Annotated in this window: 35 protein-coding genes (1 of these 35 running past the window's edge); 27 read left to right on the forward strand and 8 right to left on the reverse strand. The window is 43.7% G+C overall.

Going from position 1 to position 57,671, the window contains the following annotated elements; all coding sequences use genetic code 11:
- Window positions 1-312: 312 nt before the first annotated feature.
- The 5 genes from DWW23_RS21740 to DWW23_RS21760 all read left to right on the forward strand — a co-directional run bounded on the left by DWW23_RS21740 (window position 313) and on the right by DWW23_RS21760 (window position 8,181).
- On the forward strand, window positions 313-861 hold the full coding sequence (locus tag DWW23_RS21740) for an RNA polymerase sigma-70 factor (RefSeq protein WP_122356132.1): 549 nt from the start codon (window positions 313-315) through the stop codon (window positions 859-861).
- A gap of 66 nt (window positions 862-927) precedes the next feature.
- Window positions 928-1,920, forward strand: a complete 993-nt coding sequence (locus DWW23_RS21745) for a FecR family protein (protein WP_122356134.1) — start codon at window positions 928-930, stop codon at window positions 1,918-1,920.
- Window positions 1,921-2,128: 208 nt separating this feature from the next.
- The gene (locus DWW23_RS21750; protein ID WP_199664170.1) at window positions 2,129-5,320 is read left to right on the forward strand and encodes a TonB-dependent receptor; all 3,192 of its coding nucleotides are present in this window, start codon (window positions 2,129-2,131) and stop codon (window positions 5,318-5,320) included.
- A gap of 37 nt (window positions 5,321-5,357) precedes the next feature.
- Window positions 5,358-6,803: a RagB/SusD family nutrient uptake outer membrane protein gene (locus DWW23_RS21755; RefSeq protein ID WP_199664172.1), complete on the forward strand. Its 1,446-nt coding sequence runs from the start codon at window positions 5,358-5,360 to the stop codon at window positions 6,801-6,803.
- Window positions 6,804-6,822: 19 nt separating this feature from the next.
- Window positions 6,823-8,181, forward strand: coding sequence for an FAD-dependent oxidoreductase (locus DWW23_RS21760; protein WP_122356140.1), 1,359 nt, complete (start codon window positions 6,823-6,825; stop codon window positions 8,179-8,181).
- Window positions 8,182-8,282: 101 nt separating this feature from the next.
- Here the strand turns inward: DWW23_RS21760 and fabD are convergent, their stop codons facing one another.
- Complete coding sequence (fabD, locus tag DWW23_RS21765; RefSeq protein ID WP_122356142.1) at window positions 8,283-9,164, reverse strand: ACP S-malonyltransferase; 882 nt, start codon at window positions 9,162-9,164, stop codon at window positions 8,283-8,285.
- Between the two features lie 140 nt (window positions 9,165-9,304).
- On the opposite strand from fabD, the gene DWW23_RS21770 reads away from it, so the two are divergent.
- From DWW23_RS21770 to DWW23_RS21790, 5 genes are all read left to right on the forward strand, one after another.
- Window positions 9,305-9,499: a twin-arginine translocase TatA/TatE family subunit gene (locus DWW23_RS21770; protein ID WP_007652767.1), complete on the forward strand. Its 195-nt coding sequence runs from the start codon at window positions 9,305-9,307 to the stop codon at window positions 9,497-9,499.
- Window positions 9,500-9,502: 3 nt separating this feature from the next.
- Window positions 9,503-10,375 carry a twin-arginine translocase subunit TatC gene (gene tatC, locus DWW23_RS21775; protein ID WP_122356144.1) on the forward strand — a complete coding sequence of 291 codons (873 nt, stop codon included), beginning with the start codon at window positions 9,503-9,505 and terminating at the stop codon, window positions 10,373-10,375.
- Between the two features lie 144 nt (window positions 10,376-10,519).
- On the forward strand, window positions 10,520-10,813 hold the full coding sequence (locus DWW23_RS21780) for a nucleotidyltransferase family protein (RefSeq protein WP_122356146.1): 294 nt from the start codon (window positions 10,520-10,522) through the stop codon (window positions 10,811-10,813).
- Window positions 10,813-10,959 carry a DUF86 domain-containing protein gene (locus DWW23_RS21785; RefSeq protein ID WP_255419621.1) on the forward strand — a complete coding sequence of 49 codons (147 nt, stop codon included), beginning with the start codon at window positions 10,813-10,815 and terminating at the stop codon, window positions 10,957-10,959. The genes DWW23_RS21780 and DWW23_RS21785 overlap by 1 nt, the downstream gene beginning before the upstream one ends.
- Before the next feature lie 82 nt (window positions 10,960-11,041).
- On the forward strand, window positions 11,042-13,258 hold the full coding sequence (locus tag DWW23_RS21790; protein ID WP_122356150.1) for a GH92 family glycosyl hydrolase: 2,217 nt from the start codon (window positions 11,042-11,044) through the stop codon (window positions 13,256-13,258).
- An 84-nt stretch (window positions 13,259-13,342) separates the two neighbouring features.
- Here DWW23_RS21790 and DWW23_RS21795 read toward each other — a convergent pair whose 3' ends face one another.
- Window positions 13,343-14,170 (reverse strand): SDR family oxidoreductase, encoded by an 828-nt coding sequence (locus tag DWW23_RS21795; protein ID WP_122356152.1) that lies wholly within the window; start codon window positions 14,168-14,170, stop codon window positions 13,343-13,345.
- An 81-nt stretch (window positions 14,171-14,251) separates the two neighbouring features.
- On the opposite strand from DWW23_RS21795, the gene DWW23_RS21800 reads away from it, so the two are divergent.
- Entirely contained in the window at window positions 14,252-15,268 is a 1,017-nt protein-coding gene (locus DWW23_RS21800; RefSeq protein ID WP_122356154.1) for an isoaspartyl peptidase/L-asparaginase family protein, read from the forward strand.
- A 542-nt stretch (window positions 15,269-15,810) separates the two neighbouring features.
- Here the strand turns inward: DWW23_RS21800 and DWW23_RS21805 are convergent.
- Window positions 15,811-16,674 (reverse strand): esterase family protein, encoded by an 864-nt coding sequence (locus DWW23_RS21805; RefSeq protein WP_122356156.1) that lies wholly within the window; start codon window positions 16,672-16,674, stop codon window positions 15,811-15,813.
- Between the two features lie 136 nt (window positions 16,675-16,810).
- On the opposite strand from DWW23_RS21805, the gene DWW23_RS21810 reads away from it, so the two are divergent.
- The 15 genes from DWW23_RS21810 to DWW23_RS21880 all read left to right on the forward strand — a co-directional run bounded on the left by DWW23_RS21810 (window position 16,811) and on the right by DWW23_RS21880 (window position 51,193).
- Complete coding sequence (locus DWW23_RS21810; RefSeq protein WP_122356158.1) at window positions 16,811-19,072, forward strand: cation:proton antiporter; 2,262 nt, start codon at window positions 16,811-16,813, stop codon at window positions 19,070-19,072.
- A 107-nt stretch (window positions 19,073-19,179) separates the two neighbouring features.
- The gene (locus tag DWW23_RS21815; RefSeq protein WP_122356160.1) at window positions 19,180-20,019 is read left to right on the forward strand and encodes a DUF5032 domain-containing protein; all 840 of its coding nucleotides are present in this window, start codon (window positions 19,180-19,182) and stop codon (window positions 20,017-20,019) included.
- A 147-nt stretch (window positions 20,020-20,166) separates the two neighbouring features.
- Entirely contained in the window at window positions 20,167-21,333 is a 1,167-nt protein-coding gene (locus tag DWW23_RS21820) for an alginate lyase family protein (protein ID WP_122356162.1), read from the forward strand.
- A gap of 49 nt (window positions 21,334-21,382) precedes the next feature.
- Entirely contained in the window at window positions 21,383-22,624 is a 1,242-nt protein-coding gene (locus DWW23_RS21825; RefSeq protein WP_122356164.1) for a glycoside hydrolase family 88 protein, read from the forward strand.
- Between the two features lie 23 nt (window positions 22,625-22,647).
- Entirely contained in the window at window positions 22,648-25,116 is a 2,469-nt protein-coding gene (locus DWW23_RS21830; protein ID WP_122356166.1) for a glycoside hydrolase family 2 TIM barrel-domain containing protein, read from the forward strand.
- Window positions 25,117-25,179: 63 nt separating this feature from the next.
- Window positions 25,180-29,292, forward strand: coding sequence for a hybrid sensor histidine kinase/response regulator transcription factor (locus DWW23_RS21835; protein WP_122356168.1), 4,113 nt, complete (start codon window positions 25,180-25,182; stop codon window positions 29,290-29,292).
- A gap of 160 nt (window positions 29,293-29,452) precedes the next feature.
- A complete protein-coding gene (locus DWW23_RS21840; RefSeq protein ID WP_122356170.1) occupies window positions 29,453-32,590 on the forward strand; it encodes a TonB-dependent receptor in 3,138 nt (1,045 codons plus the stop codon).
- 24 nt (window positions 32,591-32,614) lie between these two features.
- The gene (locus DWW23_RS21845; protein ID WP_122356252.1) at window positions 32,615-34,090 is read left to right on the forward strand and encodes a RagB/SusD family nutrient uptake outer membrane protein; all 1,476 of its coding nucleotides are present in this window, start codon (window positions 32,615-32,617) and stop codon (window positions 34,088-34,090) included.
- Between the two features lie 84 nt (window positions 34,091-34,174).
- Entirely contained in the window at window positions 34,175-38,164 is a 3,990-nt protein-coding gene (locus DWW23_RS21850; protein WP_122356172.1) for an SUMF1/EgtB/PvdO family nonheme iron enzyme, read from the forward strand.
- A gap of 7 nt (window positions 38,165-38,171) precedes the next feature.
- The gene (locus DWW23_RS21855) at window positions 38,172-39,725 is read left to right on the forward strand and encodes a hypothetical protein (protein WP_122356174.1); all 1,554 of its coding nucleotides are present in this window, start codon (window positions 38,172-38,174) and stop codon (window positions 39,723-39,725) included.
- 207 nt (window positions 39,726-39,932) lie between these two features.
- Complete coding sequence (locus DWW23_RS21860; RefSeq protein ID WP_233564417.1) at window positions 39,933-40,814, forward strand: FecR family protein; 882 nt, start codon at window positions 39,933-39,935, stop codon at window positions 40,812-40,814.
- 128 nt (window positions 40,815-40,942) lie between these two features.
- Window positions 40,943-44,317 (forward strand): TonB-dependent receptor, encoded by a 3,375-nt coding sequence (locus DWW23_RS21865; RefSeq protein ID WP_233564418.1) that lies wholly within the window; start codon window positions 40,943-40,945, stop codon window positions 44,315-44,317.
- A gap of 14 nt (window positions 44,318-44,331) precedes the next feature.
- Window positions 44,332-46,092 (forward strand): RagB/SusD family nutrient uptake outer membrane protein, encoded by a 1,761-nt coding sequence (locus DWW23_RS21870; RefSeq protein WP_122356178.1) that lies wholly within the window; start codon window positions 44,332-44,334, stop codon window positions 46,090-46,092.
- 69 nt (window positions 46,093-46,161) lie between these two features.
- On the forward strand, window positions 46,162-49,302 hold the full coding sequence (locus tag DWW23_RS21875) for an FAD-dependent oxidoreductase (protein ID WP_122356180.1): 3,141 nt from the start codon (window positions 46,162-46,164) through the stop codon (window positions 49,300-49,302).
- Between the two features lies 1 nt (window position 49,303).
- The gene (locus DWW23_RS21880) at window positions 49,304-51,193 is read left to right on the forward strand and encodes an FAD-dependent oxidoreductase (protein WP_122356182.1); all 1,890 of its coding nucleotides are present in this window, start codon (window positions 49,304-49,306) and stop codon (window positions 51,191-51,193) included.
- A gap of 13 nt (window positions 51,194-51,206) precedes the next feature.
- Here DWW23_RS21880 and DWW23_RS21885 read toward each other — a convergent pair whose 3' ends face one another.
- The 4 genes from DWW23_RS21885 to trmD form a co-directional block, all read right to left on the reverse strand.
- Window positions 51,207-51,764 carry an RNA polymerase sigma factor gene (locus tag DWW23_RS21885; RefSeq protein WP_122356184.1) on the reverse strand — a complete coding sequence of 186 codons (558 nt, stop codon included), beginning with the start codon at window positions 51,762-51,764 and terminating at the stop codon, window positions 51,207-51,209.
- 103 nt (window positions 51,765-51,867) lie between these two features.
- Entirely contained in the window at window positions 51,868-52,722 is an 855-nt protein-coding gene (locus tag DWW23_RS21890) for a sugar phosphate isomerase/epimerase (protein ID WP_122356186.1), read from the reverse strand.
- A gap of 21 nt (window positions 52,723-52,743) precedes the next feature.
- Window positions 52,744-54,258, reverse strand: coding sequence for a Gfo/Idh/MocA family oxidoreductase (locus DWW23_RS21895; RefSeq protein WP_122356188.1), 1,515 nt, complete (start codon window positions 54,256-54,258; stop codon window positions 52,744-52,746).
- 379 nt (window positions 54,259-54,637) lie between these two features.
- Window positions 54,638-55,318 carry a tRNA (guanosine(37)-N1)-methyltransferase TrmD gene (trmD, locus tag DWW23_RS21900; RefSeq protein WP_122356190.1) on the reverse strand — a complete coding sequence of 227 codons (681 nt, stop codon included), beginning with the start codon at window positions 55,316-55,318 and terminating at the stop codon, window positions 54,638-54,640.
- Between the two features lie 265 nt (window positions 55,319-55,583).
- On the opposite strand from trmD, the gene nrfA reads away from it, so the two are divergent.
- Window positions 55,584-57,062 carry an ammonia-forming cytochrome c nitrite reductase gene (gene nrfA, locus DWW23_RS21905; protein WP_122356192.1) on the forward strand — a complete coding sequence of 493 codons (1,479 nt, stop codon included), beginning with the start codon at window positions 55,584-55,586 and terminating at the stop codon, window positions 57,060-57,062.
- Here the strand turns inward: nrfA and DWW23_RS21910 are convergent.
- Window positions 57,051-57,671, reverse strand: partial view of an ATP-binding protein gene (locus DWW23_RS21910; protein ID WP_122356194.1) — the end only. It continues 1,674 nt past the right edge of the window; 621 of the gene's 2,295 nt are visible here — the last part of the coding sequence; the start codon falls outside the window, past its right edge — the gene reads right to left on this strand; the stop codon is at window positions 57,051-57,053. The two genes, nrfA and DWW23_RS21910, sit on opposite strands and share 12 nt — an antisense overlap.

The following is a 57,671-nucleotide window of genomic DNA, read 5'->3' on the forward strand; positions in this document are numbered from 1 at the left end:
ACTTTTCCATATGTCAATGGTTTTAATGGTCTGCTGCCTACTAGCAGGCAACGAAGCAAAGATAGTTATTTTTTATTCACTTCAAAGGCAGAAGCCGTTTTTTTCATGGCATCAGACCTCGCTCCTTTATTGATTTTCTTAACCAATCCCTGAAGAACAGCATCCGGGTCTTGTGGATATATCAACGTTTTGGGGGCGTTGTTCAGGGGGGATTATAAATATAAGATTGGACGGCATGAAAAAGATGGATATGGAATAAAATATTATCTTTGCCCGCATCCTTATTTGTAATACCTGAAAGTTTAATGCTATATGGAAAAGGAGAATGAATATGCTAAAGCATTGAGTGAAGGAGATTCGGGAGCTTTTGAATGGCTGTTTTTACATTATCAACCGAAGTTGATTGCTTTTTTTGCCGGCTTTGTCCATGATGATGAGGTAGCACGCGATATGGCCCAGGATATCTTCTTTAGTTTATGGACAAATCGAGTTAAGCTGTCGGCAGTCCGTTCGTTTTCGTCTTACCTTTATCAGATGGCGCGTAATGCCTTGTTCAATTATTATGACCATTCGCTTGTTTGTGAGAAATATGATGCGGAGCTACTCTTCCGTCCGTTGGTGACAGATGATACGGAAGAATTGCTTTTTGCACAGGAATTAAAGGGTTTGATCGACCTGAAGGTGGAGCAGATGCCACCCCAGCGTCGACAGATATTTCGTATGAGTCGTGTGGAAGGTCTTAATAACGATGAAATTGCTGCTCATTTGAATATCAGTAAACGGACAGTAGAGAATCATCTTACCGCTGCATTGTCGGACCTTCGCCGGATGCTAAAAATAGTTTTGTTGCTTTTTTATTGAAATTTTTTCATTTTCGACTGTGTGTTGATCCTCTCTTTGCTTTCTCTATAATAAAAGCAAGGTTCTATGGAAACAAAACAAGTACAAAATATAATCCGGTCATTTTTCGGAAAACGTTTCTCGAAAGAGACGCAACTTCGCTTTCGTTACTGGTTGCGTTTGACGGAAGATCGGGACGAAAAAGACGCTACGATACGGGAGTTGTGGGAAAAGTGTCCTTCTTCTATTACCGAACGTACATGGGAAGACCTTTCGGAAATGCAGGAACGGATTGGCAGGAAGCATACAATGCCGGTTCGTCGTTCGCTCTTTTCCCGCTGGGGAAAATATGTGGCAGCTGTTGTACTTATCGTTTCCACATCGGTTGTTACGCAACTGGTGAATCAGCCAACGGTGGAGGTGGTTTCTCCCAAGCTGGTCGAGTTCTACGTCCCTTATGGCGATTGTCGTGAGATTACTCTTGCTGACGGGTCGATTGTTTGGGTAAATGCGGGTTCCCTGCTTATCTATCCTTCTGAATTTACAGCCGACACGCGTACGATCTATCTGAGTGGCGAAGCCCGTTTTCAGGTCGCTAAAAATCCGGACAAGCCTTTTATTGTCGGTACGAACCATTTGGATATTCAGGCATTGGGTACTGTTTTCAGTGTGTGTGCTTATCCCAATTCACAAACAACAAGCACCACACTGGAAGAAGGAAGTATCCTGGTTGGTGTGAAGCCGGAAAAACAGCAATCGTCTATCCTGAAATCCGGTGAACAGCTTGTTTACCATCATCAGACTCATCAGATACGGATTAACAGTGTGGAAGCAAAACAAATGTCTGCATGGAAAGATGGTTACCTGATTTTCGAGAATGCTTCTTTTGAACAATTGATCGCTGCATTGGAAAGGAAATATGATGTAACGATTAATTATAATGCAGGAAAGTATAATGGTCGTTCCTATTACGTGAAATTCAATCCGGATGAGTCGGTGGAGGACGCGCTTCTTATATTAAGCCGTTTAATAGATGGCTTCAAATATACAGTAACAGGACAAACAATCAGTATTAACTAAAAATAGGAGGATAAAAACGATAAGAAAAGAAAGACGGGGAGACAGACCTTGCAAAATCAACTCCCCGTATTTTGAAATCATAGAATACCATCAGAAAACATTTTAATCAATAATTTAATAACAGTATTCATATATAACACACAAAAGTATGAAAATAACCTATCTAATGCAATCTGAAAGGAAAAAAATCTTTTCATGTCTATGGGTTGTGCTTGCATTATTACTTCTTGCCCCTTGGGCAAATGCACAAAATCAAAAAGTTCAGTTGAATGGAAAGAACTTGACTTTGAAAGCTGCATTTAAGCAAATCGAAGAACAAACAAAGATGTCTGTCGATTATGATGCGGAAGTCATCAATACTTCCCGCCAGGTTACTTCCGTTTCAAAAGAAATGACGGTAGATGAACTCCTGAAGCAATTGTTCCGTAATACCGAATATACGTATGCTTTTGAAGGATCGCATATTCTGATAAAGCTACGGCAATCACCAAGTAAGAAGAAAATAACCGGAACGATCACGGATGAATCGGGGTTGCCCGTAATCGGCGCAAATGTCGTAGTGAAAGGTACGGCAAACGGCGTTATAACAGACTTGAATGGAAACTTTATGATTGAGGTCGCTGAAAATGCTGTCCTGAAAGTTTCGTATGTCGGCTATAGTTCGAAAGAAATTCCTATCGGAAATAAAACAAGTTTGGTCATACAGATAAAAGAAGATACGGAATTGTTGGATGAAGTCGTGGTTATCGGTTATGGCGTGGTCAAAAAAAGTGATCTGACAGGATCGGTCAGTTCGGTGAAATCGGATGTTGTCAACTCTTATCCGACGACGAATGTACTGCAAGCGCTTTCCGGGAAAAGTGCCGGTACACAGATAAAACAGTCTACCGGAGCTCCTGGAGCAGATGTGAGTGTCCGTATTCGTGGTACTAATTCGATACAGGGTAGTAACGAACCGCTTTATGTAATCGATGGTTTCCCTATATCCAGTACGCCGTCTAATCTGAATAATTCGGAAATAGAAAGTATTGAAATCTTGAAAGATGCCTCGGCTACTGCTATTTATGGATCGCGTGGCGCAAACGGCGTTGTTTTGATTACGACCAAACAGGGAAAAGCCGGGAAAACTCATGTGGAGTTTGAAACCAGTTATAGCTCCCAGTCGCTTATTAAGAAGTTGGATATGATGGACGCGACGGAATATGCACAATTTTATAACCTGCAACAGAAAACCGATACCGGAAAAGAGTTTTTTACACAGGAACAGGTGAATGGTTTCGGTAAAGGCTTTGACTGGCAGGATCTGATCTTCCGGAATGCTCCTCTTTGGAAAGGTAGTTTGAGCATCAGCGGAGGAAGCGAAAAGACACAATTCGCCTTGTCCGGTAGCCTGTTCAGGCAGGACGGTATTATTGAAGGAAGCGATTATCGCCGGTATTCCGTGCAAACAAATCTGAAACATGAAATCAACCGGATTTTCAGTGTGAGCTTTTCTTCTACGTTGACGCGCAATGAAACGAATGTGAAGAACAGTGGTGCCGGTGCGCGGGGTAGTTCGATGATTTCGGCAGCTATTTCTGCACCTCCTACGCTCACTCCTTATACGGAGGACGGGAAGTATCGTGAATTAGCTACGGCATATCCTTTTCTAGCAACAGATCTGATTAATCCGCTGAATTTTATAAATGAACAAAGTCGTCACTCCAAGTCAAACAATGTGTTGGCGAATGTTTCATTCCTGATCACTCCGATTTCCGATTTAACGGTGAAATTGATGGGCGGTATTGAGAATCATGATGGTTTGGGCGGATTCTATAAAACAAGGGGATATTTGCATTCCAGCGGTTATGCGGAACTGCAGGCAAGCCAGTCGACCAGCTTGTTAAGTGAAAATACGGCTACTTATGCAAAGCGATTTGGTAAAAATAATATCTCGGCTGTCGCTGGCTTTACCTTTCAGAACTTTGTAAATACGAATGTCGGTGGTTCCGGGACTGGTTTTTTAAGTGATGTGTTCGAGGAGTATAAACTACAGACAGCATCTACTCCGGGTATTCCTTCTTCCGGCTACTCAAAATCGGTTCTGATGTCATATCTGGCACGTGTGAATTATAGTTTTGATGACAAATATCTGATAACGGCCAGTATTCGTCGTGATGGTTCTTCTCGTTACAGTGAAAATAATAAATGGGGTAGTTTCCCTTCTGCGGCTGTTGCCTGGAGGGCTTCCAATGAAGATTTTCTGAAGAGTAATAAATTTATTTCCAACCTGAAAGTGCGTGCCAGCTGGGGGTTGACCGGTAGTCAGGCTATCGATCCGTATGTAACGTTGAGCACATTGGAAAATAAGAATACGATTTTCGGGGATGCGTTGTATAATTCTTTTGCTCCGGGTAGCCGTCTGCCGGGCGATTTGAAATGGGAAACAACCGAACAGATCAATATAGGGGTGGATCTGGGTTTGTGGGATCGTTTGAATCTGACTGCCGACTATTATGTTAAAAATACCCGTGACTTGTTGAATTCAGTACTTTTACCGACTTCTTCCGGTTATGTGAATACGATACAGAATATTGGAAAGGTACAAAATAAAGGTTTTGAACTGACTCTTGATGCCCGTGTCCTGACCGGTGAGTTTAAATGGAATGTAAATGCAAATATCTCGTTCAACCGTAATAAAGTGAAGAAATTGTACGGAGGCGAAGATATCTTCGGCGGCAAAGTTAATGCAGTGATTGTTAATGATGAAACGAATATTTTACGCGAAGGTTATCCTATCGGACAGTTCTGGGGATATGTGGAAGATGGTTATGACGAGAAAGGGCAGATCATTTTCAAAGATCTTAAGGAAGACGGTACGATAAATAAGGAGGATAAAACATTTATTGGCGATCCGAATCCGGATTTTATCTATGGGTTGACTTCAAACATGAGTTTTAAAAACTTTGAATTGAATTTGTTCTTTCAGGGAAGCCAGGGGAATGATTTGTTCAATGCCAGCGCCATTTCCAACACAATGGATTATGGGTACGGGTTGAATATGCCGAAAGATGTATTCAATAATCATTGGACAACTGAAAACACGAATGCGAAATATCCGGCAATCAGTTATAATACGAAAGTTCGCGTATCAGACCGTTTCATCGAAAATGGCTCGTATCTGCGATTGAAGAATATACAATTGGCTTATAATGTTCCGGTACGTAAATTAGATTGTAACTGGATTCGTCATTTGCAGGTATATGCTAGCGGACAAAATTTGCTCACATTTACCAAATATTCATGGTGGGATCCTGAGGTGAATACGTATGGTGGAGCTAATTCCGTATCACAAGGTATTGACTACAGTAGTTATCCTTCTTCCAAATCTTTTACATTTGGTATTCGTGTCGGTTTTTAACAGTATGAATTTATTTACATGACAGATATTTATGAAGATGAGAATAATAATATTACAGACAATCGGTTATTTACTGTTTTCGTCCCTGTTGCTGACAGGATGCGATGCCCTGGAGGAATCTCCTAAAAATATGGTGGTGGAGAATTTTTATAAAACTCCGGAAGAGGTGGAGACTGCCACGAACGCTATTTACCACTCCTTGCGTGCCGGGGAATGTATGGCTGTTTATGAGGCTACGCTGGAATGTATGTCCGATTGTGTCTACGGTCGCGGTAGCTGGGCGCAGATAGGAGAGTATAGTAAGCTGAACGATACGAATATTACCCGTGTCGGGACCATATGGAAATGGTTTTATTTGGCAATCCGGAATGCGAACTTGGTTATTCAACGATCACCGGCTGGAGATCCGGCGATAGATGTTTTTGTTGCCGAGGCTCATTTCCTTCGTGCATTTTCTTATTTTCAGATAGTGCGCAATTGGGGTGGAGTGCCTTTACGTACGGATAAAAATTTGGGTGAGACTGATGTACCTAAAAGTACGATTGATGATGTTTATAAACTGATTATAGACGATTTGTCGTTGGCTGAAGGTATGCTGCCTGAAAAACAAGGCCTGATAGGACGCCCGACTAAATGGGCTGCCAAGACTTTGCTTGCTGATGTCTATCTGCATTTGGAGAAGTATGGAGATGCTCGTGCAAAGGCGGAAGAAGTGATGGCTAGCCGACAGTATTCGCTTGTTCCGGTAAAAACAAAGGAGGATTTTCAGAATAATGTATTCGGACCTGCATTATTAACCACTTCTGAAGAGATTTTTTATTTGAAATATTCAAATGTCGTAGCAGGTCAGTCTAATTATTTGCTGTGGATTACAAACCATGCTTCGACCGGAGGCTTTCCGTTCGGTGGTGCTTATGTTTTGTATATGAAATCGGATACCGAAGCGTTTCGGAACTGGGACGAAGGGGACTTGCGCCGACAGTTATGGAGCCATGCAGATTTCGGATTAGGCGATAATACTTACGTGAGTGCAAAATTTATCGATAAAGGGGCTATTAGCCAGAATGGAGGTGCTAATGATGATCCGGTGTATGGTTATTCTGATCTGTTGCTTATTTATGCGGAAGCTTTAGCGATGGAAAAGGGGAATGCAACGGTTGAAGCTATGGAGGCTGTCAATCAAATCCGCCGACGGGCTTATGGTTATGATCCGTTAGTCGCTTCCGAAGTAGATTACAAACTGGCAGATTATGCTTCGGCTGATAAATTTCGGGATCTGGTGATTAAAGAACGTGGATATGAATTCCAGCTGGAAGGAAAGCGATGGTTAGAACTGAAAAGGACCGGAAAAGCTCAACAGGTTATTAAAGCGGAAAAAGGTTATGATGTTGACGAGATAAGTTTCTTATGGCCATTTCCTGTGGATGAAATTAATTATAATACGGCTATCGATCCAAGTCGGGATCAGAATCCGGGGTATTAATGTTTTTGACATTGAGAGTATGGATAGACGTACAATGATCAAGTCGCTGGGAATAATCCCGGCGACTGGTTTAATGACAACTTTGGAAGCGGAGAATGTAAGCAGGCAGATTAAATCATCTTGTATAAATACGGATGTTTTAGTTGTAGGAGGAGGTACTGCTGGTGTTATCGCTGCGATTCAGGCTAGTCGAGCCGGATGTAAAACAATTTTATTGGAAAGTGGGAGTCAGCTTGGTGGGACAATGACGACGGGCGGTGTTTGTTTTCCCGGATTGTTTTATGCCTGGGGAAAACAGATTATAGGTGGAATAGGCTGGGAACTTGTGACGGAAGCTGTTAAAATGAATGACGACGTGCTGCCGGATTTTACTAAACCTTTCGGAAAAAGTCATCCGAAACACCAGATTTTATTAAATCCTTTTTTGTATGCAATATTGGCGGAAGAAAAATGTATACAGGACGGAGTTTCTATCCGGTATTATGAAACTCCGGTTCGTATAACACCACTGGATTCAGGATGGAACGTCGAGGTATCCGGAAAGGGTACTTGTACCTGTATAAACTGTAAGCAAATAATCGATGCAACAGGGAATGCTTCTGTTGCAGCTTTGGCCGGATGTCAACGGTTAAGAGAAGAGGAAATTCAACCGGGATCTTTAATATTTGAATTAGAAGGCTATGATTTATCCTCTTTAGATTTTGGGGTTCTTTCCAAACGATATGATGAAGCTTTGAAAAATGGAGTTTTATTGAAAACAGATGCTTATAACGGTATAAGAGGTTTATTGACAGTGAAAGGAGGTTTGGCTACTCAGCATGTATTGAATGCCGATTCTTCAACTTCCGAATTACATACGCAGGCAAATATTGAGGGACGCACCTCTTTATTGAGGGCACTTCGTTTTGTGCGTACATTGCCAGGATGCGGGAATGTACGTATAAAAAAGATGCAAACGGAAATAGCTATTCGTGAAACTTATCGGATAGATGGCTTATATCAAATTTCTCATCAGGATTATGTAGCGGGACGGATTTTTGAAGATTCCCTTTCTTATTCCTATTATCCTATAGATTTGCATGTTACGCATGGGGTTTCACCAAGTCATTTGGAAGAAGGAATAGTTGCTACTGTGCCATTGCGTGCTTTAATACCTAAAAACATTCGTCATTTTTTAGTTGCCGGACGCTGTGTCAGTAGTGATCGGTTGGCCAATTCTGCCCTGCGGGTACAGGCCTCTTGTATGGGGATGGGCCAGGCTGCCGGTGCTGCGGCTGCATTGGCTTGTCATTCGAATAAGACTCCGGCTGATTTATCACTTACGGAATTGAAAGCTCTGATTCGGAAACATGGAGGGATAGTCCCTTCTTCAACATGAACTAAATAAAATGAATTTGTAACGATGGGAGAAGTTTTATTTGAAACGAAAAAGGTTGGCAATATTTCTTGCCAACCTTTTTACATGTATGGATTTGCTGCTTATTGCATGCCTTCTGTTGTCATTTCTTTATTGATTTTCTTAACCAATCCCTGAAGAACAGCACCCGGACCTAATTCGATGAAATGGTCGGCACCGTCAGCGATCATGTTCTGAACACTCTGAGTCCAGCGAACAGGAGCTGTCAGCTGAGCGATCAGGTTAGCCTTGATCGTTTCCGGATCAGTTTCACCTTTCGTACTTACATTCTGATAAACAGGGCAAGCCGGTGTATGGATCGGAGTAGCTTCGATGGCAGCAGCCAGTTCGGTACGTGCCGGTTCCATCAGCGGAGAATGGAATGCACCGCCTACTTTCAGCTTCAACGCACGTTTAGCTCCGGCAGCCAGCATCTTTTCGCAGGCAGCATCGATTCCGGGAATTGAACCGGAGATAACCAGCTGGCCCGGGCAGTTGTAGTTTGCACAAACAACTACTTCATCTTTTATACTTGCACAGATTTCTTCAACTGTTGCGTCCGGCAAAGCCAGAACGGCTGCCATGGTGGAAGGAGTGGCTTCGCAAGCTTTCTGCATAGCCATGGCACGTTTGGATACCAATACCAGACCATCTTCAAATGACAAGGCTCCGGCTGCAACGAGGGCAGAGAACTCACCCAGGGAGTGACCGGCTGTCATATCCGGTTTAAACTGGTCGCCTAGTGTTTTGGCGAGAATAACCGAGTGTAAGAATATGGCAGGTTGCGTAACCTTTGTTTGTCTCAGATCTTCGTCTGTTCCTGCGAACATAAGGTCTGTGATGCGGAAACCGAGAATTTCGTTTGCTTTCTCAAACATCTCTTTTGCAAGGGGATTGTTATCGTAAAGGTCTTTTCCCATTCCGACAAACTGTGCACCCTGACCGGGAAATACATAAGCTTTCATCTTTCTAATCTTTTTCTAATTTCAGTTTTTTAAGACGGTGCAAAGGTAATAAATTTAGAATAATGGAGTGACTATTCGTTACAAATAGTATCTTTGCCCCATATAAAAGGCGAATATTAACGACTAATTATTATAATATCATGAACGAATTACTATTTTTAGGAAATTTAGGTACAGGCGAAATTGTGATTATCGCCATTGTTGTGTTGTTACTTTTCGGTGGTAAAAAAATTCCGGAACTGATGAAAGGTATCGGTAAAGGAGTGAAAAACTTTAAAGACGGTGTAAAAGGTTTAGAAGACGACATTAAGCTGGACGACAACGATAAGAAGTAGGAAATGGAAGAAGAGTTGGAACAAAATGAAATGTCATTCTGGGACCACCTGGAAGAACTTCGTTGGACTTTATTCCGTTCTATTCTAGCGCTCTTTGTTTTTGCTATCGGTAGTTTTGCCTTTATGCGTGACCTTTTCGATCACGTCATTATGGCTCCCTGCTATGCTGATTTTATTCTTTACCGTTGGTTATGTGAATTGAACAAGTGGCTTATCGATATAAGTCCTTGGTTTGATGTTTTACCGGATTTCTGTAATGATACTTTTCATGTAGATATCGTAAATATCAAGCTGGCTTCCCAGTTCTTCACCCACATGACCACCTCATTCTGGCTGGCCCTTGTATTGACTTTCCCTTATCTGATGTATGAGGTATGGAGATTCATCAGTCCGGCTCTGTATGACAACGAAAAGAAAAATATCAGGTGGGTATTCTTTTTCGGAACGATTATGTTTTTCATGGGATGTGCCGTAGGTTATTTTATGGTATTCCCGATGACACTCCGTTTCCTGGCAACGTATCAATTGAGCGCTAATATTACAGAACAAGTCTCTCTGGATTCGTATATGGATAACTTCCTTATGCTGATCTTTGTAATGGGAATTGTTTTTGAAATGCCGTTGGTATCGTGGTTGCTGTCGAAGCTGGGACTGTTGCACAGAGGATTTTTCCATAAGTACAGACGGCATGCTATTGTCGGATTGCTTGTTGCAGCAGCATTCATTACGCCGAGTAGCGATCCGTTTACATTGAGTGTCGTATTCTTCCCGTTATACGGATTGTACGAATTAAGTGCATTCTTCGTAAGGAAGCCCCCGGTAGAGGAACCGGATGAAGAAGACGAAGAGGATAACGAAAAGGAAAATGAAGGTTAATAAACCATAGACATTGGAAATTAGTTTAATCGGGCATGAATACACAGTATTATCTGTGAATTCATGCCCGATTTCATTATATGCTTGAAAATTTGTTTCTTAGTTCAAATCGTCTTACATTTGTAAATGTAAAGTTCATTTTCTATGATGAAAAGAGAAGATTATATACGTCAGTTATCTGCATGCAAACAGCAACTCATGCAAAAGTTCGGGGTACGTTCTATCCGGCTTTTCGGTTCTGTTGCCCGCGGTGAAAATCACGAAGGGAGTGATTTGGATATTTGTGTGGAGACTGAAACTCCTAATCCTTTCTTATTAATGGATTTGAAAGAAGAATTGGAGAGGATGTTCAAACATTCCGTAGATATTGTCCGTTACCGTGAACGTATGAATCCGTATTTGCGTCAACAGATTGAAAAAGAAGGAATTTATGTATAATAAAGAACTGGAAAAAAGTGATGGGATTCAGGGATGTGATCGCTCATCATTATTTTGATATAGATGCGGAAGAAGTATGGTGGGTTTTGGAAAATGAATTGGAGCCATTGCTTTCTGTAGTAAAGAAAATAAAGCAAGAAATTTAATTTATATTGATTTAGTTCAATTTAGTATCTTCTTTTGGAGATCATTCTTATATTTGTAAACGTCTGAACAAATTTATAAACAATGAGGCACTTCTCTTTATTGGCGGTCTCCTTGCTGGCTTTGGTGGCCTGCACGCCTGAGAAACAACAGGAGGTTGATTATGCGCAGTATGTAAATCCGATGATCGGTACGGATTTTACCGGAAATACTTATCCGGGAGCACAGGCTCCTTTCGGGATGGTGCAGTTAAGTCCTGATAACGGATTACCGGGGTGGGACCGTATCTCCGGTTATTTTTATCCCGACACGACAATTGCCGGTTTCAGCCATACACATCTTTCCGGTACAGGAGCCGGCGATCTGTACGATATCTCTTTTATGCCGGTGACCCGTCCGTATAAAGAAGCGGAAGCGCCGTTGGGTATTTACTCTACCTTCTCTCATAATGACGAGGCTGCCTCTGCCGGTTACTACCGGGTATTGCTGAAAGACTATAATATCAATGTGGAACTGACGGCAACCGAACGATGCGGTATCCAGCGCTACACTTTCCCGAAGGCGGAAGCCTCTGTCTTCCTGAATCTGAAAAAAGCGATGAACTGGGACTTTACACTCGATTCTTATATAGAGGTAGTAGACTCGGTGACGATCCGCGGATATCGTTTCTCACAGGGATGGTCGCCCGACCAGCATGTCTATTTTCAGACCCGTTTCTCTAAACCTTTCGCCGGGTATCATATGGATACGACCGCTATCGTAACCAAAGATAAAGGACGTATCGGTACGGCTTATGTCGCCCGTTTTGATTTTAATACGGAAAAAGATGAAGAGATTCTGGTGAATACGGCTATCTCCGGTGTCAGTATGGAGGGAGCGGCCAGGAATTTGCAGGCTGAAGTTCCTCTCAATGATTTCGACCGGTATCATCAGGAGGCTGTTGCCCGTTGGAATAAGGAACTGTCGAAGATCGAAGTGAACGGAAACAATACGGACGACCTGGTTAAGTTTTATACGGCTATGTATCATACCATGATCGCTCCGACGATTTTCAGTGATGTGGATGGTTCTTATTACGGACCGGATAACCAGATACATAAGACAAATGGCGGTGACAATTACTCCACTTTCTCTTTGTGGGATACTTTCCGCGCTGCCCATCCCCTTTATACATATACAGACCCGAAACGGGTAAACGATATGGTTCAGGGCTTCCTGAATTTCTTTGACCAGAACGGTGCACTTCCTTTGTGGAATCTGTACGGACATGAAACAAATATGATGATCGGTTACCATGCGGTACCTGTTATCGTGGATGCTTATCTGAAAGGGATCGGTAATTTTAATGCGGAAAAGGCATTGCAGGCTTGTATAGCGACGGCGAACCGGGACGATTACCGTGGTATCGGATTATATAAGAAATTAGGCTATGTACCGGCATTCAGTGATCCGGAGAAATGGGAAAACTGGTCGTTGTCAAAGACGCTCGAATATGCTTATGACGACTATTGCATCGCCCGTATGGCTGAAAAAATGGGAAAGAAGGAAATTGCCGATGAGTTTTACAAACGTTCGCAAAACTACCGGAATGTCTATAATAAGGAAACTACCTTTATGCAGCCGAGGGATGAAAAAGGCAACTTTGTCACTCCGTTCGATGCCAAGGATTATACGGAAGATATTTGTGAAAGTAACGCCTGGCAGTATTTCTGGTATGTGCCGCAGGATCTGGACGGACTGATCGGCCTGCTCGGAAGCAAGGAACGTTTCACGGAAAAGCTCGACAGCATGTTCACTTATGCACCGGATGCAAAAGAGGATCTGCCTATTTTCAGTACCGGAATGATCGGACAGTATGCGCATGGCAACGAGCCGAGCCACCATGTGATCTATCTCTATAACAAGGTAGACCAGCCCTGGAAGACGCAGAAATATGTAGCTCAGGTATTACACGACCTGTATCTGAATGCGCCGGACGGTATCTGTGGAAATGAAGATTGCGGACAGATGTCTGCCTGGTTTGTATTCAGTGCGATGGGCTTCTATCCGGTAGACCCGGTGAGCGGCCAGTATGAGATCGGAACACCTTTATTCCCGGAAGTGAAGATGAATCTGTCGGATGGGAAGGTGTTTTCAATCCTGGCTCCGGGTGTCAGTGCTGAGAATATTTATATCCAATCGGTTAAACTGAATGGACAGCCCTATGATAAGAGTTACATCACCCACGAACAGATCATGAGTGGAGCGACACTTGAGTTTGAAATGGGTAACCAACCCGGACCTGTTTGGTATAAGAAATAAATGTCTTTTATATAAAGAACACAGTCCCCGGACCATATGATCCGGGGACTGTTGTTTTATGGGATGATGATCCGGGTGTGCAGATTACAGCCGGTAGCCGGTTCTTACCACCCAATGAACGAATTTTTCAGGTAACCAGCTTTTACAACAGGCAAAGAGAACCTGTTCGATAGGACCTGTTTTACAACGGAAGGGTGGACGCGAACTTCGGATCAGACGGAGAATGGCATGCGCCAGTTTGTCGGGATGCGCTCCGTTCTTCTCCATCTTTTCAAAGGCATTTATGACGCGGCCGAAAACTTCCCGGTAATCCGGATTGTCGAGCGTTGCGGATGATATGCCGCGGTTTGCCGTGAAATTGGTGTAGAAGTCTCCGGGTTCGACCAGGCATACCCGTATCCCGAACGGACGGATTTCATGTTGCAGCGCCTCGCTATATCCTTCAACAGCAAATTTGGATGCGGAATAGAAACCCTGGAAAGGGACGGCAATGAGTCCTCCGATTGAACTGATATTAATGATAAAACCTTTCCGCTCTTTACGCATGATCGGGATGACAGCCTTGCACATACGCACCACTCCCATGAAGTTTGTATCCATCTGTTTGCCGATTTCTTCGTCTGTTTCCAGTTCGAGAGCCCCACTGATACCGAGTCCGGCATTATTGATCAGAATGTCGATCCGTCCCTGTTCGGAAAGTATTTGCTCCACCACCTGTTGGATGGAAGCGGGTTGGGTTACGTCCATCGTTAACATCCGGACGCCGTTGGTGCTTTCAGATGCTTTCCTGCTGGTCCCGTAGACAGTGTAACCTTGTTGTACGAGTAAGTTGGCTGTGGCTTTTCCAATACCGGAAGATGCTCCGGTGATCAGGATTACTTGCCGTGATCCTGACGGGTTTGTTCTTTTCATTATTATATTGTACTGTTTTATGGATGTAAAGATAGGTATTTTGTATTTTTGCCGTCACTATCATTTAATCTATTGTACGAGATGTTTAGAAATTTATCTTACCTGATTATTTTGTTATTCTGTGGAGCCATTAGTTTGCAGGCGCAGGAACGTGAATATGTGATTGTAGTGCATGGTGGTGCAGGAGTTATCGATAAGCTGGAAAAAGATCCGGAACGTTCCGCCCAATATTATGCGGCTCTCGATTCGGCCCTGACCATTGGCGACCGTATCCTTTCTGCCGGTGGGGAAGGTCCGCAGGCTGTTATGGCGGTAATCAATTATTTTGAAAACAATCCTTTATTCAATGCCGGTAAAGGTGCCACATGTACTGCTGAAGGCACATTTGAGCTCGATGCTGCCATCATGGAAGGGAAGGATCTCTCAGCCGGAGCCGTAGCCGGGGTAAAGACAGTTAAAAATCCGATCGATGCTGCTTATGCCGTTAAAACGCAGACACCGCATGTTATGCTGTCGGGAGCCGGGGCAGATGCTTTTGCTGCCAGCCGGGGGCTGGAACAGGTGGATAATATGTATTTTGCTACTCCGAAGACAATGGAATGGATCGAGAAGTTGAAAGAGGAAAGCCGGAAGAACGGTACTGTCGGTTGTGTCGTTTTGGATAAACAAGGAAATCTGACAGCAGGGACCAGTACAGGAGGAATGTTCAAAAAGCAATGGGGACGTATCGGTGATTCGCCTGTTATCGGGGCAGGTACGTATGCCGATAATAACAGTTGTGCTGTGTCCTGTACCGGACACGGAGAGTATTTTATCCGTCATGCGGTCGCTTTTAATCTTTGTGCACGCTATAAATATTTGAAGGAACCTGTCGGACAGGCGGCAGATTATATTATCCATACGGAACTGAATGCGAATGCGGGAGAAGGTGGCCTTATTGCTGTCGATAAAAACGGGAATATCGCTATGCCGTTCAATACGACCGGAATGTTCCGCGGCTATCTGTATAAGGAAAAAGGAAAAACGGCGGTAGAGAAAAAGGTCGGTATCGGAAAGAATATGGTCATTCCGAACCGCTCTTTTTCAATTGAAAATTGAGAATTAGGCTTCGCGCTCGAAGATAGAAATAATTGAACTACTTTTCCCTTGATGGAAAAGTAGTCAAAAGATCAAGGCTTAACCGGCTTCACTGCTTCGGCGAAAGACTACGCTCAAAAATCCGAAACTCGCTGCGCTCAGACAACGGATTTTTTTTACCGCTTCGTCTTCCCCCTTCGCGGACGTTCACCCGCTTAGGCCTTTCCCAGGAAGCTCTGCTTCCTCTTAGGATTGCCGATACTGATAATTATATACTATAACGGTACTTTCTGTTTTAACAGGCAGTGTCGGCAATCACAAAAGAACGCTTTGCGTTCTCTGAAAGGCATCAGCTGGTGAGCGTTAAACGCAGCATCCGTAGAGAGCGTCCGGAGCATCCGCTGTTTGAGCGAAGCGAGTTTCGGAGGCGACAGCGAACGTAGGATGCGAAGTAGCGAGGCAGGTGCAGCCTTGAACTTTTGGTTACTTTTCTTTCAAGAGAAAAGTAACATTCAATTCTGATAAAATGTGAGCCAGTATGAATTCAGCCAACGGATATTCTGTTAATTATTTCTGCGGAATGCGCCGCTGACAAATTCCAGTATATTCGGTAACGCCGTACGCCAGTATAGCCAGGTATGGCCGCCTCCCCGTACACGGAATTCATGTTTCATACCTTTCTCACGCATAATTTGGTGAGCCTGGAAATTACCATCCAGCAGACCGTCCTGGTCGCCACAGTCGATATAATACCGGATACGCGGGAGATTCTCTTTATCCAGTTCGGAAAGCATTTTCAGTACACTGTTCTTATGCCAGTAGTCGAGTCCCGGACCAAACAGGCGGTTAAACAAGTCCTTGTGCGACTTTGCCTGGCGTTGTTCCATCACGCTGTCATCGAAAATAGCTGCACTAAGCGGTGCGCAGGCACTAAACATATCCGGATGATGCAAAGAATAGAGGAATGAGCCGTATCCGCCCATGGAAAGGCCGGCGATGGCGCGGAACTCTTTGTTGCTCCGGGCACGGTAGGTCTTTTCGATATAGGGGATCAATTCTTCGAAAAACATATCTTCGTAAGGGGCCTTTCCGTCATATTGATTGATATACCAGGTATCCCAGGCATCCGGCATGACGACGATCATGGGAACAGCCTGGTCGCTGTTGATGGCGCGATCGGTAATTTCCTGCATCTGGCCGGTTTGAATCCACATCGTTTCATTGTCGGTATAACCGTGTAACAGGTAGAGTACCGGATAATAACGGTTTGAAGTGGCATAGCCGTCGGGCAGGTAAATGGAGTAGGATACTTCTTTTCCTAACTTTTTACTCTGGAACTTCACCGATTCATGAACCGTACTTTGAGCTATTCCTGCAAAATTAATGCAGAAACACAAAACAAGGAAGAGGATAATCTTGTTTTTCATATACTAACAGATTTAAGTAAATAGATAGATGTTTTTGTTTATTTCTAGCAAAGTTATAAAAAAGCATTGGCTATACTTGATAAAATCTGGAAAAATATTATTTTTGTTAGCTAACTGATTAATCCAAATTGTATATATGTCGCATTTACCCGATTTAATTTCAGATCTCGCTTTAATTCTCATATCCGCAGGTGTAATCACTTTATTGTTCAAATGGCTGAAACAACCGCTCGTATTGGGGTATATTGTTGCCGGATTGCTGGCCGGACCTTATGTTCATATATTCCCTACTGTTGTCGATGTGGAAAATATCAATCTCTGGGCAGAGATGGGAGTCGTTTTTTTGTTGTTTGCCCTGGGGCTTGAGTTCAGTTTTAAAAAGTTGATGAATGTCGGTTCCACCGCTTTTATCACTGCGATGACGGAGGTGATAACGATGCTGATCGTGGGCTATCTGATCGGACATTTATTGGGATGGTCGACGATGAACTCCATTTTCCTCGGAGGTATGTTGTCGATGTCGTCTACTACCATAATAATAAAGGCTTTCGATGATCTGGGGTTGCGTAACCAACGTTTTACCGGCATCGTGTTCGGTACTTTGGTGGTGGAGGATCTGGTTGCCATCATTATGATGGTACTGCTTTCGACTATGGCTGTAAGCCAGGAGTTTGCCGGAGAAGAGATGATAGGGAGTATCCTGAAAGTTATCTTTTTCCTGATCCTTTGGTTCCTGGTTGGTATTTTCATTATTCCGGCTTTATTGAAAAAGGTCAGGAAATTGATGAATGACGAGACTTTGCTGGTGATCGCGTTGGGATTATGCCTGGGAATGGTTGTGGTAGCGACGAAAACCGGTTTCTCCGCTGCATTGGGGGCGTTCATTATGGGATCGATCCTGGCCGAGACGGTGGAGGCGGAGCGTATCGAGCATATTATCAAGCCTGTTAAAGACTTGTTCGGGGCTATCTTTTTCGTATCGGTGGGGATGCTGGTCGATCCGGCTATCCTGGTTGAATACGCATGGCCTGTGATAATTATCACATTGGTTACGATTGTCGGGAAGGCTTTCTTTTCTTCCTTTGGCGTGTTGCTGTCCGGCCAGCCGCTGAAAACATCCATACAGTCCGGTTTTAGTTTGGCGCAGATAGGTGAGTTTGCTTTTATTATTGCGGCGCTGGGGGTATCGTTGAAGGTGCTGGATGATTTTGTTTATCCGATCATTGTTGCCGTGTCGGTGATCACGACGTTTACGACTCCTTATTTTATTCGTTTGTCCGGACCGTTTGCAGAGTGGTTATACCGGATATTGCCGGATAAAGCGCGTAACTTTATGGACTATTATTCGTCGGGAACAAAAACGATTAACCATGAAAGTCATTGGCGGAAACTGCTGAAGATCTATGTGGGGAAGATACTGATCCATTCGGTGCTGCTGACTGCTATCCTGTTGTTGTCTACCCAGGTCATTTATCCGTTGCTTGTGGAGAAATTTCCGGCTATGGAGATGTGGGGGAATATTATTATGAGCGTGGTAACGCTTGTCCTGATGATTCCTTTCTTGGTCGGGCTGGTGGCAAATAAGAATAACTCGCCTGAGTTATTTATGAGCTTGTGGAATGATAATAAGTATAATCACGGGAAACTGGTGGCCCTTGTCTTGTTCAGGGTGTTTGTCGCTATCTTGTTCGTTTCCATTGTGTTGATCAAATATTATCATGTGCAGTATGGTATCGGTGCGATCATTGCCGTAGGATTTCTGATCCTGATCATCCTTTTCCGTCGGGATCTGAACCAGTACTCCAAGCTGGAAGCCCATTTCCTGACCAATCTGAATCGTCGGGAAGAAGTCGACAGAAAACGGAATCCGTTAAAAGTCAGTTTTAATAATCAGTTGAGCGATAAGGATATCCATCTGGCTGTGGTGCCGGTATCGCCTTGTTCGCCCAGTGTCGGAAAATCACTGGCGGAGCTGTCTTTCAGGAAAGATTACGGGGTGAGTGTCGTAGAGATCATTCGCGGTGATCATAAGATTTATATACCCGGAGGTTCCGAACATATTTATCCGCAGGACAAGGTGGTAGTGGTAGGTACCGATGAGCAGTTGAAAGCTTTCCAGGCAAAGCTCGAAGACCAGCAAAACGGGGCGGATTGCTTCGCCGACCAGCCGAAAGAAATTACAGTCAATTCGTTTATCGTGGATGAAAACTTCCCGTTCCTGGGACAAAGTATCATACAGTCCAATGTCGGACGCCGATATAATTGCCTGATCGTCGGCATCGAACGAAATGGCGGTTCACTGACGACTCCGGATAACGAGACGGTCTTTGAAATGGATGACCTGGTGTGGGTAGTAGGAGATAAGAGCAGGATACAACAGTTGGTAAAAGGGGGGTAGAAGGCATGTTATAAAAAATTAGTTATTACTTAAAAATGGTTACTTCTGACTTTGTTTTACCAAAAATTCTAATTTTGTGCTGTTGAACTGTAAAACATATAGAAAGTATGAAAAAGAGTGTATGCCTGATGTTGATGTTGCTGATCGGTTTAGTTTCCTGCGGAGATGATGATAAACCGTCTATTCCCAAGCTGAATAAGCTGACAAAGATAACATGTAAAAAGAATGGAGTCGACTTTCCTGAATATTCTTTGGATATCACTTATAATCAAGATGGAAATGTGAGTAAAATGACGACATCCAAAGGAACTTTCAACCTGATTTATACGGACAATAAGATCTCGATGATCGATGCTTCGAATGTGCATACGGAGGATTACCAGATAAACGGGAATGTGATAGTGAACAGACAGGAATGGGCTGTCAACGAATATACTCCGAGCGAGGTCTATGTAAAAAATGAATATCGTTATAAATATAACCGGAGTAATCTGACGGAAACCGATTGGGTTATTCAACGTCCCTTGGAAGATGGAGGATACAAGACAGATAAACCTATAGCTCTGGATAACTATACCTGGTCGGGCGGAAATGTTACGGTTTACCAATATCCGCCCCTCTATGAGGTGAATTATACTTACGGCAGCCAGCTTTGTCCTACTAATTTCCCGTTCCGTGCACTAGGTACATTAAAACCGGTTGCACCGGATTTAGTAAATCCTTTGAATTCGTTATACGGGGCGTTTAACCGTAATTTGCCTGAATCAGCCAGCCGTTATCAGTTAGGTGAAAGCAAAAGTAATGCGGAATATACTTTCCGTTACCAGACTGTAGGCGATTATATTACTTCTATGATCATTACTGAAGATATAAAATCGGTAGATGGTTCGGAAGCCGGGCAAAATACCTACGAATATTCTTTTACTTATAATTACGAGACAAACTGATACCCGCATAGTTTTATCTGTCGGTATTGTATAAATATCTCACAAATACCCCTTTTGCAATAAATCTACAAGCTTTTGCGATAATATTAAAAACGAAAAAGGGGAACAAACTGTATTTTTGGGCTAGAATATAAGTACGTCTATGCCATGAATACAAAGTTATTATTGTTGGTTTCAATAATTGCATTTGTTTTTTGTTCCTGTTCTCATAAAACACGATTGAAAAAACAAGTGACCGACCTGTTGCACTCCGAAATTATCCTCCGGGGAAATGAAGCATTGGGGGAGGAGCCTGTCACAATAACTTCATTTGTGGCAGAACGGAGTGCCGGAGGAATTCACGATTTTTATTCCGAAGGCGATTACTGGTGGCCGGATCCGGTCAACCCCGATAGCGCCTATATTCGTCGTGACGGCGAAACAAATCCCGATAATTTTGTAGCTCACCGCCATGCTATGATCCGTTTTAGTACTGTCGTAGGCGACCTGACGTCTGCGTGGATCGTTACGCAGGATAAAAAATATATCGAACAAGCCTTGAAGCATATCCATGCCTGGTTTATCGATCCTGAAACATGTATGAATCCTGACCTTCAGTATGCCCAGGCTATCAAAGGGATCGTGACAGGTCGGGGGATCGGTATTATCGACACGATCCACCTGCTGGAAGTAGTGCGTTCCCTGATCATCATGGAACAGAATGATTTACTGTCCGTAGATGAGGCGGTTGCGACAAAAGACTGGTTTTCGAAATATCTGTTCTGGCTGACCGATCATCCGTACGGAAAAGAGGAGATGGAGGCAAAGAATAATCATGGAACCTGCTGGGTGATGCAGGCTGCCTTGTTTGCCCAATATACAGGAAATACGGACGTGTCGGATTTTTGCAGGGAACGTTTCCGGAATGTTTTGTTACCTAACCAGATGGATACGGACGGTAGTTTTCCTTTGGAACTGAAGCGGACAAAACCATACGGCTATTCTCTTTTTAATCTGGATGCGATGGCGACGGTCTGCCATATCCTTTCGGATGAAAATCATAATTTATGGCAATATACGACGGAAGACGGACGGAATATGCAGAAAGGGGTGGCGTGGATGTTTCCTTACATAAAGGATAAATCCGCATGGCCGTTCGATAAAGATGTGATGTACTGGGATGAATGGCCTGTCGCTCATCCGGCTTTGCTGTTCAGTGCTTACGATACACCAGACGACGCTTATGTGTCTCTTTGGTCGGCATTGGAACATTTTCCCGTTAATGACGAGGTCATAAGGAATTTGCCTGTTCGCCATCCGTTGTTATGGTTGTGAAAATAATGTTTTTACTATATAATCGATTTATTTTATTTGTTGAAAAAATATGAAGCTCAAAACTCCTCTTTTATTGTTATTGGTTGCTTTGACCTCTTGCGGAAATAAGCCTGATCTTGTTCAGGATAATTTCTCTTTTGCTTCGACACAATTGAAGCAGGCTTTTGTTGAAATGGATGCTGTCCGGTCCGCTGAACCCCGCGAAAAGCAAGCCTTACGTGATAAACAGAATCTGGGGCCGTTAGCCAGTCCGCGTAATGTGGAGGCAGACGGTACATTGCATATGGTCATTTCCCGTGACTGGACCAGCGGTTTTTTCCCCGGCGAACTCTGGTACATGTATGAATATACAAAAGATGACTTCTGGAAACAAAAGGCCCGGGAGCAAACGGCTTTGATAGAGCGTGAAAAGATGAACGGAGGAACACATGATATGGGCTTTAAGGTGTATTGCAGTTTCGGGAACGGTTACCGGTTGACCGGAGATGCTGCTTATAAAGATGTTTTGTTGCAGGCTGCCTATACGTTGACTACCCGTTATAAAGAGAATGTGGGGGCGATCCGCTCCTGGGATCATAGCCGTGATAAATGGGATTGCCCGGTCATCATCGACAATATGATGAATCTGGAACTTCTTTTCTGGGCGTTTAAGACGAGTGGCGATTCTTTATTCTATAATGTGGCTGTGAATCATGCCCGTACCACGATGAAGAACCATTACCGTAAAGATTATAGCTCTTATCATGTGGTTGATTATGATACGATCACCGGAGCTGTGCTGCACAAACATACGCATCAGGGATATGCACATGAATCGGCCTGGTCGCGTGGGCAGGCATGGGGACTTTACGGATATACGCTGTGTTACCGTGAAACAGGTTTACCCGAGTTTCTGGAGCAGGCAAAACAGATAGAAAATTTTATCTTTTCCCATCCGAACCTGCCGAAAGACCTGATTCCTTACTGGGATTTCAATGCTCCGGGTATCCCCGCCGAACCCCGGGATGCTTCTGCAGCAACGGTAACGGCTTCTGCTTTATATGAATTGAGTATGTATGATCCTGCAAATGGAAAGGATTATATAATGAAGGCAAATACAATCCTGGAAAATCTTTCCAAAGGGTACCGTACTGCTCCCGGCAAGGACAGAGGTTTTCTGTTATTACATAGTACAGGTTCTAAGATGCATAACGTAGAGGTCGATGTCCCGATCGTATATGCCGATTACTATTACCTGGAAGCACTTCTCAGGAAACAGAAATTAGAAAAAGAAGGAACTGCGATATTATAAAACTATAAAAACAAATAAACATAATGAGAAACATTCTTTACACTTGTCTTTTCCTGTTTTGCTGTTTTTCGATGGCAGGAAAAGTACCCTCTAAACAGAAAATACGATTAACGGAAAACTGGGAATACCTGAAAGGCGACCTGGGAGGGATCTGGGAAGCAGTACGCCCTGCTTCTCCCGGTAATCCTGAAACTGTCCCTGTCTGGCAGAAAGTCACTTTGCCCCATTGTTTCAATGCGGAGGATGCCGTAGATCCCGATGTCAATTATTATCAGGGACCAGGCTGGTACAAAACATTACTGACTATTGATAATCCGTATGCCGACGGTCGTATCGTACTCGATTTTGAAGGTGCCGGGCAGAAAACGAAAGTGTATATCTACACGACGTTGGTCGGTGAACATGTAGGCGGTTACGACGAATGGAGTGTCGACATTACCGAAGCTGTGAACTCCTTTATGGCAGACGATCAGTTAATGAAACGTTTCAAAGGGAAAATTCCCTTATCAGTCCGTTGCGACAACTCACGCGATCTGGAAATGATTCCGTCCGATTTGTCGGACTTCAACTTATACGGCGGTCTTTACCGTTACCTGAACCTGGTTTATCTGCCGAAAGCCTCTTTTGAACTGATCCGTCTCGAACCGGTACTTTCAGCCGACAGGAAAGAGGGAACTGTCAAAGTAAAGGCCTCTTTCTATAACCCGGAAGATATCCGTAAAGCGAATGTCACTGTTGCTATCTATGATGCAGAGCATAAACAAATATATTCTCAGACGGTACAGAACATCCTACCCCTCGGTAATCAGCTCCTTGCGGAAGCCAGGATCAAGAACCCGGCTTTATGGGATGTCGATTCACCGGTTCTTTACACCTGCGAACTGACGATCGATGCCGGTGGACAAACCCTGGCAACTGAAGAGCGTTTCGGCTTCCGCCAGTTCGAATTTAAGGAGAAAGGTCCGTTCTTTCTGAACGGCCGGCGTCTTTTGCTTCGCGGAACACATCGCCATGAAGATCATGCCGGAGTAGCACAGGCTATGACCGAAGAAATGATGCGTACGGAAATGCAGATGATGAAAGACATGGGTGTCAACTTCATCCGCCTCGGACATTATCAGCAGTCGGATATTATCCTCCGGCTTTGCGATGAGCTGGGTATTCTTGTTTGGGAAGAAGAGCCCTGGTGTCGCGGAGGGCTTGGCGGAGAAACCTATAAAGAGCAGGCCCGCCGCATGTTGACGAATATGATCGACCAGCATCATAATCACCCTTCTGTCATTATCTGGGGATTGGGAAATGAAAACGACTGGCCGAATGATTTCAGTACATTCGATAAAGGTGCTATCCGTGCCTTTATGAAGGAACAGCACGATTTGGCACATCGTCTGGACGATACCCGTATGACGGCTATCCGCCGTTGCGAGTTCTGCAGTGATATTGTCGATGTTTATTCGCCTTCTATCTGGGCCGGTTGGTATCGTGGTGTGTTCACTGATTATAAATTGGTCTCTGAGGAAGAAATGAAGAAAGTGAAACATTTCCTGCATGTCGAGTGGGGAGGTGACAGCCATGCCCGCCGCCATTCGGAAAATGTGTTTGCCAACCTGAAAGGTATCGAGTCGGGGAAAGGTGCGGATGAACGTGACGGGGATGCTTCCCTGTATGGAGGTGCCGCCCGTGCATCCAAAGACGGAGACTGGTCTGAAAGCTATATCGTCCGCCTGATCGACTGGCATTTGAAGGAACAGGAGACAATGCCGTGGCTGACCGGTGCTGCCTATTGGCCGTTCAAGGATTTCTCTACGCCTGTACGTCCTGAAAATCCGGTTCCGTATGTGAACCAGAAAGGTGTCGTCGAGCGTGATTTTACTCCGAAAGAGAGTTATTATGTTTTCCAGTCGTATTGGACAACCGAGCCGATGATACATATTTACGGTCATAGCTGGCCTGTACGTTGGGGTAACAAAGGGGATCGTAAGGAAATTCTGGTTTATTCTAACTGTGAAGCGGTGGAATTGTTCGTCAACGGTGTCAGCCAGGGAATAAAGAAACGTGATAGCCAGGATTATCCGGCTGCCGGCTTGCGTTGGAATTGTGTATATGAGGAAGGTAAGAACGAGATACGTGCAGTTGCCGTAAAAGGAAAAACAAAGGTCACGGATGAGATCGTCCAGGAGTACCAGACGGCAAAATGGGGTAAAGAAGCTGTGGCGAGCTTATCTGTCGTTTCCCGTGAAGGCGATACCGTTTTACTGGAAGTACAGCTTCTGGATAAAGAGGGCGTCCGTTGCCTCGATTCAAAGAAATACATTGAATTTGAAATCGCAGGCGATGGCTCGTTGATACAGAATCAGGGGACATCTACCGGTAGCCGGAAGGTACAGGCTTACAATGGTCGGGCATGTATCAAAGTCAATCTGAATAAAGGGAAGAGCATGGTTGCAGTTAAAGCGGAAGGCATACCGACCGCTTTTATGGAATTGATGTAAAGACCTGTTCCCATTAACCAAAACTTTTACTATTTTTGTTTTATCTAATCAGATTCAACTACCATGATAAGGAGATTGTCTTTCATATTATTTCTGGTCCTTTTTGCATCGATATTACATGCAGAAAGGACTAATTATTTGTATTCCTTTAATTCGGATTTGAATGAAGGTATCTCCCAGCTATCCGTCATGGATATCTATCAGGATTCAAAAGGATATTTATGGTTTGCCACGAAGAACGGCCTGAACAGGTTTAACGGAAAGGAGTATGTAATTTATCGCCGGGAAGACGGGAATGAACATAGTTTGTCCGGTAACTCGATCGCTTCGGTCACAGAAGATCAGGAGGGGTATCTTTGGGTGGGAACGAATAACGGGCTGAACCGGATAGATTTGAATACCGACCGGATTAAAAGATATAATTCGGGAGTAGATGGCTTAACCCAGAGTAGTATTACCAAAGTATATTCCGATGCTGCCGGTTACCTTTGGGTAGGTACATGGGGCGGATTATACCGTTTTAACAGGGAGGAAGATCGTTTCGAACGGATTCTTTTGGATAATGGCCTCGAAGAGATCTCTGTTTCGGCTTTATTTGAAGACAGTGCGGGACGATATTGGATCGGAACAAGGGACAAAGGAGTTTATTTGTGTGACAATCAAATGAACATAATCAGTCATTTTACCCGCGAATCTAAAAATATGCCGTTGAATAACAATAATATAACCTCCATATATGAGGATACGCAGAAACAGATATGGATCGGTAGCAAGTATGGGGTGAACAAGATCAATTTACGTGAAAATGAGGTTCTGTCTTTTACGAGTGAGAACAGCAAACTGAGCAATAATACTGTCCGTTGCCTGGTCGAATGGCAGGGGAAACTGCTGGTCGGGACTTTTGACGGTATATTCGCTTTGGATCCTGAATCCGGGCAGATAGTAAAAGTGGCGGGATATGATGATATAAACCATTCTTTAAGTCATTATTCTATCTATGCTTTTTGTGTGGACCATGATCATACGTTGTGGGTCGGGACATTTGCCGGGGGGATCAATTACCTGAATAAGTTTACCAATCGTTTTGTACTTCACCGGCCGGAAGATGAACTGAATATCAGGACGGGGATTTATGGAGCGATAACATATGAATCTCCCTCCAATTTGTGGATAGCCACCGAGGGATACGGATTGTTGAACTATAATTATCAGACGAATACGTCACATTATTATCTGATCGACCCGTCTGCCCATTTTGCCTTTAATACGAATATTATCAAGTCTGTCTTTTATGAGGACGGATATGTGTGGTGCGGGACGACGAAAGGGGAAATCTATAAATTTAATATCAGGACCAAGACGTTTTCTCTTTATCATAAATATCCGGTTGAATATTCTATCTATTCCATTATACGTGACCGTAAAGGAAATTTATGGGTGGGAGGTGCGTCTACGGAGTTTGGCCTGACCTGTTTTGTAAACGATCGATTGGTCACGACTTTTACCAATAATGTAGATGAACCTTTTTATCTATCGAATGTCCGTTGTGTCCTGGAAGAAGAAGACGGTGTGTTGCTGTTAGGCAGTACGGCTGACGGATTACTTCGTTTCGATACCAATAAGAAACAGTTGACGAAATATTCGAATGAAGCGACAGTGGAAAGCTATCGTATTCCTAATAATTATATTTCTGCCATTGTCCGTACAAAGTCAGGCGAAATATGGGTATCGACGTATGGGGGCGGTATCTTCCAGTTTGATAAAACAGAACATGTTAAACGGGTTATGACGGCCAGAGACGGATTGTTGGATAATAATATCTGCTCGTTGGTAGAGAGTAGCGACCGGAAGTTGTGGATGAGTACCGTGAACGGACTGATCATGTTTGATCCCGTAGGAGGTGAGGTCAGGAATTACCACCGTCATAACGGAATAGATATCCGGGAGTTTACTTTGCATAGCGGGATTGCTCTGCCGGATGGGAATCTTTGTTTTGCCGGGAGCAATGGTTTTGTCACTTTCCAGGTGGCTGCGATGGATAAGAATGAGAATATTCCGTCGGTGGTACTGGAACAACTGTCTGTCAATAATCAACCGATCGAAGTGGGGGATGAATCGGGGGTACTGGATAAAGTGCTGGATAGTATGGATACGATCCGCTTACTCTATAATGAAAATAATTTCTCAATAACCTACCAGGCATTGAATTATATCTATTCTACACAAAATCAATATGCCTATAAATTGGAAGGATATGATACCGACTGGAATTATGTGGGAGGACGTAACTCTGCTTTCTATACAAATTTAAGTCCGGGAAAATATGTTTTCCATGTAAAAGGATCTAATAACGATGGTGTCTGGAATGAGCAGGGGCGTTCGCTGACCATTATCGTGCAACCCCCTTTATGGAGGACCTGGTATGCTTATTTGTTTTATATTATTGCATTGGCTGTTATCAGTTATGCGATTCTTCATTATGTAAATATTAAGCGGAACCTGGAAGCCGGTTTGAAACTGAAACAGTTGGAAAAACAGAAGCAGGAGGAGTTCCATGAAGCAAAGATCCGCCTGTTTACGAATTTCTCCCACGAATTGCGTACCCCTTTGATGCTGATCATTACCCCGTTTGAGGTATTGGTCAAACGGGTAGATATTCCGGCAGAATTGCATGACAAACTTTCCATTATATATAAGAATGCCCAGAAACTTCTGCTTCTGGTGAACCAGTTGATGGATCTGCATAAAAATCAGGCCGGTAGTCTGGACCTGAAGGTCAGTGAAGGAGATGTCTGCGAATATATAAAGGAAATATATTATGCCTTTAACCAGATCGCTCTTACGAACGAAGTGAAGTTTTCGTTGAATTGTACGCCTAAGACGATCAATGCCTGGTTCGATAAGTCTTTATTGGAAAAGGTTGTTTTCAATCTTTTATCGAATGCATTCAAATACACGCCGTCCGGTGAATCCGTTACGATGGAAGTCTCGGAGACATCATGGAGCGGACTGGGTACAAAGCAAACAGATGGGTTGTATAAGGATGAAAATGCGAACTATCTGGTATTGCGGGTGAAAGATTCCGGTAAGGGGATAGAAGAAGGGGAAGTCGACAAGATATTTACTCCTTTCTATCAGATTCCGGAAACGTCGGGAATCAATCTGTCCGGGACAGGTATTGGCCTGAGCCTTGTATATACGATCGTACAGCTTCATCGTGGGGTTATCTATGTAGATAATACGGAACGGTCAGGAGCCTGCTTTGTTGTGATTCTCCCGATCTCCCGTTTCGCTTTTTCCGAAGACCAGATTGAAAATATAGAGTTTGATAAGATTTCGGAAGTAACGAATACGGATGATATTTCCGCATCTCTTCCTGCTCCGGAAAAAGTGGAAGGACCGAAATATAAAATCTTACTGGTCGAAGACGACAAAGATGTGCGCAGTTATCTGAAAAAGAGTCTGGAAGCTGAGTATACCGTTATAGAAGCGGCTGACGGTGTAAGAGCATATGAAAAAGTAGTTCAGGACTTTCCCGATCTGGTCCTTAGTGATATTATGATGCCGAAACGGGACGGACTGGAACTTTGCACGCTGATCAAAAACGATATAAGGGTGGGGCATATCCCTGTGATCCTGATGACGGCGCGTTCCATGGTTGTCCATATCAAGGAAGGATTCCAGGCCGGTGCGGACGATTATATTGTAAAGCCGTTCAATATGGATGTGCTGCAAACGCGTATCCGTAGTTTACTGGCTTCGCGGGAACAGTTGAAAAAGCTGTATGGAAAGCGTTTCTCTCCGGAAGTGATGGGAATAGAGGTCAAATCGGCTGACGAACGTTTCTCTCAGAAATTATTTGATGTGATCGAGCAGAATATCTCCAATGATAAACTGGATGTGGAACTGTTATGCACGGAGATCGGTATCAGTCGCGCAAACCTGTACCGCAAACTAAAATCTATTACCGAGCTTTCTCCTATGGAGCTGATCCGTAATAAACGGTTGGAGATGGCTGCGAAACTATTAAAAGAATCGGAAATGAACGTTTCCGAAATAGCCTTACATCTTGGATTTAATAGCCACTCTTATTTTTCAAATTCTTTTAAGGCTTTTTATGGTTGTACTCCGACAGAGTTTGTACAATCGAAAGACAGGCCGGGACAGGAGAACTGATAAATTTGTATCACATTCCTGTTACTTTTGTCTCAAACTATTCATATAGAATAATTTAATACTAAATTGGAAGTATATTTTTCTTTTGTGAAAAAGAGAATATGTTTCTTTGTGTTATTGAATTTGTTGAAATTTTAAGTCTAATTAAATCCATGATTAAATGAAAAAGGAAATTAAGAAGGCCACTTTATCGTTTTGGCGATTATTATTATTAATGGTGGCGTTTAACTCAGGTTTGAGTTTGTTTGCGCAGACACAAACTGTCTCCGGAATTGTTTTGGATGAGTTCGGAGATCCGATGATCGGAGTATCTGTACTAGTGAAAGGAACAACCACAGGGATTATTACAGATGTAGACGGAAACTTTACCGTTCCGGCTAAAAACGGGGATGTATTATTGATCAAATATCTTGGTTATAAGGATCAGGAAATAAAAGTGACAGGTAATACCCGTCTGAAAATTACTCTTCAGGAAGATTCTCAAAGTTTGGATGAAGTTGTTGTTGTTGGTTACGGTACACAGAAAAAAGTGAATCTGACCGGTGCCGTATCTGCTGTAACCGGCGAAGAAATTGCAAAACGTCCGGTAGCTAACACCTCAACAATGTTACAGGGGCAGATGCCGGGTTTGCGTATCACTTCCGACAAAGGCCAGCCGGGTAGCGAGTCTGTTCAGATACGTGTACGTGGACAGGGTACTTATTCCGGTACCGGTTCTGACCCATTAATCCTGATTAATGGAGTCGAGGGAGACCTGGCCTCCCTCGACCCGAACATTATTGAAAGTGTTTCGGTGTTGAAAGATGCCGCTTCGGCTTCTATCTATGGTTCGCGTGCTGCAAACGGTGTAATTTTGATCACGACCAAGAATGGTACAGATGTGAAAGAGCGTGTTTCAATCCGTTATAACGGTAACTTCGCCGTTTACAATCCGACAACTCTGTTGGATCTGGTATGGGATTCTCCGACGTATATGAAGTACTTCAATATGGCGAAAGACAATTCCGGTGCTCCGGCAACAGACCGTTACTCGGATGAAATGATTGCTAATTATACCAATCCGTCCGATCCTACCAAGTATCCGAATTTTAACTGGTTGGATTATATGTTTAATCCTGCCTTTGTACAACAGCATAACCTGAGTATTGCAGGTACGACCGGTAAAACTTCTTATAATGCTTCTTTAAGTATGGTCAACCAGCCTGGAACATTGAAAGGCTCGGAATTTAAGCGTTACAATGCAACGCTCGATCTTACTTCGCAAGTGAATAACTGGGTTAAATTCGGAATGTACTTTACCGGTAGCCGTAGCAATCGCCAGGAAACTCGCCAGGGAGATACGGATGCTTATCTGTCGACAATCTCACAGGCTCCGACCTATATGCCCTGGTTGCCGGATGACGGAACAGGAATCAGACGCTATGCTTCTAAGGCTTTTTCGTTCGAATCTAACAATAAGAATATGGTTGCAATTGTAGAAACGGAAAATTTCAAAACAACTGTCAATACGGATGTCAATGCACAGGCCTGGTTAGAAGTAAATCCGATCAAGGGGTTGACTTGGTATACTAAAGGTGCTATGCGTTACAAACAGCAACATGATAAAGTTTGGGGAGCTCTGCCGACACCTATCTATTATTATCACGATGGAAAGCAGAACGGAACCTTGAATACGGGAGGTACCGGTTTGACAAGTACGATGAATAATAGTTCTTATTATAACTTGTATACTTATTTAAAATATGACTGGGCGACTCCGAATAAGGAACATGATTTCTCTGTAATGGCTGGTTACAACCTGGAATATTATAAACTGGATAAACTGGAAGGCTATCGTCAGAATTATGACTTCCCGTTGCATGAACTGGAGACAGGTATTTCTTCTGTACAGACGAATACCGGTAAATCTGAAGAATGGGGAATTATGTCTGCTTTTTTCCGTGCCAACTATGCATTCAAACAACGTTATCTGTTGGAAGTAAATGCCCGCTATGATGGTTCTTCACGTATCTCTTCCGAATCTCGCTGGGGTATATTCCCTTCATTCTCTCTGGGATGGCGTGTGACTGAAGAAGAATGGATGAAGGATCTGAACTGGGAATGGTTGAACAGTCTGAAACTGCGTGGTTCATGGGGTATCTTGGGTAACCAGAACATCGATCTCTATTCTTATTATGCATCGGTTACGACCGGTAAGGATTATAGTTTTGATAATTCGAATCTGGATGCTGGTGTAGCTCAGACTGCGCTTACTAATCGTAACCTGAAATGGGAATCTACTTCTATCGGCGACTTTGGTGTTGATATTACTGCTTTCAATGGTTTTAATGTAACTTTCGACTGGTATAAGAAAAGAACATACGATATTCTTCGTCAGGCACAGAGTAATTCACTGTTAGGTTTGAAGGCTCCGTATGTGAATGCCGGTGAAATGATAAATAAAGGTATCGAAGTATCCTTGGCCTATAACGGATATATTCAGAATGGTATATTTAAAGGTATGAGTTACAACGCCGGAGTATTCTTCGATCGTACGAGAAACGAACTGACGAAATACGGTGCTGATTATATAGATTCTTCTAAAGGTCTGATCTATAAGGAAGGTCTGCCTTATGAGTCATATTATGGCTATGAAGCAATTGGTATTTTCAGAGATGAAGCAGACGTAGCAAATTCACCTAAACAGTTTAATGACAAAACATTGCCGGGTGATATCAAATATGCGGATATCAGTGGCCCGAATGGAGTACCGGATGGTGTCGTTGATGAAAATGACCGTAAAGTATTAGGTGGACGTTTGCCGGATTTTGAATATTCTGTTAATCTGGGTGCCAGTTGGAAAGGATTCGACCTTTCTTTGATGGGACAGGGTGTACAGGGTGCCAAGCACTATGCCAGTGGTTGGGGATTACGTCCTTTCTACCAGGGTTCTCCTATCTCTCAGGATTATATAGACAATATGTGGACGGAAGATCATAGAGATGCCAAATATCCTCGCCTGTATTTTGCAGATTTAGGAGGTGCCAAGAACCAACGTGAAAGTACTTATTGGTTGTATAATGCTTCTTATTTCCGTTTGAAGAATTTGACATTTGGCTACACATTGCCGAAAGCATTGACGAGTAAAGCGAAGATCGAACGTCTGCGTTTCTATTTCTCCGGTGATAACTTGCTGACAATTACTAAATTCCCGCAGGGAGGCGACCCCGAACGTAACTATAATTCCACAAAAGGTACACGTTTGGTATATTATCCGCAAAACCGTATCATTTCATTTGGTGTAAATCTTGAATTTTAATTTAATCGTAAAATAGTTATGAAAATGAATAAACTATCATATATATCACTATTGGCTGCCGGTATGATGACAATATCTTCCTGTTCTGATATTCTGGATACACCTCCGACAACCACTCCGTCAGAAACTATCTTCTGGCAATCCAAGTCTGATTTTGATTCTGCCTTGACTGGTTGTTATCAGGCCATGCAGGAAAATACATTGTCACATCGGTCGATTGTTTTTGACTGTCTGACAGATAATGCTTACGGGAGTTCCGGTTCTTCTTATGTATATTTATCTTATATGATTCAGGCAGACAACATCGATCCGTCGATGACCGGTTTTATACCTGACCTTTACAAAGAAGCTTATTCTGCAATTGCCCGTATGAATATTTTTCTTTATCAGTTGAAAAATTACGAAGGAGCAGATATGAGCAGTATACGTAATCAGTATGAAGGTGAAGTTCTATTTCTTCGTTCTTACTGTTATTATCTGCTTTATTTGTGTTATGGGGAAGTTCCTTATCCAACTGAACCGTTAAATCTTACGACTCAAAACATGCCGAAAGAATCATTGGATACAGTTTATAAAAACCTGATCACTGATTTGCAGGCTGCTATTGACAAAATGGACGATAAAACATTTAAGGGAGCCGGAGGACATGCAACCAAAGGTGCTGCCCAGGGGTTAAAGGCACGTTTACTGATGTTTCATGCGTATGGTGAAGACGGTAAAATGGCTAACCGTGACGAGGTACAGGAAGCATATAATTTGTTGAATGAAATCAAAGGATATTCATTGACAGAACGTTATGCCGATAATTTTACTTATGATACTCAGGAAGCCAGTACTGAAATTGTTTTCTCTATCAAATATCTGGCTCCCAATAATTATACTGATTTTGACCGTATATATGGCGATTATGCGGCAGTTCGCCCGGTGGCTAATCTAACAAATGATTATGAGGAAGGTGATAATCGTTTAGGACAGATTGTTGCTTTTGATGATAAATATCAATGGCCTGGAGGCGAATTACTGTCATTACCCAAGAGTGATCTGAAGAAAGCAATGGTAAAATATTTGACACCGTTAATGAAAGAAGGCGATTCGTGGGGGGCAAGTTTCCGTAGTGAAACGGATTTCGTCTATCTGCGTTGGGGTGAACTTCTGCTATTGAAAGCTGAAGCTGCTAATGAATTAGGTCTCGGTGGTGTAGCCGAAATGGTCAATCAAGTACGCACACGTGCCGGTTTGGCCGATTTGCCGACAAATCTTACCCAAGATCAGCTACGTGAGAAAATACGTCATGAACGTCGCGTGGAAACTCCGTTTGAGGTAATTCGCTATTATGATATGAAACGTTGGAAAATCATGGATAAATTGAATGGACTGGAACTTGACCCGGCATTGACAGGACATGTAACAGCTTGGTCGAAGGCACACGAATATTTTCCGTTACCACAAGATCAGATCGACTTCTCCAACGGAGTGTTGATCCAGAATCCGAACTATTAATCGTTCGCTAATAATTTAAGTATGGGTGAGGAGCCTCGCTGTTATTGGCGGGGCTTCCTTCTCTGAATATAGGAGATAGATATCATGGAAAAGAGATTAATTATTTTATCAGCCTGCCTGGCTTTTTCACTTTCTGCCTTTTCCCAAAAGCAGAAAAAGCAAGGGAATGCGCCCGCTTCCTGGTCGGAAAGAATCGCTGTTGCCAAACAGAATGCCTATGAGCAAATGAAAAAGAGCTCTCTTCCGGTCGCATCCAAAGTAATAAAAGCAAAGAAAGCAGCTGAAAAGTTTACCGCCGATGTAACAGGACTGGATGAAATAGTGCTTTATACCTGGGGTACTGTCGACGGTACTGCCGACGACCAGGCTGTATGGGCCAATGCCCGGCTGATCGCAGCCGACGGCTCGTCTGTCTGGCTGAATGACCTGAAGGATACCTTCAAAGAAACGGGAACAGGGCGCCTGGTCTTTAATGCCAACGCCAAAAATGTTCCGGTCGTTATGGCTGGAAAAACCTATGAACGGACGATCATGGCGAATGCCAATACACAGATCGTCGTACCTTTGGATAAGAAATATGTCCGCTTTGAAGCTGAGATCGGACTGGAAAACCGTTCCTCTGCGGGAACAGTTATTTTCCGCTTGCAAGGAATAACCGGAAAAGAGTTATCCGAAGATATTATTGCCGGTTTCCCGGCTGAATCGGCACAATTCCTTCCGTTTGCCGGAAGTGATATGAAAGCTTTGGTTACGACCTATAATGCCGATATAGAAAAACATATCGCTCAGTCCGTTGTCGACCTGTTGACGGATAAGGCGTATTTTACAACCCGGATCGCTACTGCCGGTCAGGAAAAAGAGTTGGATAAACAGGTGATCGCTTATCTGAATATAGCACAGGATGCTATGCAGGTATACGAATTGCAGGAATCTTTGAGTTGGCTGAATGTACGGGCCGTCGAAGAGGCTTTTAATGATATGAAACGTAACAAATCGTTTGACCAGGATACCAATCAATCCAGGCTTTCCACACTGAAAGCATTGGTAAGTAAAGGTTTCTCCGGTATCTATTCGAACGATGCGACTTCTATAAAAGAGGCAAAGGATGCTTTGCAGTTGAAACATGATATCCTGCTGGCTAATCCGGAACTGGATATGGATAAACTGATTGTCGGCCGTTATCATATAGGGACGAATGCCCGGCAGATCAACCCCCGTTCACTGGGTACGCAAAATAATAACTGGTCGAACCAGACTTCCGCCGCCCGTGGCGGATTCGATGCAGAAATCGTCGAATTGTCAAACCTGCGGGGCGATATTCAGTCGCGTACTATCTTCAAACCGGATAACGGCTCGTCCGTTCCCGATCTGAAACTGCATTGGGATGCCGACCGTATCATGTTCTCTATGGTCGATACCGATAAACGCTGGCAGGTCTTTGAAGTTGGTGTAGATGGAAAAGGATTGAAGAAACTGGTTGAATCGCCGGAAAAAGATCTGGAGTTTTTTGATGCCACCTGGCTGCCTTCCGGTAAGATCATGGCCATATCCAATATCGGTTATAACGGCGTGCCTTGTGTCAACGGTAACGACGAAGTAGGTAATATGTGCCTGTACGATCCGAAGGACGGTTCGTTGCGCCGTCTGACATTCGACCAGGATGCCAACTGGTCGCCGGTGTTGATGAATAACGGCAAGGTGATGTACACCCGTTGGGAATATACCGACCTGACGCATTATTTCTCCCGCTTTGTCATGCACATGAATCCGGACGGAACGGAACAGAAAGCACTTTACGGTAGCGGTTCTTATTTCCCGAACAGTACGTTCGATGCCAAGCCGATCCCCGGACAGGCATCCGGTTTTATCGGAATTATTTCCGGTCATCATGGCGTTGCCCGTTCCGGCCGCCTGATCCTGTTCGATCCGTCCAAAGGACGTAAGGCTGAACTGGGAATGGTGCAGGAGTTGCCTTTCCGTGACCGAAAGATAGAACCGATCGTTAAAGACCGTTTGGTGGATGACGTCTGGCCTCAGTTCATTAAACCTTATCCATTGAATGATAAATATTTCCTGGTAGCTGCCAAATTGAATCCGAATGCTCTGTGGGGTATTTATCTGGTGGATGTATTCGACAATTTAACATTGATTGCAGAATTTGAAGGCGAAGGATTGATCCATCCGATACCGGTCAGAAAGACACCGGTTCCTCCGGTTATCCCTGATCGTACGAAACCCGGAACGAAAGAGGCGACAGTCTTCATTCAGGATATTTACGAAGGAGAAGGATTGAAAGGCGTACCACGCGGTACGGTGAAAGCCTTCCGTGTGCTTTCTTATGAATATGCTTATAACAGAACACCGTCCGATCATTGGGCGCAGGGTGTTCAGAGCGGATGGGATATTAAACGTTTGCTCGGAACCGTTCCGGTAGAAGAAGATGGTTCAGCCTTGTTCTCCATACCGGCGAATACGCCTATCTCGCTTCAGCCGCTCGATTCGTGCGGACGTGCGGTACAATGGATGAGGAGCTGGCTGACCGGTATGCCGGGTGAAACCGTTTCCTGTATCGGTTGCCATGAGGATCAGAATCAGATACCTATCCCGAAACGGGTGGTAGCTTCGACAATCAAACCGCATGAGATCACCCTTCCGGAAGGAGGCCAGCGTCCGTTCACCTTTGAACTGGAAGTTCAGCCGATCCTCGACCGGGCTTGTATTGCTTGTCATGACGGTTCCAATAAATTAGCTGACTTTACCGGTGGACGTATCGACAAATTCTCCGGATTTGGTGAAAGTTACCTGAACCTGCATCCATACATACATCGCCAAGGGCCGGAAGCGGAAATCGAAGTGTTGAATCCTTATGAATATCATGCCTCCACCAGCCAGTTGATCAAGATGCTGAGAACGGGACATCATGGTGTGGAATTAACAGATAAGGAATGGGGTACGCTGTATAACTGGATTGACTTTAATGCTCCTTACCATAGTAAGTTTAAGGCAAATATATTTAAAGGCATAGAACAGATCAGCCGTCGTACGGAACTGACCGAAAAATATGCAGGCTCGGGTGTGGACTGGCAGACAGAAATCCGCAACTATGCCGACTATCTGGCTAAACAGCCGAAACCGTCTCCTGTAAAACCTGAACGTCAGGAATATAAAGATAAAGAGGTGAAGGTGAAAGGCTGGCCTTTTGATGCGGATGCAGCCAAAGATATGTTGGCAAAAGAACAGGAGACAAAGAAAAGTATCGAACTGGCTCCGGGCATTGTCATGAATTTTGTCCGTATCCCTGCCGGTCAGTTTGTCATGGGTATAAACCGGAAACATTCCGATTATTCGCCGGCAAACAAGCAGGAAGTGAAAAAAGCCTTCTGGATGGCGGAGATCGAAGTAAGTAACGAACAATTCCGTACGATCTTCCCGGATCATAACAGCCGTTTCGTCAACCAACTTTGGAAAGACCATGTACACGAGGGATATCCGGCTAACAATCCGGAGCAACCTGCTATCCGTGTCAGTTGGGAAGAAGCAATGGCTTTCTGCAAGAAGTTAAGTGAGAAAACAGGCTTGAAAGTGACATTGCCGACAGAGGTGCAATGGGAATGGGCTTGTCGTGCGGGTAGCGGAGACGATTTCTGGTACGGAGCATTGAATACGGACTTCTCGCAATATGAAAATATGGGTGATAAGCAGTTGAACAAACTGGCGGTAAGAGGTGTGAATCCCCAGCCGATGAGTCCTTCTGATCCCTGGTATAAATATTATACTTTCCAACCGAAAGATAATAATGTAGACGACGGTAACATGCTGATGGTAAAAGGTGGAGGTTATCAGGCAAACCCGTGGGGATTGTATGACATGCAGGGCAATATAGCCGAATGGACACGTTCCGATTATCTGCCTTATCCGTACAGCGAGAAAATGCAGGGTAGCGGATCGGAAAAAGTTGTTCGCGGCGGTTCATGGACCGACCATCCGAAAACGGCAACAGCGTACTATCGCAAATCTTACCTGCCCTGGCAGAAAGTTCATAATGTAGGTTTCCGTGTGATTATAGAAGATTAAATATAAAGTGAGCGCATTTAAGTATGTAATAATTGGATTGGCAGTCGGGGTAACTTTCGTTTGTAATGCGCAAACGAAGTTACCTCCGGCATGGCAATCTTCCCTCGTCAGAATCAGTGATGAAGGCACTTTGACGTATGTTCCGGATGAAGACGGAAATACGATCCCGGATTTCAGCCGGGTAGGTTATCACCACGGGGATAAAAGTATTCCCGTATATCCGGTCGTAAAAGAGGTCTTTCCTGCTAAGGAGGGAGATAGCGGTGCATTGATCCAGCAGGCTATCGACGAAGTTGCACGCAGAAGTCCGGATGAGAACGGGCATCGCGGGACTATATTACTGAAACGGGGTGTGTATAAGATAGCCGGTACGATTGTCATCCATACGAGCGGCATTGTCCTGAAAGGAGAAGGAGATAATCTCAATGAAACCCGTTTGATTGCTACCGGAAAAGAAAGACGTTCGTTGATACAGGTGAAAGGTCGTGGGGATATGCAGGAAGTACAGGGTACAAGAGTGAAGATCGCAGATGATTTTGTACCGGTCGGCAGTCATTCCTTCCGCGTATCTTCAACCGAAGGATTCAGAGCGGGCGACCGTGTGATCGTTTACCGTCCCGGCACACAGGAGTGGATACATGCCATTAAGATGGACCAGATCGTGGAACGGAAAGGTACGCGCCAATGGACACCGCGGGAATATAATCTGGCGTTTGAACGGGAGATCGTCAAAGTAGAAGGAAACCGTATTTTTATCGACAATCCCGTCGTTATGCAAATGGATAAAAGATTCGGTGGTGGAGAGGTCTATACATATCGTTTTGACGGACGTATCAGCGAAGTCGGTGTATCTGATATCTGCTTTGAGTCTGAATTCGAAGATTACGAGGATCTGGAACATGCTTGGATCGCTGTCGAACTGGATAAGGCGGAGAATTGTTGGGTGAAAAATATTACCGCCCGTTATTTTGCTTACTCGGCTGTCAGTTGTGAACGTTCTGCCAAAAATGTTTCTGTAATAGATTGCCGTTGCCTGGAATCGAAATCTTTGATAACAGGGGGATATCGTTACTCTTTCAACAACTGGGGACAACAAAATCTCTTTATGAACTGCCAGGCTACGGAAGGCCGTCATGATTATGTGACCGGTGCCCAGGTTTGCGGACCGAACGTATTCTATAACTGCACGGCTTCCCAGACATTTGCGGATATAGGTCCGCATCATCGTTGGGCGATCGGTACCTTATATGATAATATCGTAACCGATGGAGAAATAAATGTACAGGATCGCGGACAGATGGGAAGCGGTCATGGCTGGGCAGGTGTGACGCAGGTTGTATGGAACTGCCGGGTAAAACGCGCAGCGGTACAGAGTCCGTGGACTTCCGGAAAGAATTATTGTATCGGCTTGAAAGGGGAGAAGTATCCCGGTCATTTTACAGATCGTCCGGATGGCATCTGGGAAGGACGGAATGAAATCAATATCTTCCCCCGTTCCTTGTATATGGCCCAGTTGATGGCCCGGCAGAAAAAGAAAGATTTGTGTATTTTAATTAGATAGGTAGTTAGCAACAGCGTAAAGGCGCAGACGATTTTTTTCGTTCTGCGCTTTTTATTTGGGGAGTATATCAGATATGTGCTGATAAATACATCTGTTTGTCAAAAAATACAGCCTTGTTTGTAAGTAATGTCTTGTTTAATTGTGTCATACTATTGAAAACGATACAGATATAGTTAAAGAATAAGAGATATAAGTACACAAACAATAATGATGAACAAGCAGATCAATAAAATATTGGAAGAGAATTTGCTGGATGAAGTAAATGTGAATAAAGAATGGGAACGACTTTATGACACGATTTTACAGGAATCTATGGCTCATTCTGTTTTGAAGAGAAAAAGAAAACTTTTTTCCCATTTTCTGAAATTAGTTGCAGCTGTATTATTAGGAGCTTTTCTTGCAACCGCTTTTTTTCAGATGAATCCGAAAGATCACTCTTTGAAAAGCAGTTCCTATAAAATAATGACAGGTAAAGGCGAGAAAAGTTTCCTGCAACTTCCTGACGGGACTAAAGTATGGTTAAATACTTGTACTTCACTTGAATATTCGGTGGGTTATGGAGTAAATAACCGGAACATAGTCTTGGTGGGTGAAGCCTATTTCGAAGTAGCCAAAAACAGGGATATACCGTTTATTGTAAAAACAGATGGTTTGGAAGTAAAAGCGTTAGGTACGGCCTTTAATGTCTGTGCATATGAAAATGAAGCCAAATTGACGACAACACTTTTTTCCGGACAAGTGATGGTACATCCTTTCTCTACAAAACAAGAAATCTTATTGAATCCCGATCAGGTAGCTATTTATCATAAAAATGAAAACAAGATAGAGACAATGCCTTATCAGACGCAACTGTTCACAGAATGGAGAGCAGGAGGATTGTCTTTCGAAATGATGTATCTGGAAGAAATAGCGAAGTTGCTGGAGCGTAATTATGATGTTGTATTTCATTTCAGGAACCAGCGGATAAAGTCATTACGTTTTAGTGGTTATTTTAATAATAATGAATCGCTTACGGATATCCTGAAAGTAATAAAAATAAATACATCTATTAATTATCGGATGGTCAAAGATACGGTTATTATTGAATAGATAGTGTGAATATATAAATATCATAGCCTATGGAATAAAAAGTATAGAAGAAAAAATCATGTATTGTTGTACTTATTATAGCCTATATTCTTATAAACTGATAGTTGTTTAATCTTAAATTAATGATTATGCTAAATTATTTTTCCATAAGGAGTCAGAAAAAATACGGTAGAGTTTGGTATTGCTTTTTCAGGTATATTATACTCATCTGCCTTTGTGCTTTTGTGCTTCCGGTACAGGCTACAACCGGTAAATCGCAAGTGATTACCCTGAATATTTCGCAGGGAAACATTACGGATATATTTAAAGAGATAGAAAAGCAGAGTGACTATCATTTTTTTTATAATGATGAGCAGATCGATACCAATAAGCAAGTGAAAATAAATGTTTTCTCTTCTTCTATAGAGGATGTTCTCAAACAATTGTTTAAAGGAACAAATATTACATATAAGGTAGTAGATCACAGTTATATTGTGTTGACCAATAAATATTTTAAAAATATATCTCCTAACCCGGGTCAGAAAGGTAAGTGTATAACCGGCAGGGTTGTAGATCCGACTGATTCTCCTTTAATAGGTGTAAATGTGGTAGTCGAGGGAACAGCTTCGGGTACGATAACCGATCAGAACGGGGAATATTCATTAGAAAATGTTCCGGACAATGTTAATTTACTTTTTTCCTATGTGGGTTATTTACCCCGGACTATAAAAACCGGGAATGAAACCTTACTTAATGTAATCCTGGAAGAAGACACGAAAAGGTTGGACGAAGTGGTGGTGGTAGGATATGGAACCCAGAAAAGGATCAATCTTACCGGAGCGGTACAGAATATTACCAGCCAGGATCTTATCAAACGTAATGTCGGTAATACGTCTACAGCTCTGCAGGGATTGATCCCCGGTGTTTCTGTGGTACAATCATCCGGTAGGCCGGGAGCCGACGGCGGTAATATTACTATCCGGGGAACGGGATCCCTGAACTCTTCTACCTCTCCTCTTATTCTCATTGATGGAGTAGAAGGAGACATCAACAACGTCGATATGAATGCCATTGAATCTGTTTCTATACTGAAAGATGCGGCATCTGCATCTATCTACGGATCGAGAGCTTCCAATGGGGTAGTCCTGGTTACAACGAAACGTGCCCAGGGGGAAGGTGTAAAAGTCTCCTATAACGGTTATGTCGGTTTGAATACACCAACTTCCATGCCTGATCCGGTAAATGCGATCGAGTACATGGAAGCGGTGAATGTTGCTCGTGCCAATGCCGATATGGATCCCCAGTATTCGGAGGATATTCTTAATATATACAGAACACAAGGGGCGGATAACATTAATTATTACGATACGGATTGGAGAAAGGCTGTGATTAAAAATACGGCATTGGTACATAACCACTCTGTCAGTTTAAGCGGAGGATCCAAGATGTTCCATGTTTTTGCAAATGGCGGTTACTATTATCAGGATGGACAAATCTCGAATAACACCTATTCCCGTATGACCTTGCGTCTAAATACAGATGCCCAGTTGACCAAATGGCTGAAGGTTGGTTTGGATGTCAATATTCGTCAGTCGAAAGCAACTAATCCCTGTCTGGACAGCCCGGAAAGCATAATCAACAAAGCTCTTACTTTCACCCCTGTCTTTTCAGGTGTGAATAATGACGGCAGTTGGGGATTCGGACAGAATGGCGACAATCCTATAGCAGTATCCAAAGTAGCCGGTGTTGCGACAGGTGTAACGCCTGAGTTGGGTATAAAAGGATTTGTCTTACTACAGCCTTTCAAAGGTTTTGAAGCATTGGCTAGTTACAGCAGTCGTAAAGTCGAGTATAAGTCGGATTCATTCATCAATCCTTACGACACCTATGAAAACGGTGTTTTTAAAACGACTTATCCGGCTAACGGAAATTCGAAATATGAAGGATGGAGCCAGACGATCACCAATCAGTTCAATGCCCAGGCCTCTTATGAAACGAACATACTCAGAAATTATTTGAAAATATTGGCAGGTGTGCAGACAGAAGAACTGACCAACCGGGGATTTTCTGCAAGCAGAAAAGGTTTTGAGTTTGAAGGATTTGAAGAGTTGAATCATGGTGATATTTCAACAGCATCTAATGCCGGAACACGCAACGAATGGGCGATGATGTCGTATTTTGCACGTGTGAATTATGCTTTTGCAGATCGTTATTTGCTGGAGTTGAACGGCAGATGGGATGCTTCTTCCCGTTTTATGAAAGGACATCGGTGGGGCTTTTTTCCTTCATTTTCTGTTGGTTGGAGAATCTCTGAAGAGTCTTTTTTTCTCCCGGCTAAAAAGTGGGTGGATAATTTAAAAATACGTGCTTCTTATGGAACCTTGGGAAATCAGGATATTATTTTAGGTGGTAATCCCGTTTATTTCCCCTATGCTGCGTCCATAGCTTCCGGTTACGGTTATTGGTTTGATAAGAAAGAAGGGACAGGTGTTGCACAGACCCAGGTAGCCAACGAAAAGATTTCATGGGAAAAGTCGACCCAGTTCAATGCCGGAATAGATGCCGCATTACTCAATTCACGTTTGAGCGTGAATTTTGATTATTATATCCGGAATATAAATAATATGCTTCAACAATTTCCTATCCCGATGTATGTAGGATTGTCATCACCCTGGGAAAATGCCGGTTCTATGAGAAATAACGGCTGGGATCTGTCGGTTTCCTGGCGTGACCGGATAGGAAATGTCGGTTATCATATTACCGGAAATTTATCGGATGTGAAAAATGAAGTTACCAATCTGTATGGGAATGAATATATAGATACACAAATTATCCGCGAAGGACTTCCACTCCGTTCTTGGTACGGATATGTATCTGATGGTTATTTTCAGACTCAGGAAGAGATCAACGCCTCACCTGTATATGGCGGAAACAAAGAGAATATAAAACCGGGATATATAAGATATAAAGATATTAGCGGACCGGATGGAAAACCGGATGGTGAAATAAATGATTACGACCGTACCGTGATCGGTAATCCGTATGCCCGGTATGAATTTAGTTTAAATCTCGGAGCAGAATGGAAAGGTTTTGATTTTACTGTATTCTTACAAGGTGTTGGAAAACGGGATATCCTATATACTGAAGCGGGGGCACGTCCTTTCTATGTTGGGCGTACTATTTTTAAGAACCAGTTGGATTATTGGACACCGGAAAACAGGAATGCAGAATTCCCGTTGCTTCTGATCGACGGATCCGGCAATAATCCGAATAATATCGTATCTGATTTCTGGATCAAGAGCGGGGCTTATTTACGTATGAAAAATATGGTTGTCGGATATACGTTGCCTAAAAAAATATTAAGTAAATTGCATATCGATAATTTACGAATCTATGCCAGTGCCCAGAATTTATTTACGATTTGTAGTGCTTATAAAGGTTATGATCCTGAAAATTCAGTAGATAGAGGTAGTTTCTACCCGGTAATGCAGACTTTTACATTTGGTGTTGATATTCGTTTTTAAAAAATTATAGATATATGAAAAAGTTATTATTCAATATAATACCAGGAATCATTGTCATAATGCTGGCAGGATGTTCCGATTTTCTCGACAAAACATCTTCCGATTATTCATCTTCCGGTTTCTATCAGTCTGAAGCGGCTATTAAAAGTGGAGCTGAAGGAGTGTATAATTATTTATATATGGAGCTTGGCTATGCCATACCTTTTAATATTTCACTTGATCATTATACCGGTATGGCCTTTGAACGAAATGAAAATACGACGATAGGAGCGGGTGGCGGACTCAATCCGGATAATAATGAAGTAAAAACATTCTGGAATAAATTATATATTGTGATTGCCCGCGCCAACTCCGTGATATACGGATCAAAAGAGTATATTGACGGACTGGGTGATAATGCTCATCAGTATTTGGCAGAAGTGAAAGTGCTCAGGGCGTTCGCCTATTATAATCTGATAGCGACATATGGGGATGTTCCTTTCTTCACAGATCCGGTCACTATTGAGCAATATAAAGAAACTAGGGTTTCCAGAGAAGATATACTTGATTTTATTCTGACTGACCTGGAAGAATCCGCATCAGCTTTACCCTGGATTGCTACAAGCCGTGGACGTGTGGATAAAGCGGTTGCATACGGTTTAAAAGCCCGGGCTGCTCTTTTAGGCGGTAGTCTCAATTATAGGGGACAAGGGGCGGATTATTTCCGTATATCGGCCGAGGCCGCCGGGAAAGTGATCGGACAGAGATCACTGGCTCAGAGTTTTGATGATTTGTTTAATATAACCGGACAGGCAAAGGCTGATGTCAGGAATGAAATGTTATGGGAATTAATGTATTCTGACCAGGGAATAAAAAAGACCCATGTGGTTGCCTTCGGTCAGGTATCCAGAAATACCGGGCAGACAGGTAGACATCCGTCCATGCTTTTAGCAGATACGTATGAATGCATAGACGGAAAGCGTATCGACGAATCTTCCTTGTACGATCCGCGATATCCGCAGAAGAACCGTGATCCCCGTTTCCGTTCTACACTTTGGATGCACGGCGATACGGCCACTGTGAATAATGGCAATCTTGTACGCCAGATAATCAATGCCTATGATATAGAGGCTCAGTTTTATGATTTCTCTTCAAATACCTGGTATCTGGCAAATAATGCAGATATAAACAGTTCGGCGGCATGGGCCAGTTTTTGTAATGCCGGTGTTGGATATATCTGGGCTAAATTCAGTAATGAAACAGCCGAGAATATCAGTGCCCAAAGTTGTAATATACCGATTATGCGTTATGCTGAAGTCTTATTGACTTATGCAGAGGCTAAAATAGAGTTGAATGAACTGGAAAATACGGTATATGATGCTATTAACCAGGTGCGTAACCGGGTAGCTATGCCGGATGTATCGGCAGACCGGATAGGAAATCAGGATAAAATGCGCCAACTGGTCCGTCGTGAACGTAAAGTGGAATTTGCTTTGGAAGGATTGCATCATGTGGATATGAGACGATGGGGGATCGGTGATTTGGAAAATGGCCAACCTACCTACGGACTTCCTTTGCCGGAGATTGGTTATGAAGGTCTGACTTCTACGGATATACCCAACTTTAAAACGTCTGAACGGACTGATTTGAATGATATCCCTAATTATGACGCTTATAAAAGTAAACTGAAAGTTCGTGACCGGAATCGTTTCTGGAATAAAAAATTTGAATTATGGCCTGTTCCTCAGTTGGAAAGAGACCGGAATCCAAATCTTTCACAGAATGAAGGTTATTGATAAACCAAAGCGACACAGGTGCCTGTATAGGCATCCTGTGTTGTCCTCAAATAAACGATTTTAGAATTTATGGTAACACGTCGAGATTTTCTTAAAGTGACAGCTGCCGGAAGTGCCTTGCTTACTGTGGGGGATTTTACGGAAGTGAAGAACAGGATGCATCCTTTTATCCAGTCTCCGGAATATTGTAATGAAACTTCACGTGATATTCCTTTTCTGGAAGAAACGGATGTTATTGTTGTAGGTGGCAGTTCCGGAGCTGTTGCAGCAGCCGTAGCAGCCAGGCGTGCCGGAAGTAATGTTTTTCTGATAGCTCCGCTTCCCTATTTGGGAGATGATATTTGCGGCTCATTCATGTATCAGGTCGATAAACGGAAAGAACAGCCTCAAACAGCCCTTGCCCGGAAAATATACTTTCCGGAGAATGATCCCCGTGAAACGTATCCGGATAAATCCGAGAGCCAGATACTTTATACACAATATAAAAGCCCTCTTCCCCTTCATGTGAAAACCATATTGGAGAATGAGCTGATCGATAACGGTATCCATTTTCTTTATAGTAGCTATGTAACCGATGTAATAAAAGATATAAAAGGTACTTTGGCAGGCGTGGTACTGGTGAACCGTTCAGGCCGGCAGGCTATCCGTGCCAAAGCAGTGATCGATGCAACACCACACGCTTTAATTGCGGAATTATGTGGTATCCCTTTCACACCTTTTACTCCTGGAAATCATATTTTAGAGTATACGGTTGTCGGTAATTCCGTTAAAGAAGCTCCGGAGATCCGTTCAGCGGAAACGATGCCTTTTACTTTCTCATCCGAGGGGAAAGAGTATCCTGTTATCCGTTATACTTTCAATTATCCCCTGAAAGGGAAGACGCATGCTTCTTTTATGGAAGCCGAGCAGTTTATCAGAGATATAACCTGGGATGCCGACCAGGTGGATAGCTCGGATGTACTTTGGTACATTCCGTCCTGGCATATCATTCCGGAAAGCGGTTATTCCGAAAAAATACAGTCTTTAGCGTCGCTTCCGCAAACCACATATGTTCCTAGCCTCATTAAATATCAGGAAGATGGAATAGATACAGTTCTTTCTGTTCATGCTTTGCCGAAAGAGGCGTTTACTTGTAATAAAGTCGAAAACCTCTGGCTAATGGGACCTTGTGCCGCTTTACCGAGAGATATTGCAGCTTGGTTGTTCCGTCCGGTAAACGGTATGACTTTAGGTGAAATTATAGGCGAACATGTTTCAAACAGTATTGCCGGAATAAAAATTGAAAAACAGATACAGGTCGTACCGGTAACGGCTCACGGCAGTAACTTTGGAGAAGTCAGAGAAATGCTGCATCCCCTGCGTCCCCAATCTGATAACGGTTATGTTCATTTGCCGCAAGGGGTATTACCTGTTTGGGGTAATTATGACGTGGTGGTAATGGGAGGAGGGACAGCCGGAGCCCCTGCCGGAATAGGTGCAGCCCGTCAAAAATCTAAAACATTGGTCCTGGAATATTTGCATGGTTTGGGTGGACTGGCAACACTGGGATTCATCGGTTGTTATTGGGATGGATTCCGGGAAGGATTTACGTCGGAGATAGATGAGGGTGTTAGAAAAATGGCTCCCGCCGATCATCCCAGGCAGATAAAATCGGATGGCAGATTCAGGGCTGACTGGAAAATGGAGTGGTACCGCCGGGAATTACGGAAAAACAAAGCAGATATATGGTACGGAGTAATAGGTTGCGGAGCGTTGGTGAAAAATGACAAGGTGGAGGGGATCATTATTGCTACCCCTTGGGGAAGAGGAGTAGTTTTAGCCAATACCGTAATTGACAGTACCGGAAGTGCTGATATCGCTATTGCAGCCGGAGCAAGTTACGAATACACCGGCAAAAAAAATATAGCAGTACAAGGCGGAGGACTTTCCCGTTTTAATCCGAATGACTATTATAACAATACAGACTGGACCCTGATTGACGATTCGGATGTGTTGGATGTTAGCCGGTTGTTCGTTCAGAGTAAAGTGAAATACAAAGGTCAGTATGATGTAGGAAAACTTCCTCAGACGCGCGAAAGAAGGCGGATGATCGGTGAATATGTTATCTCTGTGTACGATATCATTCATCATCGCCATTATCCGGATACCATTTCTTATCATCGCAGTTCCTTTGATACGCACGGTATGACTGTCAACCCTTTCTTTACCTTGAATCCTCCGGGTAAGCGGCATGTCATTTATGATGCGGATGTCCCGTTGAGGGCTTTGTTGCCGAAGGGATTGGATGGAATATTAGTAACGGGGCTGGGAGCGAGTGCCCATAGAGATGCTATGCCTGTGATCCGTATGCAGCCATGTTTGCAGAATCAAGGATATTCGGTCGGTTATCTGGCGGCTACAGCCAATAAAGAGCAGAAGCCGTTACGAAAAGTAAATATAAAACAGATACAAAAACATTTGGTCGGTAAAGGGATCCTTCCGGAGAGAGTATTGAAAGAGAAGGAGTTTAAAGGATTTACCGGTAAAGATCTGGAGGCTGCCGTCGAAAATGTCACTGATAATTATAAAGACCTGGAGGTTCTTTTAGCTGAAAAAGATAGATGTATTCCTTTGCTGAAAAAGAAAATAGGAACAGTCTCGGGTGAGGCGGAATTAATTTATGCCGGTATTTTGTGTACTTTGGGTGACAAGGAGCACGCCCGGATAATAGCAGAAAAGATCCGGTCTTATAAAGAATGGGATAAAGGTTGGCATTATACTGCATCTGCGCAATTCGGGGAGTGTATGAGCACATTGGATCGTCTGATCATGGTGTTGGGTAATACCGGTAATCCTGCCGTATTGCCGGTGATATTGGAAAAGGCACAATTGCTCCGGCTGGAAGATCATTTCTCTCATTTCCGCGCGATAACTACCGCTTGCGAGTGTATCCGTAGCCGGGATGCGGTTCCAGTATTGCGAAAACTGCTTACGCTGGAAGGAATGCGTTATCATGATTTACCTTCTTATGCAGTGGCAAGGAACCGGGTGGTCCCCTATATCCATGATATAACTTATCGCAACCGGATATTGAAAGAATTATTAGTTGCCGGAAGCTTATATAGTTGTGGTGATACCGATAAATTAGGCGAGAGCGTACTACGGAGGTATGCCGGTGGCTTGGAAGGGCACTATGCCCGTTTTGCTTATGAAACATTAAAAGACGGATGAAATGAAATATGATCTATTGAAAAGAATATGGATAATTTATCTTTTGTTTTTAACGGGGTGTCATCCGGAAACAAAAGTGGATGTTCTGATCATCGGCGGTGGTGCAAGCGGTAGTACTGCAGGCATTCAGGCCGCACGGATGGGAAGCAATACGTTGATCCTGGAAGAACATGAATGGTTGGGTGGCGCATTGACTTCAGCGGGGGTGAGTTGTATCGACGGTTGTTATAATTTGCCTGGTGGTTTGTTCGGGGAATTCAGAAAAGGATTGATAGAACACTATGGTAGCGAAGACGTGATGCATACTGCTTGGGTTTCGACTATTGCTGCGGAGCCTTCGGCTATGAATAAGGTTCTGAAGGGGATGGCTGCCAAAGAAAAGTTACTTTCCGTATGGTATAATTCGTTGGTGAAGGAAATTACTCCTTTGCAGGAAGGTTGGCTTGTGACGATCGACAAATCGGGAGAGCAGCAGACAATCCGTACCAAGGTTTTGATCGATGGAACGGAATTGGGAGATGTAGCGAAACTATGTAACGTGAAATACGACATCGGAATGGAGGCGCGTAGTATTTGCGGTGAGTCGATAGCCCCGGAGCAAGCCAATGATATTGTACAGGATATTACGTATGTCGCTGTTCTGAAAGACTATGGGAAAGATGTCACTATCCCTTGTCCGGAAAATTACGACCCTTCCGTCTTCTATTGTACATGTAAAACACCTGAATGTACGGATCCTAAAGAACCTGATCGGGTGTGGGACTGTGATCACATGATGCGGTACGGGAAATTGCCGAACAATAAGTATATGATTAACTGGCCAATCGAAGGCAATGACTTTTACGTAAATTTGATTGAAATGTCCTCTTCTGAACGTGAAGCGGCCCTGGATATGGCAAAAAACTTTACAATGTGTTATTTGTATTTTCTTCAAACGGAACTGGGATATAATACATTAGGATTGGCCGATGATGAATATCCTACAGCTGACAAGTTACCCTTCATACCTTATCATCGTGAATCACGCCGTATACATGGAAAAGTGCGTTTCACGCTAAATCACATAACGGACCCTTACAATCAACCGGAAAAATTATATCGAACCTGTATTGCAGTCGGTGACTACCCGGTAGACCATCATCATGCCCGTTACTCAGGCTGGACCGAGTTGCCTAATCTGTATTTCTATCCGGTTCCCTCTTTCGGACTACCGTTGGGTTCTCTTTTGCCGGAAGATATAGAAAATCTGATTGTTACCGAAAAATCTATATCTGTGTCTAACCTGGCTAACGGTACTACCCGGACCCAACCTGTTTTGATGCAGATAGGCCAGGCGGCGGGGGCTTTGGCTGCTCTTGCCGTCCGGGAAGAAAAATACCCTTCGGAAATTCCGGTGCGGAATGTTCAGAATGTTTTGTTGGATGCTGGTTGTTATTTGTTGCCTTATCTTGATCTGCCGGTGGAAGATAAACATTTCGGAGCTTTGCAACGGATCGGTTCTACAGGAATTTTACGGGGAAGAGGAGCTAATTATGGTTGGGCTAATCAGACCTGGTTCGACGCAGATTCCCTGTTAACCGGAAATACCGTACGGAAAGGTTTAAAAGACTGTTATCCTCAACTTGATCCGGATTTGCCGGATTCTACCTTAACATTGGCAGAGGCATTTACTTTTATAAGTGAATTAGGAAAGGCCGTGAAGGCGAATAAAGAGAGTTTTATGGAGGATGAACCTGCGTCTTTGTGGAAAAAGCTTGGGTTGGCCGATTATAATTCGTCCAGGAAAATAACGCGCAGGGAATTTGCCGTTTTGCTGGATGAATTGATAGATCCGTTCAATAATATTCCGGTAAATGTAAAAGGGGAGATAGTAACGGAAGGGAAGGAATAGGAAAAGCCTATTATCAAAAAAGAGCCAGATAGTCTTTCAATCGGGCTTTCAATATTTTTAGCGCACGGTAGATCTGGGTATCTACCGTGCGTACTGATATATTTAGCTTTTGTGCGATCTGTTGATTTTTTAGCCCTTTGAGACGGCTCAGGATAAATATTGTTTTACATTGGGGAGGGAGTTGTTTGATGGTGTTCTTGATGATTTGTTCCATTTCGATGATACTTAGTACTGTGTCGGGAGTTGCATGGGAATCGGAGATATCCGCCTGAGTATTTTCCTGAATATTTTTTTCGCTTATATGGAAAGGAACAGATCGCAGATAGTTAAGACATTCATTTTGAACGGAGCGGAATAAATAAGCTTTCAAAGAAGTATGTATATCTATTTCTTCTCGTTTTTCCCAAAAGCGTAAGAAAACATTTTGTAAAAGATCCTTTGCTTCATCCGAAGATGCAATGAATTTCCGGCAAGAAAAATAGAGTGGCATATAGAACGCTTTGAATAAAGCATTGAACGCATCTATGTTTCCTTCTTTGATTTGCTTGATTATTTCTTCGTCTCGTATCATTAATACATTTGTATATGAATAAAAAAACATGGGAATGTCACCGGATAGATTTCCGGTTGAACATTCCCCATATAAAGCAGACGGTTAACATGTACGCATGGGATTAAAGTATCTCATTTGTCACTTTATTAAAATAAATTATACATTTTTGGATATCAGGAACGGAATTATCCCAGTTATATTCATATTCGATTGAGAATACGCCTTTAAAACCCTGTGCTTTCAGTTCCTTCAACATCCCTTCGACATCCAGTATGCCTGTCCCCCAGATCACATCGTGCTGTTCCTTTTCTCCCGCCTTTTTAGCTGCGATATCCTTGAAATGAAGTGAGATGAGGCGTCCGTTCAGTTTTTTCAGGCATGCTATCTGATCGAGTCCTTCCCTGCGCCAATGTCCGACATCGGCACACGAACCGAGCGAAGGGTTACGTCCGGAGATAGCCTGCAATAAGTTCTCCGGTTTCCAGTAATCGGATGGTTGGGGATGGTTGTGTACCGATATCCGGACTCCGTACTGTTTTGACAGTTTTTCTACCAGGTCCCAGTCGCCGAGTGCCGGTTCGCAGGTGATGAACTCCATTTCCATCGCCTGGGCAAAACGGAACATCTTTTCCCAGTCGGAGGATTTCTCCGCAACATATACACCGCAACCGACGATCTTTATCCCTTTGGATGCAGCCAGTTCTTTCAGTTCTTTTTGGGCTTGGGCATCCAGATTGAAGTCGAAAACCCGGTCACCCCATTTGCCGCCCAGCTTATGTCCGGGGTATACTTCTATGTATTTCAAGCCTAACTCCCGGGTTTTGTCGAGTGCTTCCGTCAGTGTGAACAGATGGAAACTATACGACTGCATTCCCAGTCGCCAGCCGTTCTTTTCCGCTTTGGTCTGTGCCTGCACGGGGATGACAAGCAAGCCGCAAGCCAGTACTAGTAAGATATTGAATATTCGCTTTTTCATGATCGATTCGTTTTAGTGGGGTTATTGGGGCATATCCGGTAAGGAGAAACCATTGTTGTAGGTGTGCCTGATCCATTCGTCGGCCATTTCTGCCGCGTTGAATTCGGCAAAGCGGCGGTCGAAACGGGGATCGCCGTCTATCACTTTGAAATCGTCTACCGTTACGATCTTTATTTTGTCCGTCGGAGAGATATTCGTGAAGCGCATGTGTTCACCGTCCCACTGCAACTCGCGGTGCAATCCCTGTAATCCGGAGAGCCGCACTGCCAAGACACCCATCACGACCATCTCGTTGAACGGGCCTGAGAACTGGAAATTGGAAGAGGATTCCGTCCGGTTTTCGGGCGACTCCTTGCAGGCACGTATCCAGTCTTGTTCATGGGCGTTAGTCGACCAGATATCGCCGTTACCGCCTTTGATCCTGGCAAGGGTCGGTTTTGGTTGGTTGAAATGTTCCATATCGGAAACAGGCAATAAAGTCGGGTTCATTCCGTAACAGCCGGTCATGATCTTTCCTTTCGTGCCGATGAAAATGATCCCCCCGTTTTCATCACCCATCATCTGACCGTCTTTCAGTTCGTCCGGTCGTGGAGGCATCAAGCCACCATCGTACCAGTAGACTTTTACTTCCGGCATTTTCACATTTCCTTTGACCGGACGCTCCGGGAAGGTATAGGTTACGATCTGGGCATGAGGGGGAGAATACAGGTTACTCAGTGTGGAGCTACCGATAACGCTGGTCGGATATTTGAGGTCGAGTGCCCAGTACAGCGGGTCCATGATGTGGCAGGCCATATCGCCTAATGCCCCTGTACCGAAGTCCCACCAGCCGCGCCAGTTCCAGGGTGTGTACACCGGATGGTAAGGACGTTTCTGTGCCGGACCGATAAAGAGGTCCCAATCCAGAGTCTTCGGGCACTTGGCCACCTCCTTTGGTTGCATTAATCCCTGCGGCCAGATCGGACGGTCGGTCCAGCAGTGGACTTCATATACCTCACCGATGATGCCTGCCTGTATCCATTCTGCGATCTGGCGGCACCAGTCGAATGAATTTCCCTGGTTACCCATCTGTGTGGCTACCTTATATTTCCTGGCTAGTTTAGTGAGTAGACGCGATTCGTAGACCGAGTGAGTTAGCGGTTTTTGTGTATAGCAATGTTTCCCCAATGTGATGGCATGGGCGGTGACCCCGGCATGGGTATGGTCGGGCGTTGCTACCATGACAGCGTCGATGGATTTTCCTATTTCGTCAAACATGACACGCCAGTCTTTGAAACGTTTGGCATTCGGATAATCCTTGAATGTTTTATCGGCATAATGCCAGTCGACATCACAGAGTGCGACGATATTTTCCGTGTTCATATTTGCCAGGTTACGGCGTCCCATGCCACCGACACCGATTCCGGCGATATTCAGTTTGTCACTCGGAGCCGTATGCCCGAAAGTCCTGCCGAGTACGGAACCCGGTACAATAGTCAGGCTGGCAGCAGCTACCGCTCCTGTCTTCAGAAAATTTCTTCTTGAAATGTTTTTCATAACTATTATTGTTAAAGTAAACTTTACTAGAGTGACAAAATCTGACTTAGGCTTACTTACAACAGAAGTCCCTTTTTTGTTTATTTTAACCAAATGGGAGCTGAGAAATCGGGTTTACTTTGGCTCTATATGTTGAGGTGGTCGGGTTTTTACAGGGAAGAATGGGAAAGGTAAAAAAATAGCTTTTTTGAGAAAAGGCAATTGTCAAAATGTAACTATCCTACCGGGTAAATCGGATTAATATAGCGGGTAAATGAAAATACCCTAGCGGGTAATATTTTTTAACGTATCTATATGTTCCTGAAATAACCGATAGGAAATCATTTTGTCAAAAGCTTATATTCCTGTAGTGGTGGTAATTTCTTACTAAAAAGATGGATCATTTGTCTTTCAGCAAATCCGGACGCAACCGGGCAGTCCGTTCCTGTGCTTGTTGCAAACGCCATTCGTCTATCTTCCGTTGGTGGCCGGAGAGAAGGACATCGGGTACTTTCCAACCTTTGTATTCGGCAGGACGTGAATAAACGGGCGGGGCGAGCAGGTTATCCTGGAAAGAGTCGGAGAGGGCGCTTTGTTCGTCACCGATGGCTCCGGGGATCAATCGTACGACCGCATCGGTGATAATGGCGGCTGCCAGTTCGCCACCCGTCAGCACATAATCGCCTACAGATATCTCTTTGGTGATCAGATGCTCCCGGATGCGGTAGTCTATACCTTTATAATGACCGCACAAAATAATCATATTATCCAGCAACGACATGCTGTTCGCCATCGGCTGGTTGAATGTTTCCCCGTCCGGCGACGTATAGATCACCTCGTCATATTCCCGTTCGCTTTTCAGTGCAGTTATAGCCCGGTCGATCGGTTCGATCTGCATCACCATACCGGCCTCACCCCCGAAAGGATAATCGTCTACACGCCGCCACTTATTGGTCGTGTAGTCACGCAGGTTATGTAAATGAATTTCAGCCAGGCCCTTGTCCTGTGCCCGTTTTACAATGGAACAATTGATCATTCCATCGATCATTTCAGGAAGTACAGTAAGTATGTCGATACGCATAATAAGAATCTCTCGTTGGATATTTTTATCTGATAAAACGATGCAAAAATACGACATTATTTTGGGATGAGGATGCAAATGCATATAAGATTCGCCGGGAGGACAGAGGATATGCGGAATGAGGACGAATCTTTTCCTGTTATAAATGACAGATATAGCTTGGCTCGTTGTTTCTTTTTACTAAATTTGCGTCACGGTCCGAAACTTTGGAAAATCAAAGGTTTTTGAAGAGTGTGGGTGAGATAATACGAACAAATTGATTCAAATGAATAATAAGCTGAATATAAGATATCTGTATCTGGTCTTGTTGGGGGTAGTCATATTGGGAATATTGGCTGTGTCTGTCGGATATAGGCTTGTCAGGGAGGATAATATTACTTTTATCGATGATGTAAATACCGGGAATCAGGAAATAAATGAAAATTCATCTGCGAACAAACTCGAATTACGTTATTCCAAAGAATACCGTAGCTGGAAAAACACTGCGGATACCAGTTTTGCCAGTCTCTTCAACGGGAATCAGGCCGTAGACCTCTTGGCAGAACGCCCGAACCTCGTTATTCTATGGGCCGGATATGCCTTCTCTAAAAGTTACTGTACACCGAGAGGACATATGTACGCGATCGATGATATGTACACCAGTTTGAGGACGGGGGCACCCGAAGGAGAAAATGACGGTCCCCAACCGGCTGCCTGCTGGGCCTGCAAAAGTTCGGATGCGTCGCGTTTGATAGATAAGATCGGGCGGGAAGCTTTTTATAAAAGGAAATGGGCTGCCTGGGGAAGTGAGATCATTAATCCGGTTGCTTGTGCGGATTGCCATGATCCGGAGAGTATGGAGTTGCATATCCCCCGTTTGTTTCTGACTGAAGCTTACACGCGGAAAGGCATGAGTATAGATAATGTGTCGGAGCAGGAGATGCGTTCGCTGGTTTGTGCGCAGTGTCATAGTGAATATTATTTTTCAAAAGAAGATAAACGGGTGGTCCTTCCCTGGGACAATGGATATTCGGTAGAAGATATCGAGGCGTATTATGACCGGATCGGTTTCTCCGACTATGTCCATAAACTGAGCAGGACACCTTTGCTGAAAGCACAGCATCCCGATTATGAACTGGCACAGATGGGGATTCATGCCCGCCGGGGTGTTTCCTGCGGAGAATGCCACATGCCTTATGTGGGTGAAAACCAGGAAGGTTATAACGACCACCATGTACAAAGTCCTCTGGCTATGATCGACCGGACCTGCCAGACTTGCCATCGTGAGACTGAAGAAACCTTGCGTCAGGATGTCTATGATCGTCAGACCAAAGTGACGGAAATACGTGAGCAATTGGAAACGGAATTAGCGAAAGCGCATATCGAAGCAAAATTTGCCTGGGACCGGGGAGCTACGGAGAAACAAATGGAACAGGTGCTGAAACTGATCAGGCAGGCACAATGGCGCTGGGATTTTTGTGTCGCATCGCACGGAGCTTCTTTTCATGCTCCGCAGGAGGTGTTGCGCGTCTTAGGAACCGGGATCGATAAGGTCATGCAGGCACAGATGGATATAATGAAGATTCTTTTTAAGCTCGGATATTCAGGCGATGTTCCCATGCCGGATATTTCTACGAAAGAAAAAGCACAGAAGTATATCGGTCTCGATATGCAAACCGAAAATGAAGCTAAAGAAGCTTTTCTGAAGACAGTGATACCTCAATGGCGCGAAGAGGCTAAAGCCAATAAACTGTTAACTGAGTGATGCGGGTTCATAAGGTAGCGATACAGTGAACTTGCTGCCTTTTCCTTCTTCTGACTCCAGCTGGATCGTTCCTTTGAATGTCTTGATAATACTTTGACTGATAGCCAGTCCCAGGCCGGTGCCTTTGGCAAACTCATCCAGTTTCTGGAAACGTTCGAATACCTGTTGTATCTTATCCGTAGGGATTCCTTTTCCCGTATCCCTGACAGACAGCAGGATAAACCGGTTGTCGGAACTGTATTCATACTTGATCTCGATGTATCCCTGCGTCGTGAATTTAGTCGCATTGTTGATGAAGTTCGTAAGAACCTGTGTTAAGCGGATGCGGTCGGTGTTGATGATAGCGGGTGTTTCCGGTACTTTTTTCCGCAACTCTACCCCTTGAGGCATCAGTAACTGGTGCGTATTGTATACATCATCCATCAATTCATTCATATTGCACATTTCGTAAGCAAATGAAATATGCCCGGATTCTATGCGGGACAGATCCAGAATATCATTGATAAGTTTTAGTAGCTGATCGCTGTTTTTATTGATCAGGCCTATAAATTCCAATCTCTCCTCTTCCTCCAGTTCCATGTCTTCGGAAGCTATCAACTGGGAGAAGCC

The sequence above is a fragment of the Parabacteroides sp. AF14-59 genome (genome assembly GCF_003479515.1).
Lineage (GTDB): Bacteria > Bacteroidota > Bacteroidia > Bacteroidales > Tannerellaceae > Parabacteroides > Parabacteroides faecis.

Bases quoted from the DNA above. Each gene is read 5' to 3' on its own strand.
- DWW23_RS21740 (WP_122356132.1), top strand. From the start codon at position 313: ATGGAAAAGGAGAATGAATATGCTAAAGCATTGAGTGAAGGAGATTCG.
- DWW23_RS21745 (WP_122356134.1), top strand. From the start codon at position 928: ATGGAAACAAAACAAGTACAAAATATAATCCGGTCATTTTTCGGAAAA.
- DWW23_RS21755 (WP_199664172.1), top strand. From the start codon at position 5,358: ATGAGAATAATAATATTACAGACAATCGGTTATTTACTGTTTTCGTCC.
- DWW23_RS21760 (WP_122356140.1), top strand. From the start codon at position 6,823: ATGGATAGACGTACAATGATCAAGTCGCTGGGAATAATCCCGGCGACT.
- fabD (WP_122356142.1), bottom strand. From the start codon at position 9,164: ATGAAAGCTTATGTATTTCCCGGTCAGGGTGCACAGTTTGTCGGAATG.
- DWW23_RS21770 (WP_007652767.1), top strand. From the start codon at position 9,305: ATGAACGAATTACTATTTTTAGGAAATTTAGGTACAGGCGAAATTGTG.
- tatC (WP_122356144.1), top strand. From the start codon at position 9,503: ATGGAAGAAGAGTTGGAACAAAATGAAATGTCATTCTGGGACCACCTG.
- DWW23_RS21780 (WP_122356146.1), top strand. From the start codon at position 10,520: ATGATGAAAAGAGAAGATTATATACGTCAGTTATCTGCATGCAAACAG.
- DWW23_RS21790 (WP_122356150.1), top strand. From the start codon at position 11,042: ATGAGGCACTTCTCTTTATTGGCGGTCTCCTTGCTGGCTTTGGTGGCC.
- DWW23_RS21795 (WP_122356152.1), bottom strand. From the start codon at position 14,170: ATGAAAAGAACAAACCCGTCAGGATCACGGCAAGTAATCCTGATCACC.
- DWW23_RS21800 (WP_122356154.1), top strand. From the start codon at position 14,252: ATGTTTAGAAATTTATCTTACCTGATTATTTTGTTATTCTGTGGAGCC.
- DWW23_RS21805 (WP_122356156.1), bottom strand. From the start codon at position 16,674: ATGAAAAACAAGATTATCCTCTTCCTTGTTTTGTGTTTCTGCATTAAT.
- DWW23_RS21810 (WP_122356158.1), top strand. From the start codon at position 16,811: ATGTCGCATTTACCCGATTTAATTTCAGATCTCGCTTTAATTCTCATA.
- DWW23_RS21815 (WP_122356160.1), top strand. From the start codon at position 19,180: ATGAAAAAGAGTGTATGCCTGATGTTGATGTTGCTGATCGGTTTAGTT.
- DWW23_RS21820 (WP_122356162.1), top strand. From the start codon at position 20,167: ATGAATACAAAGTTATTATTGTTGGTTTCAATAATTGCATTTGTTTTT.
- DWW23_RS21825 (WP_122356164.1), top strand. From the start codon at position 21,383: ATGAAGCTCAAAACTCCTCTTTTATTGTTATTGGTTGCTTTGACCTCT.
- DWW23_RS21830 (WP_122356166.1), top strand. From the start codon at position 22,648: ATGAGAAACATTCTTTACACTTGTCTTTTCCTGTTTTGCTGTTTTTCG.
- DWW23_RS21835 (WP_122356168.1), top strand. From the start codon at position 25,180: ATGATAAGGAGATTGTCTTTCATATTATTTCTGGTCCTTTTTGCATCG.
- DWW23_RS21840 (WP_122356170.1), top strand. From the start codon at position 29,453: ATGAAAAAGGAAATTAAGAAGGCCACTTTATCGTTTTGGCGATTATTA.
- DWW23_RS21845 (WP_122356252.1), top strand. From the start codon at position 32,615: ATGAATAAACTATCATATATATCACTATTGGCTGCCGGTATGATGACA.
- DWW23_RS21850 (WP_122356172.1), top strand. From the start codon at position 34,175: ATGGAAAAGAGATTAATTATTTTATCAGCCTGCCTGGCTTTTTCACTT.
- DWW23_RS21860 (WP_233564417.1), top strand. From the start codon at position 39,933: ATGATGAACAAGCAGATCAATAAAATATTGGAAGAGAATTTGCTGGAT.
- DWW23_RS21865 (WP_233564418.1), top strand. From the start codon at position 40,943: ATGCTAAATTATTTTTCCATAAGGAGTCAGAAAAAATACGGTAGAGTT.
- DWW23_RS21870 (WP_122356178.1), top strand. From the start codon at position 44,332: ATGAAAAAGTTATTATTCAATATAATACCAGGAATCATTGTCATAATG.
- DWW23_RS21875 (WP_122356180.1), top strand. From the start codon at position 46,162: ATGGTAACACGTCGAGATTTTCTTAAAGTGACAGCTGCCGGAAGTGCC.
- DWW23_RS21880 (WP_122356182.1), top strand. From the start codon at position 49,304: ATGAAATATGATCTATTGAAAAGAATATGGATAATTTATCTTTTGTTT.
- DWW23_RS21885 (WP_122356184.1), bottom strand. From the start codon at position 51,764: ATGATACGAGACGAAGAAATAATCAAGCAAATCAAAGAAGGAAACATA.
- DWW23_RS21890 (WP_122356186.1), bottom strand. From the start codon at position 52,722: ATGAAAAAGCGAATATTCAATATCTTACTAGTACTGGCTTGCGGCTTG.
- DWW23_RS21895 (WP_122356188.1), bottom strand. From the start codon at position 54,258: ATGAAAAACATTTCAAGAAGAAATTTTCTGAAGACAGGAGCGGTAGCT.
- trmD (WP_122356190.1), bottom strand. From the start codon at position 55,318: ATGCGTATCGACATACTTACTGTACTTCCTGAAATGATCGATGGAATG.
- nrfA (WP_122356192.1), top strand. From the start codon at position 55,584: ATGAATAATAAGCTGAATATAAGATATCTGTATCTGGTCTTGTTGGGG.